Origin of the sequence: Stenotrophomonas sp. GD03794 (assembly GCF_029842145.1) — a bacterium.
GTDB lineage: Bacteria > Pseudomonadota > Gammaproteobacteria > Xanthomonadales > Xanthomonadaceae > Stenotrophomonas > Stenotrophomonas riyadhensis.
In genome coordinates this window covers 1-54,449 of the sequence record NZ_JAOCFV010000024.1, presented here as the reverse complement: position 1 = coordinate 54,449, position 54,449 = coordinate 1, and the positions used below count along the sequence as shown (strand labels likewise).

Annotated in this window: 57 protein-coding genes, 8 tRNA genes and 1 riboswitch; of the genes, 18 read left to right on the top strand and 47 right to left on the bottom strand. The window is 66.3% G+C overall.

Translation table 11 applies throughout. The features are described from left to right. Window positions 1–197: 197 nt before the first annotated feature. Window positions 198–407, bottom strand: coding sequence for a hypothetical protein (locus tag N5D91_RS14090; RefSeq protein WP_110711820.1), 210 nt, complete (start codon window positions 405–407; stop codon window positions 198–200). A gap of 111 nt (window positions 408–518) precedes the next feature. Here N5D91_RS14090 and N5D91_RS14085 point away from each other — a divergent pair, with 111 nt between their 5' ends. Together N5D91_RS14085 and crcB are read left to right on the top strand one after the other, a co-directional pair. Next, window positions 519–920 (top strand): helix-turn-helix transcriptional regulator, encoded by a 402-nt coding sequence (locus N5D91_RS14085; RefSeq protein WP_110711819.1) that lies wholly within the window; start codon window positions 519–521, stop codon window positions 918–920. Between the two features lie 22 nt (window positions 921–942). Next, window positions 943–1,006: riboswitch (Fluoride riboswitch) on the top strand. 82 nt (window positions 1,007–1,088) lie between these two features. Beyond that, complete coding sequence (gene crcB, locus N5D91_RS14080; protein ID WP_005412844.1) at window positions 1,089–1,481, top strand: fluoride efflux transporter CrcB; 393 nt, start codon at window positions 1,089–1,091, stop codon at window positions 1,479–1,481. A 15-nt stretch (window positions 1,482–1,496) separates the two neighbouring features. Here crcB and N5D91_RS14075 read toward each other — a convergent pair whose 3' ends face one another. Both N5D91_RS14075 and N5D91_RS14070 read right to left on the bottom strand, forming a co-directional pair. Further along, window positions 1,497–2,330 carry an AraC family transcriptional regulator gene (locus tag N5D91_RS14075; RefSeq protein ID WP_110711818.1) on the bottom strand — a complete coding sequence of 278 codons (834 nt, stop codon included), beginning with the start codon at window positions 2,328–2,330 and terminating at the stop codon, window positions 1,497–1,499. A 96-nt stretch (window positions 2,331–2,426) separates the two neighbouring features. Further along, on the bottom strand, window positions 2,427–2,939 hold the full coding sequence (locus N5D91_RS14070) for an ATP-binding protein (RefSeq protein ID WP_180854927.1): 513 nt from the start codon (window positions 2,937–2,939) through the stop codon (window positions 2,427–2,429). A 261-nt stretch (window positions 2,940–3,200) separates the two neighbouring features. Between N5D91_RS14070 and N5D91_RS14065 the strand changes: the two genes are divergently transcribed. Together N5D91_RS14065 and N5D91_RS14060 are read left to right on the top strand one after the other, a co-directional pair. Beyond that, window positions 3,201–4,280 carry a hypothetical protein gene (locus N5D91_RS14065; protein ID WP_180854926.1) on the top strand — a complete coding sequence of 360 codons (1,080 nt, stop codon included), beginning with the start codon at window positions 3,201–3,203 and terminating at the stop codon, window positions 4,278–4,280. A gap of 90 nt (window positions 4,281–4,370) precedes the next feature. Next, window positions 4,371–4,571, top strand: a complete 201-nt coding sequence (locus N5D91_RS14060; RefSeq protein ID WP_110711815.1) for a hypothetical protein — start codon at window positions 4,371–4,373, stop codon at window positions 4,569–4,571. 32 nt (window positions 4,572–4,603) lie between these two features. Here N5D91_RS14060 and N5D91_RS14055 read toward each other — a convergent pair whose 3' ends face one another. Beyond that, window positions 4,604–5,536, bottom strand: a complete 933-nt coding sequence (locus tag N5D91_RS14055) for a LysR family transcriptional regulator (RefSeq protein WP_197610514.1) — start codon at window positions 5,534–5,536, stop codon at window positions 4,604–4,606. A gap of 105 nt (window positions 5,537–5,641) precedes the next feature. Here N5D91_RS14055 and N5D91_RS14050 point away from each other — a divergent pair, with 105 nt between their 5' ends. Both N5D91_RS14050 and N5D91_RS14045 read left to right on the top strand, forming a co-directional pair. Beyond that, a complete protein-coding gene (locus N5D91_RS14050) occupies window positions 5,642–6,262 on the top strand; it encodes an NAD(P)H-dependent oxidoreductase (protein WP_180854925.1) in 621 nt (206 codons plus the stop codon). Between the two features lie 57 nt (window positions 6,263–6,319). Next, a complete protein-coding gene (locus N5D91_RS14045) occupies window positions 6,320–7,084 on the top strand; it encodes a thioesterase family protein (protein ID WP_180854924.1) in 765 nt (254 codons plus the stop codon). 15 nt (window positions 7,085–7,099) lie between these two features. Here the strand turns inward: N5D91_RS14045 and N5D91_RS14040 are convergent, their stop codons facing one another. Continuing rightward, complete coding sequence (locus N5D91_RS14040; RefSeq protein WP_110711811.1) at window positions 7,100–7,369, bottom strand: hypothetical protein; 270 nt, start codon at window positions 7,367–7,369, stop codon at window positions 7,100–7,102. A 123-nt stretch (window positions 7,370–7,492) separates the two neighbouring features. Continuing rightward, entirely contained in the window at window positions 7,493–8,197 is a 705-nt protein-coding gene (locus N5D91_RS14035) for a winged helix-turn-helix domain-containing protein (protein WP_110711810.1), read from the bottom strand. Between the two features lie 105 nt (window positions 8,198–8,302). Here N5D91_RS14035 and N5D91_RS14030 point away from each other — a divergent pair, with 105 nt between their 5' ends. After that, window positions 8,303–8,944, top strand: a complete 642-nt coding sequence (locus tag N5D91_RS14030; protein WP_180854923.1) for a flavin reductase — start codon at window positions 8,303–8,305, stop codon at window positions 8,942–8,944. A gap of 10 nt (window positions 8,945–8,954) precedes the next feature. On the opposite strand, the gene N5D91_RS14025 is transcribed toward N5D91_RS14030, so the two are convergent. Further along, window positions 8,955–9,476 (bottom strand): GNAT family N-acetyltransferase, encoded by a 522-nt coding sequence (locus N5D91_RS14025; protein ID WP_180854922.1) that lies wholly within the window; start codon window positions 9,474–9,476, stop codon window positions 8,955–8,957. Between the two features lie 107 nt (window positions 9,477–9,583). Between N5D91_RS14025 and N5D91_RS14020 the strand changes: the two genes are divergently transcribed. Then, on the top strand, window positions 9,584–9,988 hold the full coding sequence (locus N5D91_RS14020; RefSeq protein WP_153855179.1) for an NUDIX domain-containing protein: 405 nt from the start codon (window positions 9,584–9,586) through the stop codon (window positions 9,986–9,988). A gap of 72 nt (window positions 9,989–10,060) precedes the next feature. On the opposite strand, the gene N5D91_RS14015 is transcribed toward N5D91_RS14020, so the two are convergent. From N5D91_RS14015 to N5D91_RS14005, 3 genes are all read right to left on the bottom strand, one after another. Next, window positions 10,061–10,134: transfer RNA gene (locus tag N5D91_RS14015), tRNA-Cys, on the bottom strand. 66 nt (window positions 10,135–10,200) lie between these two features. After that, window positions 10,201–10,276 (bottom strand) — tRNA-Gly (locus N5D91_RS14010). 142 nt (window positions 10,277–10,418) lie between these two features. After that, window positions 10,419–10,494, bottom strand: a tRNA-Gly gene (locus N5D91_RS14005). A gap of 130 nt (window positions 10,495–10,624) precedes the next feature. Between N5D91_RS14005 and N5D91_RS14000 the strand changes: the two genes are divergently transcribed. The 3 genes from N5D91_RS14000 (at window position 10,625) to N5D91_RS13990 (ending at window position 12,014) form a co-directional block, all read left to right on the top strand. Continuing rightward, window positions 10,625–11,026, top strand: coding sequence for a hypothetical protein (locus N5D91_RS14000; protein ID WP_153855180.1), 402 nt, complete (start codon window positions 10,625–10,627; stop codon window positions 11,024–11,026). Beyond that, entirely contained in the window at window positions 11,019–11,456 is a 438-nt protein-coding gene (locus N5D91_RS13995) for a hypothetical protein (protein ID WP_180854921.1), read from the top strand. Before N5D91_RS14000 ends, N5D91_RS13995 begins: the two co-directional genes overlap by 8 nt. A 201-nt stretch (window positions 11,457–11,657) precedes the next feature. Further along, window positions 11,658–12,014, top strand: coding sequence for a hypothetical protein (locus tag N5D91_RS13990; RefSeq protein ID WP_180854920.1), 357 nt, complete (start codon window positions 11,658–11,660; stop codon window positions 12,012–12,014). A gap of 6 nt (window positions 12,015–12,020) precedes the next feature. On the opposite strand, the gene N5D91_RS13985 is transcribed toward N5D91_RS13990, so the two are convergent. The 19 genes from N5D91_RS13985 to N5D91_RS13895 all read right to left on the bottom strand — a co-directional run bounded on the left by N5D91_RS13985 (window position 12,021) and on the right by N5D91_RS13895 (window position 31,883). Next, the gene (locus N5D91_RS13985; RefSeq protein ID WP_180854919.1) at window positions 12,021–12,935 is read right to left on the bottom strand and encodes an HlyD family efflux transporter periplasmic adaptor subunit; all 915 of its coding nucleotides are present in this window, start codon (window positions 12,933–12,935) and stop codon (window positions 12,021–12,023) included. Beyond that, complete coding sequence (locus N5D91_RS13980; protein WP_180854918.1) at window positions 12,932–13,669, bottom strand: ABC transporter ATP-binding protein; 738 nt, start codon at window positions 13,667–13,669, stop codon at window positions 12,932–12,934. Before N5D91_RS13980 ends, N5D91_RS13985 begins: the two co-directional genes overlap by 4 nt. Before the next feature lie 10 nt (window positions 13,670–13,679). After that, window positions 13,680–14,819, bottom strand: a complete 1,140-nt coding sequence (locus tag N5D91_RS13975) for an ABC transporter permease (RefSeq protein WP_180854917.1) — start codon at window positions 14,817–14,819, stop codon at window positions 13,680–13,682. Beyond that, window positions 14,816–16,279, bottom strand: coding sequence for an efflux transporter outer membrane subunit (locus tag N5D91_RS13970; protein WP_180854916.1), 1,464 nt, complete (start codon window positions 16,277–16,279; stop codon window positions 14,816–14,818). Before N5D91_RS13970 ends, N5D91_RS13975 begins: the two co-directional genes overlap by 4 nt. 369 nt (window positions 16,280–16,648) lie before the next feature. Further along, window positions 16,649–16,724 (bottom strand) — tRNA-Gly (locus tag N5D91_RS13965). Window positions 16,725–16,840: 116 nt separating this feature from the next. Beyond that, window positions 16,841–17,947 carry an NAD(P)/FAD-dependent oxidoreductase gene (locus N5D91_RS13960; protein ID WP_180854915.1) on the bottom strand — a complete coding sequence of 369 codons (1,107 nt, stop codon included), beginning with the start codon at window positions 17,945–17,947 and terminating at the stop codon, window positions 16,841–16,843. 137 nt (window positions 17,948–18,084) lie between these two features. Next, a tRNA-Gly gene (locus tag N5D91_RS13955) sits at window positions 18,085–18,160 on the bottom strand. A gap of 154 nt (window positions 18,161–18,314) precedes the next feature. Further along, complete coding sequence (gene pgsA, locus N5D91_RS13950) at window positions 18,315–18,941, bottom strand: CDP-diacylglycerol--glycerol-3-phosphate 3-phosphatidyltransferase (protein WP_012510614.1); 627 nt, start codon at window positions 18,939–18,941, stop codon at window positions 18,315–18,317. An 18-nt stretch (window positions 18,942–18,959) separates the two neighbouring features. After that, the gene (gene uvrC / locus N5D91_RS13945; protein WP_106467615.1) at window positions 18,960–20,804 is read right to left on the bottom strand and encodes an excinuclease ABC subunit UvrC; all 1,845 of its coding nucleotides are present in this window, start codon (window positions 20,802–20,804) and stop codon (window positions 18,960–18,962) included. Next, window positions 20,801–22,213: a hypothetical protein gene (locus N5D91_RS13940; RefSeq protein ID WP_110711799.1), complete on the bottom strand. Its 1,413-nt coding sequence runs from the start codon at window positions 22,211–22,213 to the stop codon at window positions 20,801–20,803. Before N5D91_RS13940 ends, uvrC begins: the two co-directional genes overlap by 4 nt. Continuing rightward, on the bottom strand, window positions 22,210–22,698 hold the full coding sequence (locus tag N5D91_RS13935; RefSeq protein ID WP_180854914.1) for a low molecular weight protein-tyrosine-phosphatase: 489 nt from the start codon (window positions 22,696–22,698) through the stop codon (window positions 22,210–22,212). The genes N5D91_RS13940 and N5D91_RS13935 overlap by 4 nt, the downstream gene beginning before the upstream one ends. After that, window positions 22,695–23,468 (bottom strand): 3-deoxy-manno-octulosonate cytidylyltransferase, encoded by a 774-nt coding sequence (kdsB, locus tag N5D91_RS13930; RefSeq protein ID WP_110711797.1) that lies wholly within the window; start codon window positions 23,466–23,468, stop codon window positions 22,695–22,697. Before kdsB ends, N5D91_RS13935 begins: the two co-directional genes overlap by 4 nt. A gap of 74 nt (window positions 23,469–23,542) precedes the next feature. Further along, window positions 23,543–24,562: a tetraacyldisaccharide 4'-kinase gene (gene lpxK, locus N5D91_RS13925; protein ID WP_110711796.1), complete on the bottom strand. Its 1,020-nt coding sequence runs from the start codon at window positions 24,560–24,562 to the stop codon at window positions 23,543–23,545. Then, window positions 24,562–26,310 carry a lipid A export permease/ATP-binding protein MsbA gene (gene msbA, locus N5D91_RS13920; RefSeq protein ID WP_110711795.1) on the bottom strand — a complete coding sequence of 583 codons (1,749 nt, stop codon included), beginning with the start codon at window positions 26,308–26,310 and terminating at the stop codon, window positions 24,562–24,564. The genes lpxK and msbA overlap by 1 nt, the downstream gene beginning before the upstream one ends. Beyond that, window positions 26,307–26,729 (bottom strand): biopolymer transporter ExbD, encoded by a 423-nt coding sequence (locus tag N5D91_RS13915; RefSeq protein ID WP_004152323.1) that lies wholly within the window; start codon window positions 26,727–26,729, stop codon window positions 26,307–26,309. Before N5D91_RS13915 ends, msbA begins: the two co-directional genes overlap by 4 nt. 3 nt (window positions 26,730–26,732) lie before the next feature. Beyond that, window positions 26,733–27,395, bottom strand: a complete 663-nt coding sequence (locus N5D91_RS13910) for a MotA/TolQ/ExbB proton channel family protein (RefSeq protein WP_164160612.1) — start codon at window positions 27,393–27,395, stop codon at window positions 26,733–26,735. Between the two features lie 3 nt (window positions 27,396–27,398). Beyond that, a complete protein-coding gene (locus tag N5D91_RS13905) occupies window positions 27,399–29,798 on the bottom strand; it encodes a DNA internalization-related competence protein ComEC/Rec2 (protein ID WP_180854913.1) in 2,400 nt (799 codons plus the stop codon). 59 nt (window positions 29,799–29,857) lie between these two features. After that, window positions 29,858–31,210, bottom strand: a complete 1,353-nt coding sequence (locus tag N5D91_RS13900; protein WP_180854912.1) for a HAMP domain-containing sensor histidine kinase — start codon at window positions 31,208–31,210, stop codon at window positions 29,858–29,860. A gap of 1 nt (window position 31,211) precedes the next feature. Next, window positions 31,212–31,883, bottom strand: coding sequence for a response regulator transcription factor (locus tag N5D91_RS13895; protein WP_180854911.1), 672 nt, complete (start codon window positions 31,881–31,883; stop codon window positions 31,212–31,214). A gap of 145 nt (window positions 31,884–32,028) precedes the next feature. Between N5D91_RS13895 and N5D91_RS13890 the strand changes: the two genes are divergently transcribed. Next, window positions 32,029–32,796 (top strand): MipA/OmpV family protein, encoded by a 768-nt coding sequence (locus tag N5D91_RS13890; RefSeq protein WP_049412592.1) that lies wholly within the window; start codon window positions 32,029–32,031, stop codon window positions 32,794–32,796. Window positions 32,797–32,826: 30 nt separating this feature from the next. Next, window positions 32,827–33,111, top strand: a complete 285-nt coding sequence (locus N5D91_RS13885; RefSeq protein WP_180854910.1) for a hypothetical protein — start codon at window positions 32,827–32,829, stop codon at window positions 33,109–33,111. 45 nt (window positions 33,112–33,156) lie between these two features. Here the strand turns inward: N5D91_RS13885 and N5D91_RS13880 are convergent, their stop codons facing one another. Then, complete coding sequence (locus tag N5D91_RS13880; RefSeq protein WP_165929929.1) at window positions 33,157–33,297, bottom strand: hypothetical protein; 141 nt, start codon at window positions 33,295–33,297, stop codon at window positions 33,157–33,159. A gap of 182 nt (window positions 33,298–33,479) precedes the next feature. Between N5D91_RS13880 and N5D91_RS13875 the strand changes: the two genes are divergently transcribed. Continuing rightward, the gene (locus tag N5D91_RS13875) at window positions 33,480–33,812 is read left to right on the top strand and encodes a hypothetical protein (protein ID WP_180854909.1); all 333 of its coding nucleotides are present in this window, start codon (window positions 33,480–33,482) and stop codon (window positions 33,810–33,812) included. 98 nt (window positions 33,813–33,910) lie between these two features. Here N5D91_RS13875 and N5D91_RS13870 read toward each other — a convergent pair. The 3 genes from N5D91_RS13870 to uvrB all read right to left on the bottom strand — a co-directional run bounded on the left by N5D91_RS13870 (window position 33,911) and on the right by uvrB (window position 36,290). Next, window positions 33,911–33,985: transfer RNA gene (locus N5D91_RS13870), tRNA-Val, on the bottom strand. Window positions 33,986–34,083: 98 nt separating this feature from the next. Continuing rightward, window positions 34,084–34,158, bottom strand: a tRNA-Val gene (locus N5D91_RS13865). Between the two features lie 107 nt (window positions 34,159–34,265). Then, complete coding sequence (gene uvrB / locus N5D91_RS13860; RefSeq protein WP_032128896.1) at window positions 34,266–36,290, bottom strand: excinuclease ABC subunit UvrB; 2,025 nt, start codon at window positions 36,288–36,290, stop codon at window positions 34,266–34,268. A gap of 150 nt (window positions 36,291–36,440) precedes the next feature. Between uvrB and N5D91_RS13855 the strand changes: the two genes are divergently transcribed. Next, window positions 36,441–36,968: a GspH/FimT family protein gene (locus tag N5D91_RS13855; protein WP_180847482.1), complete on the top strand. Its 528-nt coding sequence runs from the start codon at window positions 36,441–36,443 to the stop codon at window positions 36,966–36,968. A 62-nt stretch (window positions 36,969–37,030) separates the two neighbouring features. Here the strand turns inward: N5D91_RS13855 and N5D91_RS13850 are convergent. The 11 genes from N5D91_RS13850 to grxD form a co-directional block, all read right to left on the bottom strand. Then, window positions 37,031–37,107, bottom strand: a tRNA-Asn gene (locus N5D91_RS13850). A gap of 56 nt (window positions 37,108–37,163) precedes the next feature. Then, a complete protein-coding gene (locus tag N5D91_RS13845; RefSeq protein WP_263469208.1) occupies window positions 37,164–37,607 on the bottom strand; it encodes a type IV pilin protein in 444 nt (147 codons plus the stop codon). After that, entirely contained in the window at window positions 37,604–41,296 is a 3,693-nt protein-coding gene (locus N5D91_RS13840) for a PilC/PilY family type IV pilus protein (RefSeq protein ID WP_279907418.1), read from the bottom strand. Before N5D91_RS13840 ends, N5D91_RS13845 begins: the two co-directional genes overlap by 4 nt. Before the next feature lie 9 nt (window positions 41,297–41,305). After that, a complete protein-coding gene (locus N5D91_RS13835; RefSeq protein WP_110711783.1) occupies window positions 41,306–41,821 on the bottom strand; it encodes a PilX N-terminal domain-containing pilus assembly protein in 516 nt (171 codons plus the stop codon). 20 nt (window positions 41,822–41,841) lie between these two features. After that, a complete protein-coding gene (locus N5D91_RS13830; protein WP_153856945.1) occupies window positions 41,842–42,993 on the bottom strand; it encodes a PilW family protein in 1,152 nt (383 codons plus the stop codon). Further along, the gene (gene pilV, locus N5D91_RS13825) at window positions 42,990–43,466 is read right to left on the bottom strand and encodes a type IV pilus modification protein PilV (RefSeq protein WP_153856944.1); all 477 of its coding nucleotides are present in this window, start codon (window positions 43,464–43,466) and stop codon (window positions 42,990–42,992) included. The genes N5D91_RS13830 and pilV overlap by 4 nt, the downstream gene beginning before the upstream one ends. Further along, window positions 43,463–43,975 (bottom strand): Tfp pilus assembly protein FimT/FimU, encoded by a 513-nt coding sequence (locus tag N5D91_RS13820; RefSeq protein WP_180854907.1) that lies wholly within the window; start codon window positions 43,973–43,975, stop codon window positions 43,463–43,465. The genes pilV and N5D91_RS13820 overlap by 4 nt, the downstream gene beginning before the upstream one ends. Before the next feature lie 160 nt (window positions 43,976–44,135). Continuing rightward, the gene (ppnN, locus tag N5D91_RS13815; RefSeq protein ID WP_005408855.1) at window positions 44,136–45,524 is read right to left on the bottom strand and encodes a nucleotide 5'-monophosphate nucleosidase PpnN; all 1,389 of its coding nucleotides are present in this window, start codon (window positions 45,522–45,524) and stop codon (window positions 44,136–44,138) included. Window positions 45,525–45,776: 252 nt separating this feature from the next. Continuing rightward, complete coding sequence (locus N5D91_RS13810; protein ID WP_164160591.1) at window positions 45,777–49,025, bottom strand: TonB-dependent receptor; 3,249 nt, start codon at window positions 49,023–49,025, stop codon at window positions 45,777–45,779. A 232-nt stretch (window positions 49,026–49,257) separates the two neighbouring features. After that, window positions 49,258–50,034, bottom strand: a complete 777-nt coding sequence (locus tag N5D91_RS13805; RefSeq protein ID WP_180854906.1) for an SDR family NAD(P)-dependent oxidoreductase — start codon at window positions 50,032–50,034, stop codon at window positions 49,258–49,260. Then, entirely contained in the window at window positions 50,031–50,351 is a 321-nt protein-coding gene (gene grxD, locus N5D91_RS13800) for a Grx4 family monothiol glutaredoxin (RefSeq protein WP_005408852.1), read from the bottom strand. Before grxD ends, N5D91_RS13805 begins: the two co-directional genes overlap by 4 nt. 121 nt (window positions 50,352–50,472) lie before the next feature. On the opposite strand from grxD, the gene N5D91_RS13795 reads away from it, so the two are divergent. Next, window positions 50,473–51,051: a superoxide dismutase gene (locus N5D91_RS13795; protein WP_110714287.1), complete on the top strand. Its 579-nt coding sequence runs from the start codon at window positions 50,473–50,475 to the stop codon at window positions 51,049–51,051. A gap of 114 nt (window positions 51,052–51,165) precedes the next feature. Here N5D91_RS13795 and N5D91_RS13790 read toward each other — a convergent pair whose 3' ends face one another. The 3 genes from N5D91_RS13790 to purE form a co-directional block, all read right to left on the bottom strand. Beyond that, window positions 51,166–51,507 carry a carboxymuconolactone decarboxylase family protein gene (locus N5D91_RS13790; protein ID WP_004152082.1) on the bottom strand — a complete coding sequence of 114 codons (342 nt, stop codon included), beginning with the start codon at window positions 51,505–51,507 and terminating at the stop codon, window positions 51,166–51,168. 125 nt (window positions 51,508–51,632) lie between these two features. Beyond that, window positions 51,633–52,781 (bottom strand): 5-(carboxyamino)imidazole ribonucleotide synthase, encoded by a 1,149-nt coding sequence (locus tag N5D91_RS13785; RefSeq protein ID WP_180854905.1) that lies wholly within the window; start codon window positions 52,779–52,781, stop codon window positions 51,633–51,635. Then, the gene (purE, locus tag N5D91_RS13780; RefSeq protein WP_005412808.1) at window positions 52,778–53,281 is read right to left on the bottom strand and encodes a 5-(carboxyamino)imidazole ribonucleotide mutase; all 504 of its coding nucleotides are present in this window, start codon (window positions 53,279–53,281) and stop codon (window positions 52,778–52,780) included. The genes N5D91_RS13785 and purE overlap by 4 nt, the downstream gene beginning before the upstream one ends. 58 nt (window positions 53,282–53,339) lie before the next feature. On the opposite strand from purE, the gene N5D91_RS13775 reads away from it, so the two are divergent. Both N5D91_RS13775 and nadC read left to right on the top strand, forming a co-directional pair. Further along, window positions 53,340–53,609, top strand: a complete 270-nt coding sequence (locus tag N5D91_RS13775; protein ID WP_005408847.1) for a Trm112 family protein — start codon at window positions 53,340–53,342, stop codon at window positions 53,607–53,609. Continuing rightward, a partial coding sequence (nadC, locus tag N5D91_RS13770) for a carboxylating nicotinate-nucleotide diphosphorylase (protein ID WP_279922693.1) occupies window positions 53,606–54,449 on the top strand: 844 nt, incomplete at its 3' end. The genes N5D91_RS13775 and nadC, both read left to right, overlap by 4 nt.

The window sequence follows — 54,449 nt, the reverse complement described above, 5'->3', positions numbered from 1 at the left end:
TAATCGTTCACGAAACTACATACGGGGCCCCGGCCGTCCCGGATGGGTCGAACCCGACATGCCCCTCGGATCCCAGGCTCCCACTTCCGGTTGAAGAGATTGATCGGCTCTCCCCGATCCATCGAATCTACCTATTTTGCTAAGTGTACTTAGCAAATAGTGCTAAGTGTGCTGTATGCGACAAAAGACGGCGCAGTTCAGATGGATTCGCTGCCCTTCGCTTCAGTCGCGGGGAACAGGTTCGGATAACGCTGATGCAGGATGTACTGCCTCAGGGCAGGAATCGGGAACTCCTTGGGCCATTGCGACACGGCAGATCGGCTTATGCCAAAGAAGCGCGCCAGTTCGGCATCGGTCTGGAATCCCAGCCGGGTACGCACCTGCCGCTTGCTCCAGAATTCGGTCACGGTCGGTCCTTCTGTTAACCAGACTGATTCTTGCGACAAGGCTTCTTCGCAATCCACGCGTTAAGCTGGCTTGCATAGATGAATACTCTCGGCCAACGACTCGCCGCCGCCATGAAGAAAGCCGGGCACCCTCGCCCGGCCGATCTGGCCCGCGCCGCGCACTCCACCACGGCAACCATCAGCAACTGGTTGAACGACCACGTCAGCCCCTCCCATGTGAAGGCCGAACAGCTGTTCCGCATCGCCGATGCGGCCAAGCTGGACGCGCGCGAGCTGCTGTACGGGATGAGCGGGCTGGGCGTAGGCGAACGGGGCAATGCCTACATCCCCAGCCAGGCCCATCTGGATGTCTGGCAGGACGCCTATGAGCTGGTCAGCCATCTGGTGGCCGAGAACGGGCTGGAGATCGACCACCGCCGCCATGCGGCGCTGGATCTGCTCGCGTTCGAACTGCTGATGGATGGCTTCAGCCGCAGCAAGGTGGCTCGCGTTCTGACGACCTCGATGACGTGAATGCACCGCCGCTGGTAGCATGGACCGCGATGGGGATGGGGCTCCCCCGATAACCGCCTGAGAAGGCTGATGGCTCCTGCCAGGACGAACCAGGTGTTCGTCGACGGCAGGTCGTGCCTGCCCTCGGCGTTCGCCACTGACCCTGCGAACCCGCATTCGAGGCACGCCATGCAAGCATTGAACAACTATTTCCTGGTCTTCGTCGGCGGCGGCATCGGCGCCTGCCTGCGCCACGCCTGCAACCTGATCGGCGCGCGGGTGGCGGTCGGCAGTCCCTGGCCCTGGTCGACCTTCCTGATCAACATCAGCGGTGCGCTGCTGATGGGCGTGGTGGTCGAGGTCTTCGCCATGCGCAATGGCGCCTCGCCGCAGCTGCGCCTGTTGCTGGCCACCGGCATCCTCGGCGGCTACACCACGTTTTCCACCTACGCGCTGGAGATCGGTCTGCTGCTGCAGCGTGGCCAGCATGGGTTGGCGGCACTGTATGCCGGTGGCTCGGTGGCGCTGGGCCTGGCCGGTCTGTTCGGTGGCATGAAGCTGGCCCGGCTGGTGCTGGGCTGAGGCTGAGGCTGAGGCTCAGGCCGCACCCGCGCGTGCCTGTCCGCGCCACTCCCGCGGCGACTGCCCGGTGTGCGCCTTGAACGCGCGCGACAGCGCCGCTTCGCTGCCATAGCCGACATCGTCGGCGATCCGCTTCAAGGGGCGCCCCTGCCGCAGCGCCTGCTGCGCCAAGCCCACCCGCCAGCCCTGCAGGTACTGGCCCGGGGTGGTGCCCATCGCCTCACGGAAGCTGGCCGCGAACACGCTGCGCGACATGCCGGCGACATCGGCCAGGTCTTCCAGCGTCCACGCCTGAGCCGGCGCTTCGTGCATCGCCACCAGCGCCAGACGCAGCCGCGGATGACCGAGCCCGGCGAACAGGCCGCCGCGCATCTCGCCCCCTTCCATCAGCTGACGCAGCACCTGGATCATCACCACCTCGAACAGCCGGTTGACCATCGCCGCACGGCCACAACGCTGCTCGAAGGCCTCTTCGAACAGCAGTTCCAGCGCCGCGTGGCCGCCATACAGATCCGCCAGCGGCAGGCAGATGAAATCCGGCAGTGCCGCGCTGATCGGATTGAGCGGGCCACCTTCGAAATGCAGGTTTGCGCAGGCCATGTCGGCGCCGTGCTGCGGGTCGGTACTGAAGCGGTGCGGCATCGGCCGCGGGTACAGCAGCAGGCTGGGCACCTCGACCTGCACAGTCTGCTGGCCGTGGCTGACCTGCAGCGGGCCGCGCCGCACCAGATGCAGCTGGCCGGCCTCATCCTCCCCCTGCAGGGTGTTGATGCCGCACAGCGCGCCGGCATGGAACACCGAGGCGGTGACCGCGAAGCGTTCGAGCAGGATGGCAAGACGGTCGACCACGGCGGGACTCCAGATCAAGCGGGTTGGGTTCAATACGTCAAATCGTATCGGAATCGCCGCCACGGTGAACAACTGAGCACGGCCCTTCCCGAGCCCTCACCCCTCCTGCATATGACGGATCACCACGAAGCCCTCCTCCGGCGCAGGTGCCACGAAGTGGCTGGTGATCTGCTCGAAGGCTTCATCACTCGCCTGGAACGGGTGTTCACCGCACGCGTTGCGGGCGCGCAGACGCGCCTTGCAGATGGCATCGGGAACATCGAGAAAATGCAGTTGATGGGCAACGCCGGCCGACTCGAACAGTTCGCGGCCCCAGGCGCGGGCGGCGGGCGTGTTGAACGGAACGTCGAGCACGACCGGAACGCCGGCCTGCAGGATCGCGCATACATGCTGCGTCAGCGCGCCGCGCAACGCGGCCGCGCGCTGCAGGTAATCGGCGATGGAATGGATCTGGTCGGGATACAGCGCGGCCAGCCAAGCGTCCTCGCTGATCAGCACGTGACGTGGCTGCGCCGCCAGCTGCTGCGACAGGGTGGATTTTCCGGCGCCGATCTTGCCGCATACCAGGTGCAGGGTCGGGGCGTCGCCGTTCGATGAAAGCGGGTGCATCTGCGTTCTCCTCGGTGGATTCCAGTACCCGGGAGAGCGCCGCATGCAACCCGCCTTCCCGGGCGGGTTGCATGGCCGTGACGACCGCGCGCTATCCCGCCTTCCCGTGGGGAATGCGGATAATCGACGCGATGGTGTGAAGGGCCATGCCATCAGCGTAGAACGCAGCACGGCCGACCGGCAATCCCCTGCGGCAGTGCAGCGCGCGCAACAATTCGCAGGCATCTATGCTCGGCGCCATTCCCGGATGGAATGACCACCATGCGCCCCTTGCTTCGTTGCGCCCTCGCCCTCGGCCTGCTGCTGCTGCTTTCGGCATCGCTGCTGGCTGCGTCACCGCCTGCACCGCGCATGCTCAGCGGTGAACTGCAGGGGGCACCCTGGCGCCTGGACGTGCCGGCTGACTGGAACGGCGACCTGGTGATGCTGGCGCACGGCTACGAGCCGGTGGGCGTGCCGCGCACTACGCCGATGACCGCCAATGACAGCACTGCAACGCTGCTGGCCGCAGGCTACGCCGTCGCGCAGAGCGCCTATGCCAGCCAGGGCTGGGCCGTGGCCGATGCGATCACCGACATGGAGCGTCTGCGCCAGCACGCGCTGGGCGAACTCAAGCGTGTGCGCCACACCTGGCTGCTCGGATTCTCGATGGGCGGTGCGGTGACACTCGCCAGCCTCGAGCGCTACCCGCAGCACTACGCCGGTGGCGTCTCGCTGTGCGGTGCCAACCTCAATGGCGAACAGATCGCCGCGGATCTGCTGACCACGCTGGTCGCCTTCGATTACTTCTTCCCCAACGCGGAAGGCCTGCCGGCCAGTGGACTGGCGTCGCATGAAGCTGCCGCGTTGCCGCAGGGAGCGCTCTATCAAGGCATCGCCGGCGCGCTGCAGCAGAACCCCCAGCATGCCGACGTGCTTGCCAAGCAACTACAGGTCGCTCCGGATGCACTTGCCGGCACGATCAGCCTGCACGCACTGGTCCTGCACGAACTGGCGACACGTAGCGGCGGCATGCCGGTGGGCAACAGGGGCGTGGTCTACCGTGGCTTCGGTGACGACACGGCGTTCAATGCCGGCGTGCAGCGTCTCGACGCCATGCCTGCGGCGCAGGCCGATGTCCGCGCGAAGCTGGCACTGAGCGGCGCGTTGAAGCGACCGCTGGTGATCCAGTTCAACAACAACGACCCCACCATCGTGCCGCATATGCAGGCGGTGTATCCGCAGCTGGCGGCACATGCCGGCGCACGGCCGTTGCCGAAGGTGCTGCCTGCGGCGGGCGAAGGGCATTGCGGTTTCTCTGAAGCCGACGTGGTCGAGGCGTTGAAGGCTGCACGGCGGTGAGCACAACGCGTGTCGCGGTGCGTCAAGGCCGCGATGGAAGGACTGCTATGGTAGCCCCGCCCATTGAAGGGCAGACAAAGGACTGACGTGATGATCAAGACGACCTTGAAGACCGTGATGCTCCTTGGCATGGCCGTGACTGGCCTGGCCTTCGCCGCAGATTCCTGCGACTTCTGCACGCTGAAATACGAGCAGTGCCTGCGCGCGACACATGGACCGTTGGGCAAGACCTCCGAACAATGCGACGCCGAGTACCGCCTGTGCCGTGAAATGGATTGCCCGTCTCCCTGACCGGCATCCGGCCGGCTCCTGCGGGAGCCGGCTCAGCGCCCACCGGTGCGTCCGGCCTCCACCTCCAGCAGGCGTGCCGGCAACTGCTGCAGCAATGCGTCCACCGCTACCCGCGTCTTCAACGGCAGGTGCGGCACCCGCGGCCACACCGCATGGATGGGATAGATCGCACTGGAGGCGGCCGGAAAAACTTCCAGCAACCGCCCCTGCTGCAGGGCATCGCGCACCAGCCAATACGGCAGCCAGGCCACGCCCAACCCTGCCACGACCGCATCGGCCACGCCCTGCAGATCGTCCATCTGCACGCGTGCATCCGGCTTCAACACCTGCGGCTCGCCCTCCACCCGCATCTTCCATTCCATCACCTGGCCGCGCCGGCTGTAAGCCACCGCCTCCAGCCCACGCAGTGCGTCCACGGTGTGCGGCAGCTCGCGCCCGGCCATGAACGCCGGCGAGGCGCAGATCGCCATACGGTGTTCGCCCAGCGGCCGCGCCACCAGATCGCTGCTGTCCGGCAATGCGCCAATGCGGATCGCCAGGTCGATGCCCTCCTCGCGCAGGTCGACCGTACGATCATTGAACTGCAGGTCCAGCGCCAGCGCCGGATGCTGCCGCGCCAGCTCAAGCAGGATCGGTGCGATGCACAGGTGGCCGAACAACACCGGCAGGGACACGCGCAGGCGACCGGCAACCTGTTTGCGCCCGCCCTCGAGCGCAGCCTCGCCTGCACGGATTTCCTCCAGCGCGCGCAGGCAATGCTGGTAGTAGAGCGCCCCCGCCTCGGTCAATTGCTGGCTGCGGGTGGTGCGCTGGAACAACTGCGTGCCCAGTCGTGCTTCCAGCCGCGCAATGCTCTTGGCCACTGCCGAACGGGTGACCTGCAGCGCATCAGCGGCCTGCGCGAAGTTGCCAGCCTGCACCGTGGCCACGAACACATCGATACCGTTGAGATCGGACAGGGCCACGATGTATCCATTCCGGAACCAATGGATGGACAAAATAGAGCCACTGGCGAAATTTTCAAAGTCTAGAGTGGACGCCCTCCCTTCCACGCAGATCGACTTCCCGCCATGAGCAAGGTGCTTGTCCTCCACTCCAGCCTCAACGGCACCGCCTCGCGCAGCGCCGGCCTGATCAATCGTTTCCTCGCCGAGCGTGCCGCACAGGGCTTCGATGACGCCGTCACCGTGCGCGACCTCACCGCACTGGACCTGCCGGTGCTGGATGAGGAGATCTTCCACGCCCTGCGCGGTGCAGAGAACCCGGGGCCGCGCGCACGACAGGCCATCGCGCTGTCCGATGCGCTGATCGGCGAGCTGATGGACAGCGACCTGCTGCTGATCGCCGCGCCGATGTACAACCTCAACGTGCCGACGCCGCTGAAGAACTGGTTCGACCTGGTGGCGCGCGCGCGCGTGACCTTCCGCTACACCGACACCTGGCCGCAGGGCCTGGTCCAGGGCGTGGAAGCGGTGGTGTTCAGCCCGCGCGGCGGCGTGCATGTCGGCCAGGGCACCGACACGATGACGCCCTACCTGCAATCGGTGCTGGGCCTGATCGGCATCACCGAGGTTGATTTCGTCTACGCCGAAGGCATGGACATCCGCCCACATGGCATCGAGCAGGGCATGGCCCGCGCGCATGCACAATTGACCGCTTTGGCGCAGCGCATGCCATTGCCGACCGCTTAGGATGCAGAGGCCGGCAACCGCCCTGCCGCCTCTTTCCCCGCGGAAGCAACAGACACGATGGCCTTCTTCGAACGACTGAGCGATACCCGCTACTTGCCGACCGAACATACCGGCGGCGCCTGGAACATCCGCGAGCAGCACATCGCACCGGCGATCGGGTTGCTGGCCCACCACCTCGAACGCGACGCCGCGGCACGCGGTCATGGCTTCCTGATCGCGCGCCTGTCCTACGACATCCTCGGCACCATCCCGATCGAAGCGATGGACGCCGAGGTAGAGGTGCTGCGCGGCGGTCGCACCATCGAACTGGTGGAGGCCACACTTCGGCACAGTGACCGTCCAGCGCTGCGTGTGCGCGCCTGGTTGATGCGCCCGAACGACACCGAGACCATCGCCGGTACGCCGATCACCGGCATTGCGCCGCCGGAATCGATGCCGGCATGGGACCCGGGCACGGTCTGGCCCGGTGGCTTCATCCAGAGCATCGAGATCCGTCGCCACGATCAGGGACCCGGCCGTGCAACCTACTGGGCGCGCGCAACGCAGTCGCTGCTGGACGGCGAACCGGTCAGCCCCTTGGCCCGTGCCGCCACGCTGTTCGACCTGTCCAACGGCATGGCAGTACGCGCCGATCCGAAGGAAGTGGCCTTCCCGAACCTGGACCTCACCGCTCACCTGTTCGGCATGCCCGAAGGCGAGTGGCTGGGTTTCGATACGTCGGTGTCGTTCGGCCGCCAGGGCATCGGCCTGACCAGCACCGTGCTGCATGATGCGCGCGGCCCGATCGGAACACTCGGCCAGGCGCTGACGGTGCGCCCGTAATCGCAACGGGCGGCGTCAGCCGCCCAGCGTGCCCATGGTGAAGGTGTAGCCGGAACTCATCAGGAATTCGCGCATGCGCATTTCCGCGCGACGCGGTGAGGCCAGGTTGGCCGGTGCATACAGCGCGTAGACCACGCCGGCGCCTTCGATGGCCTCGCGCCGCACGCCACAGTGGCGGGTCTCCGAGGCGACCACCCAACCATCCTTCAACCGGTCCGGCCCGATCGATTGGCCGTTCATCAGCCGGAACGTCAACCAGCGTACTTCCGCAGCGGATTTGCTCATCGGTGGCATTCCGGCTGCGTACTGCGGTCCATCATGTCCTTGCTCGCCATTGCAGCTCCCTAAGACTTGGAACCTGACCATAGCGCCTCCGCATGTCGCGGGTGAATGAGACTGGCCGGGCGCTCAGGTCGCCAGGCCGAACCGCTTCCACAACGCTTCGCGCCCTGGCGGGGTCAGCCGCAGTTCGCGGCGGCCTTCTACGCGCCGCAGCCAATCGTTGTTCACGAAGCTGTCCAGCATCGCCTCGCCGACCAGCCCGGCCAGATGCGGGCGCCGCTCGGTGCAGTCCAGGCATCCCCGGCAATAGCGCGCGGGCCTGGCCGTCACCGGCTGCTGCAGCACCTCGGCCAGTGGCTGGCCGAGCTCCCGCAGGAACGCCGCGCCCTCCACGCTCACCTGCCAATAGCCGTCGCGCGGCAACACGTATCCGGACTGCAGCAGGTGATCGGTGATGGCCACCGCATGCACGCCGGCCAGGTGGCGGTAGCACGAGCGGGCCTCGCGCAGCGCCGGCAGGTTGCGTGACGCCGCAGCGGTGCATGACGGCGTGCGCTCGGCCACACGCAGGATACCCTCCAGCATGTCCGCGACCTCGGTCGAGGCCAGTCGATGGTAGCGGTGACGGCCCTGTGGAACGACCACCAGCAGATCACCCTCGATCAGGCGCCGCAGGTGCGTGCTCGCCGTCTGCGGCGTCACCCCGGCCACCCGCGCCAGCTCCATCGCGGTGTACGCGCGGCCGTCCATCAGCTGCAGCAACATCGTGGCACGTGCCTGGTCGCCGACCAGGGCACCGACACTGACAAGGGAACCGGAGGTGTGGACCATGCCGGCATTGTGGCATGCAGGCGCCGGCCGACAGTTCGATGCAGACCGAAGCATTGTCGGGCCGCCTCGGCGCACAGTCACCGCCCCGCTCTTCCGAGAACCCCAGTGACGAACCCTTCGATCCAGCGTCGGCGCATCACGCCTTCGGTCCTGTACCCGGGCACGCCGGTACTGCTGATGACCACGCTCAATCCCGACGGCAGCAGCAACATCAGCCCGCTCTCTTCGTTCTGGGCGCTGGGCAACCGGGTGGTACTGGGGCTCGGCACGCAGGGCCAGGGCTATCGCAACCTGCAGCTGCGCAACGAGTGCGTGCTGAACTTTCCCTCCTCTGCCCAGGCGGCCCAGGTCGAGGCCATCGCGCGTGCGACCGGCCGCGATCCGGTTCCCGATGCCAAGCAGGCGATGGGCTACGTGCATGTGCGCGACAAGTTCGCGCTGGGCGGCCTTACCGCAGTACCGTCAGCACAGGTGGCACCCGCTACGATTGCCGAATGCCCGCTGCAGGTGGAAGTCACGGTGATGGCGATGCACGCACCCAGTGATGACGATGGCCAGCACTTCGTGATCGTCGAAGGCCGCATCCGCTGCGTGCATGCGCATGAGGCGATCACCCATGCAGGCAGCCAGCACATCAATGTCGCTCGCTGGAAACCGTTGATCTATCTGTTCCGCCACTACCTGGGTGTGGGTGAACCAATCGGGCGCAACTTCCGCGCGCAGACGCCGGCACACGACCCGGCATAGAGGCGGTGATTCAAGGTGCCGGCGATGGTGGGTGGCTGGTCACTAAAATCCAGTACGACACCATGTCCACATAGCGGCCGTCGCGCTTCACCGCGCGCGGCTCGACGCCGGATTCGGTGAATCCCAACGATTCGTACAGTCCACGCGCGGCAGCGTTGTCTGCCAGCACCGTGAGCGTGAGCGACTCGATGCCATCCGCGCGTGCCGCCGCGAATGCCGCAAGGAACAGTTGACGGGCGATGCCGTGTCCACGATGGGCTGCGCCAACATGGACGCTGTGGACCTCCGCCGTATGCCGCCGCGCCAACCGCACCGGGCGCACATAGCGCAGGAAGCCCGCCAGCATGCCGTCAACGAACGTGCCGAAGTAGCGGGTACCAGGATCGGCAAGCTGGGCGCGCATCACGTCCGCCGCGTCATCCTGCGCCTCGGCCAGCGTGGACAGGAACGCCGCGGGCGACTCGCGAAGGGCCTGCAACCGTGCTTGCCAGAGAATATCGGCGTCGTCAGCGCTGAGTTGCCGGAGAAGCATGCGACACACCTGTGAGGTTGCTGATGCACAGGTGCCCAGCCTAGCGCGGGTTCGCCTGATGCGGCGTGCATGCAAGAATGAAAATCGTCCCTTCTTCATTCACCGCCATGACTGAACTGCAGATTCCCCGCGTTGGATGCGGCGCCGTCGTCCGTGATGCCGACGGCCGCATCCTGCTGATCCAGCGCGGACGCGATCCGGAGCGCGGGCATTGGGGCCTGCCCGGCGGCAAAGTCGACTGGATGGAAACGGTAGAGGCTGCCGTGGTCCGCGAAGTCCGCGAGGAGACCGCCTTGGAAGTGCAGCTGCTGCGCCTGCTATGCGTGGCCGATCATTTCGAGCCGGCGCTTGCGCAGCACTGGGTTGCGCCGATCTACGAGGCACGGGCAACTACCTGCACCGAGGCCTCCATCCAGGAGCCGGGTGTGCAGACCGGGCTAGGCTGGTTTGCCGAGGATTCACTGCCCCAGCCGCTGACGCAGGCCACGGTGCAGGCGCTGGCCCGGCTGTAGCGAGTATCGATCCGGGCACGTGCCGGTATCCAGACAAACAAAAAGCCCTGACCGGAGTCAGGGCTTTTCAATTGGAGGCCTCAAGCGGAATCGAACCGCTGTAAACGGATTTGCAATCCGGTGCATAGCCACTCTGCCATGAGGCCAACGTACTGCGCGCCAGGAACAGGGCCCTGACAAGACAAAACCCCATGATGGGGCCTGTCGGAACATGGAGCGGGAAACGAGACTCGAACTCGCGACCTCAACCTTGGCAAGGTTGCGCTCTACCAACTGAGCTATTCCCGCGTAAGCCGCCATGGTACCGGAAATCCGGAACACACACCAGCGATTTCACCTTTCTGACTGCGCGTAAAGCCTTGTGGCCCAACGTGCCCCGCCTTGCCGTGGCGGGAGAAAAACAAGGCCCCTACCGGGGCCCTGTAGAATCTGGAGCGGGAAACGAGACTCGAACTCGCGACCTCAACCTTGGCAAGGTTGCGCTCTACCAACTGAGCTATTCCCGCAGATTCCGTTCGACCTGCGTCGAAGGAGCGCTATTGTGTCCAAATTCCTTCACGCCGTCAACAGTCTTCACATCATGCGGTCACGGGCGTCCGCACTGGGGTACGCTGCCCCGCCCGGTCCCGTTCGCCCATGCTCCTTCGCGGCACGCCCCTGTTGATCGCCCTGCTGCTGCATCTGCTGGTGGCGCTGCTGTACTGGGCACTGATTCCGCGGGGAATGAACGCGTATCGCGACTATTTCGGCTTCACCTCCCATCGCGACATCGGCCTGGGCATCGCCCAGTTCCATCTGTTCTGGATGTTCATTGGCGCCCAGCCGTTGATCGCGGTACTGCGGCCACTGTTCGCCAAGTTGCTGGTGCTGGCGATCCCGTTGGCGTTCGCGACCTGGACGCTGATGCACAACCATCCGCTGCGCCTGGTGTACTTCACCGTGGGGCCCGGCCTGCTGGCGCTGGCTGCAATCGTGGCAAGCCTGCGCTATCGGTCGCTCCACTGCGCGCTCACCACGACGGACTCCACTCATGCCTAAGCGCTACGTTCGCCTGTTCTGGCTGCTGGTCGCACTGACCTGGCTGGCGCTGATCGCCGCACTGGTCAATGCCGGCTTCACCCCGGACTACTGGCTGCTGCACCACCTGGAAGGCGCCGAGCTGCCCTACCCGACCAGCAGCGTCATCGTGTTCGCGCTGCTGGGAGCCGTCGAGCTGGTGGTGGCCGCACTGATCGTGCAGCCCTGGAAACTGAAGCGCCTGTGGCTGCGCCTGCTGATCGCGTTCGCGTTGCTGGTGGTGTGGTCGGTACCGTGGATGCTGTCGGCGATGCACCAGCCACCCGTGCACGGCACGCATCTGCTGTGGTTGCTGCTACTGGACGTGGGGCTGCTGCTGGCACTGTGCGTGGTATCGGCGGTGAGTGCAGCGAAGGCAGTGGCCAGGGCGCGGCACGGAACGCGAACCTAGACAGGAAGCACTGCCGTTACGCGCCCCCCGAAGGCTCTCACCTACAGGATTTCGTATCAATTGCATGTACGCAAACCCGGTAGCGGCGGGATGTTTATCGCCCCCCTTCGAACGGGCCCGCGTCCAATGTCTCCCCCTCGCCCCCCGCGTATGTTCTGCTGCTGTCTGATCCTGCTTTGGCTCCTGCTTGTCGCCGGATTCGTGCACGCTGGTTTCCAACCCGATCACTGGCAGATACGCCTGGGAAGAAGCACGACTCCAACCTATCCGCTGCAAGCAGTCATCGGATTCTCGTTGCTTTGTCTGGGCGAGCTCATCGTCATCGCGTCGATGCTTCGGCCCTGGTCCTTCTCCCGCCTGTGGTTGCGGCTGATGATCGTGCTGGTACCGCTGCTCGCCTGGACATTGCTATGGAGCGTGTCCGCCATCCATCAACCCCCCGTGCGTGGCCTGCACTCCCAATGGCTGCGGCTGCTCAGTGCAGGGATGTTGCTGGCGCTTGCCATCATCGCCCTCGTTCAGTACTGGCGACGCCCAGGCCGACAGCTCAACGGTTGACCGGATCTACTTCAGGAACTCCACCCGCACGTGCTGGCCGAAGCGGGCCCTGGCCTCGCCTTCGAACTCCAGCACGCACTCCACCACCTTGGCCACGCCTCGTCCGGCATCTTCAGGCAGGCGTGCCTGCGCGAACACCGGGCTGATGCGCACCACGCGTGCAGACGGCAGCGTGCCGGTGTTTTCGGCGCCATCGCTGTCCGGCACGACGGTGGCCTTCATGCCCACCTGCACGGCATCGGCGTAGGCGGCACTCAGTTCTGCACGCACCTGCAGCGGACGCGCCGGCAGAAGCGAGATGGCCGGCTTGCCGGCCTGCACGAAGGCGCCGAGCCCCGGCACTTGGCCGACCACGGTGCCGGCTTCCGGTGCACTCAGCGACATCTGCTGCAGTTTCAGCCTGGCGTGTTCCAGCTTGTGCTGGGCCATGTCGACCTGCGCACCGGCCACATCGACATCGGCGCGCACAGCGGCCAGCTGCTGCTTGGCCGCATCGGCCTGCTGGTTGGACGACACGCCTTCGCTGGCGCCGGTGGACAGGCGGGTGGCGTTGCGCTCCAGTTCGCGCAGCTGCGCCTGGCTGCCCTTCAGGCGGTCATTGGCCAGAGCGAGATCGGCAGTGGCCATCGCCACCTCCTGCTGCAGCAGGGCGCCATCCAGCGACAGCAGCAGCTGCCCCTTCTTCACCGTGGCGCCCTCCTTCACCGGTGCGGCGGTGATCGAGCCATCCACTGGCGGCGCCAGCGCGATCAGGCCACCCTCGACGTCGATGATGCCGCGCGCCACCGCGACCTTTCCGGCGGTGGCAGTGCTGGATTTACCTGCAGGTGCTTGGGCAGGCGCGTCCTTGGAACAGGCGCTGAGCAGCAGCGCCGCGGACAGTACCACGCTGAAGGGAAGCAGGTGCAACGTCTTGGTCATGGGGCGGACTCTACAGTTTCGTTCTGGCGGCGGTCATCACGGACCATGCCGTCTTCCATGGCGATCACCCGATCGGCATGCCGGATCAGGCGCGGATCGTGGCTCACGCACAGCACGGTGGCGCCATGCGCACGTGCGTAGCGGTGCAGGATGTCGATCACGCGCTGGCCATTCTCGGCGTCCAGCGCGCTGGTGGGTTCGTCGGCGAAGATCAGCGTGGGCGACTTGGCGAAGGCGCGGGCAACGGCCACACGCTGCTTCTCGCCGCCGGACAGCTGCGCCGGTCGCATGTGGCTGCGGTGGCTGAGGCCCACCTCTTCAAGTGCCTTGCGGGCCAGCGGTTCACTTTCGCGATTGCTCATGCCGCGGTAGCCCAGCGGCAGCTGCACCTGTTCCAGCGCGGTCAGTGCGGGGAACAGATTGAAACCCTGGAACACGAAGCCGACATGGTGCAGGCGGAAGCGCTCCACTTCACTGCGGGTCATGTGGCCCACGTCCTGGCCCAGCGCGTGCACGCGACCGCCATCGGGCGATGACAGGCCGGACAGCAGCGACAGCAGCGACAGCAGCGTGCTTTTGCCGCAGCCGGACGGGCCCGACACCAGCGTCAGCTCGCCGGGATAGATGTCCAGCGACAGGCCGCGCAGCACCGGCACCTGCACATCGCCGGACATGAAGCCCTTTTCCAGTGCATCGGCCTGCAGGGTCGGGGCGACGGCGCGTATGGAAGTCATCGGCCGGTCCTCAACGCAGCAGCAACGATGGATCGGAGCGGACGACACTGCGTACCGCCATGATGCTCGACAGCATGGCCATCACCGCGACCAGTGCCACGCAGCCGATGATGACCATCGGCGTCAGCTGCACCGGCACGCGCTGGGTCTGTGCGATCAACAGCACGACGGTGCTGAACGCCGCCGCCAGCAACATGCCCACGCCACCGATCAGCAATGCCTGCTCGAACACCACCCGCGCCAGCGCATAGCGTCCGGCACCGAGTGCGTTGAGCGTGGCGTACTCGCGTACCGAACCAGCCACCACCGAAGCGAACGACTGGTTGGTGATCACCGCGCCGACGAAGCAGACGATGACGGCCATGAACAGCACCGCGATGCCGGCGCCGGTATCGAACAGCCAGTATTGCTGCGAGCGGCTGGCGAACTCCGGTGCGGTCCAGAACTCGACCGGCGTGGCCTGCCCCATCGACGCGGCCAGGCGGTCGCGCACGCGGTCGGCCAGGTCTGGCGCGCGCAGGCCCGCCACGAAATAGGTACTGCCCTCGTGCGGGTCGGTGCCAGCAATGGCGCGCGCGGTATCCAGCGACGCCAGCACGTTGACGCCACCGAGGCCACGCAGGCCGGGTTGTGCGGCGACCACACGCACCGCCTTGCCGTTGATCCACGCACGGTTGTTCTGCAGGTCCACGCCCAGCGTATCCAGATCGGCGCTGTCGACGATCACCGCACCCGGCTCACGCAGCTGTGCGCGCAGGTCGGCGGGCAGGATGCGCGCGAACATCATCGCGTCGCCTTGGGTGGAGATGCCGGACAGGTACACAGACACGTTACCGGTACCCTGCACGCCGGACCGCCATTCGCCATCGACCCACTCGTAGGGCTCGACGCGGGTGACATCCGGGTCCATGCGCAGGTGGCTTTCGACATCCGCGCTGATCGCATGGCCGTAGTTGACACTCTGGGTGCCGGGGAAACCGGCCCAGATATCAGCCGACGATGCCTTCACGTAGATCGCGGCGGTACCGAAGATGCCCAGCACCAGCGCCGCCTGCACGATCAGCAGCACGCCGGCGAAACACATCGCCAGCACCACCGGCAGGAACCGGCGCCACTCATAGGCCAGGGTCTTGCGAGCCAGTGCGATCATTGCGCCTCGCCCTCAGCCTCGACCGGCAGCGGCGCGCCGCCCAGGGCGCGGTACAGCGAGGCGAACGCGAGCACGCGCGCGCCCTGCGCACCGATCAGATCGGCCTGCGAGGCCAGTGCGGCGCGCTGCGTATCGAGACCGTCGAATTCGCTGGACAGGCCCAACTGCACCTGCCGCGCCTGGCGCTTGACCTGCTGACCGGCGGCATCATCGGCCGCGCGCAGCGACTGGATGCTGCTGTCCTGGCGCGCCAAACTGCCCAGTGCACCTTCCACTTCGCTCACACCTTCCAGCACCGCCTTGCGGTAACCGAGCAGTGCAGCATCCAGCTGCTTTTCATCGGCATTGAAGCGCGCACGACGCTGGCCCCAATCCCACAGCGGGATATCGACGTACGGGCCGATCGACGGACTGGAATCGGAATTGGAGCGGGCGTTCTGGGTGAGGTTGTAGGCGTACAGGATCGAGCCGCCGAGACTGACCCGCGGATACATCGCGGCACGTGCGGAGCCCTTGCTCGCCGCGGCCTGCATCACGTCTGATTCGGCCAGCAGAATCTGCGGGCGGTGGCGCAGCAGATCGGCCGGCACCTGCTGCAGCGAGAACGCGCCCAGCTTCGGCGGCGTGCGATAGCTGCGCCAGGCCGGGTCCGGGCCATCACGGCCCAGCAGCAGGGCCAGCGCGCGGGCAGCGTTGTCCGCATTCTCGCGGGCCTGCGCCGTCGCCGCGCGGGTCGCTGCCTGGCGCGCACGCAGACGATCAAGTTCGCCGGGCTCATCCAGGCGCAGACGCTGGCGGATCAGCGCCAGTTGTTCGCCGCGATCATCCACCGCCTGCTGACGGGCCAGCAGGTCCTGCTGGGCCTGCGCCACGGTCAGGTCCAGATAGCTGCGCACCACGTCGGCAATCACCGCCACCTGTGCGGCATTGCGCAGCGCCTCGGCATTGCCGGCCGAAGCCTGCGCGCTCAGCTGCGTGCTCTCGGCGGCGCCGAACAGGCCCAGGTCCCAGATCGCTTCGATACCGGCGTGGAAGTAGGTATCGACAGCGGCAGCATCCTGCACCTGCTTGGCGCTGGCCGAGATCTCCGGCAGGAAGCGCGAGTCCGATGTGCCTGCGACGATCCGCACGGCCTGCAGGCGCAGCGTGGCCTGCTGCAGGTCGAGGTTGCCGGCGATGGCCTGATCAACCAGGCCGTCCAGCGCCGGATCGGACAACACTTTCCACCACTGTTTCGCGTCCACGGCCACGCCCTGGCCCTGCGGAACCTGGGTCCAGGCACTGGGGGTACGGTCGGGAAGGTCCGGAACCGGCACCGACATGCAGCCCGCCAGGGCCAGGCTGGCCAGCAGCGCGCCGGGGCGCAGCACTGCCTGCAGGGAGAATCCGCGCCCGGTCCTGGGCACTGCCACTGGAGTGATACGCCTGACCACCAGCCCGCCAACGTGTAGAAGGAGCATGAAGGCTACCGTGCGATTGTGGAGCGAACATGGAGAAATGGTCCGAAAAAGGTCACAACACGCGTGCGGTTCAGGCAACGCTGGCGTTGGCCTTTCGCCAGCCTTTCACCGCATGCGACGCACGGAACGCTGATGCAACATCCAGGCCATTGCGTCTTGTTGCCGTCTTCGCCGAGCCCCGCGCCTGCGGTCGTCCCCACGACCGATACGACCCGCCATTCCGATTGCGACACTGACGTCGGATTCGTCACGCCGAGCCACTGATATCACGCCCGCCATGAAGATGCCGTGGCGCGACTGTAGTGGCCCTGCCGGCCAACTTCATGACAAACGAAAAACGCCCCCTTGCGGGAGCGTTCTTCTTGAATCTGGAGCGGGAAACGAGACTCGAACTCGCGACCTCAACCTTGGCAAGGTTGCGCTCTACCAACTGAGCTATTCCCGCAGATTTCGTTCGACCTGCGTCGAAGGAGCGCTATTGTGTCGATATTGCTGCACGGCGTCAACAGGAATTTTCACGTGAAGTGAAGGGCGGCGTTCAGACGCCCCCGCCTGCTCTCTTCACGTGCGCAGGCCACGGCGGTGGAAGTAGATCTGCTCGGCGATGCGCCGCGTGGCGGCCATGTGCAGAAGTGCATTGAGCGGCCAGTCGGCCTGAAGGTGATCCATCGCCCAGCGCAGCAGGCGCTTGCCATGGAAGGCCGGGGCGACCTGCTGCGCTACCCGCTCGGCGTCCGGCCCTTGGCCACGCAGATGGCGGGCAATCGCCTCGCCGACCGCCCAACCATGCCGCCACGAGGAATGGATGCCGCCAGCCGACAGCGGCGAGACGATGCCTGCGGCGTCGCCGGTCAGGATCAGGCGTTGGCCGGTGATCTGTCCTTGCGGCCGGCCGCAAGGTACCAGTCCGGCGCGGGTGGCCGACGGGCGCGCTGATGTCGGAATGCCAACCACATCGCGCACATGCTCAAGGAAGCCATCGATATCTGGCGGCCGCACCCGGTCCGGGTCATGGCGCACTGCCAACCCGACCTGCAGGCCGGTTGGATTCTGCGCGACCCAGCCGATATAGCCCGGCGCGTAGCGCTTGCTGACGAAGCAATGCAGCGCATCACCCTGCGTCAATTGCAGGCCGGCGAACTCACGTTCGACACCGTAGAGATTGTCGCGCACCTGGCCAAGGCCAGTACGCCGGGCCACGCGCGAACGTGCACCATCGGCGCCGACCAGGTAGGCACAGCGCCCTGCCCCGTCCACCTGCCAGCCATCGCCACTGCGCTGGGCGTCGGTGAAGGACTGCTTCAGGCGAAGGTCCACGCCATTCGCGCGCAGCTCACTGGCCAGCCAGCGCATCAGGTTCGGCGTATCGGTGGTGAGGAAGTAATAGCCCGGTGCAGCCAGCAACACGCTGCGCAGGTTCGGCGCATACAGACGCACATCCGCGACGCGTTGCACCAGGTGTTCGGGCATGCGCCCCAACCAGGTCTGCTCCATCGCCTCCTTCACCACAATGCCGGTGGTGTGCAGGCGCTCGCCAGGGTCGGCCTTGCGTTCGAGTACGCAGACGCGCAGGCCGTATTGGGCAGCGGCAAGCGCGCAGGCGGCACCGGCGAAACTGGCGCCGACGATGACCACATCGTAGTCGCAGGCGGGGGATTGATGAGGCATCGCGGCGTCACCCTTGGAACGAAGGATGCAGCATCCAACCTTCATGTGGTGGGGCGATGGAGCGACGGTGAAGTGGCAATGAAGCGCGTTGGACGCAAACGAAAAACGCCCCCTTTCGGGAGCGTTTTTCTTGAATCTGGAGCGGGAAACGAGACTCGAACTCGCGACCTCAACCTTGGCAAGGTTGCGCTCTACCAACTGAGCTATTCCCGCTTGGGAGGCGAAATTCTACCCGTTCCAAGGATGGCGTCAAGCGCTTTTTTCAGGGTCTGCGAGGTGCCCGGCGCCACGTATCCACGCCATGCGCGGATAGGCGCACCGATGGGGTCAGCGCTCTTTCCTGCGGAAAAGGATCCGACCCCGGGGCTCAGTTGCCCAGCTTCTTCTGCCGCGCACGCTCGCGCGCCGCGCGCTCGTCATCGCGCAGGCTCGGCCAGGCGGCGTGCAGGTACTGCAGGCCCGACCACAGGGTCAGCACAGCGGCGATCGCCAGGGTCCAGTCGCCGATGTGGAACACCGGCCAGCCCATCCAGATGTCTTCCACCGGCACGTTCGGAGCCACCGAATACAGCAGGCACAGCAGCGCAACCATCTGCGCGGTGGTCTTGACCTTGCCGATCATCGCCACGCGCACCTTGGCGCGCTGGCCCAGCTCGGCCATCCACTCGCGCAGCGCCGACACCGCAATCTCGCGACCAACGATGACCGCCGCCCAGAACGCCATCCACGGCGTCGGGTGGCCCTGCACGATCAGGAACAGCGCCACCGCCACCATCAGCTTGTCCGCGACCGGGTCGAGGAAGGCGCCGAAGGCCGACTCCAGCTGGTAGCGGCGTGCGATCCAGCCATCGAGCCAGTCGGTGATCGCAGCCAGGCCGAAGATCGCCGCCGAAGCGAAGTTGGTCCAGGTGTAGGGCAGGTAGAACACCAGCACCAGCACCGGGATCATCACGATCCGCAACAACGTCAGCCAGGTGGGCAGGGTCAACTTCATGCTTGCGTGCTTCTCTCTCTACTCGGCCGCATCAGGCGTGGCCAACCCGTGCAGGTTAGCGTAGATACGTGCCGCGAGGGCGTCATTGATGCCTTCCACCTTGGCGATTTCCGCTTCACCGGCCGCTTTCAGGCCGACCAGGCCGCCGAAATGCTTGAGCAGGCTGGCGCGGCGACGCGGCCCAATGCCGGGGATGTCCTCCAGCTTGCTGGTCATACGTGCTTTCTGCCGGCGGCCGCGGTGGCCGGTGATGGCGAAGCGGTGCGCCTCGTCGCGCACCTGTTGGATGAACTGCAGCGCGGGATTGGCCGCACCCGGGCGCAGTTCGCGTCCATCCGGCATCACCAGGGCTTCGTGGCCGGCGCGGCGCTCCACGCCCTTGGCCACGCCCACCAGCAGCACGCCTTCCACGCCCAGGTCGGCCAGCGCGGCCTGCGCCTGCGCCAGCTGGCCGGCGCCACCATCGATCAGCAGCACGTCCGGCAGCACGCCCTGCTCTTCCACTGCACGGCGGAAGCGGCGGTCGATAGCCTGGCGCATGGCGGCGTAATCGTCGCCCGGCTCGATGCCGCTGATGTTGAAGCGGCGGTACTGCGCGCGTACCGGGCCGGCGGCGTCGAACACCACGCACGAGGCCACGGTGGCCTCGCCCAGCGTATGGCTGATGTCAAAGCATTCGACCCGCTTGACCGGCTCGGCCAGGCCCAGCATGTCGCGCAGCGCGTCGCTGCGCGCGTGCTGCGCGTTGCGGCTGTTGAGTTCGGTGGCCAGGGTCAGCTGCGCGTTGCGGCTGGCCAGTTCCACATAACCGGCGCGTTCGCCGCGCACGTTCCACTTCAGCTGCACCTTACGCTCGGCCGAGGCTGACAGCGCGGCCACCAGCAGGTCGGCATCGGGAATCTCGCGATCCAGCAGGATCTCGCGCGGCGGCTCGAATTCGATGTAGTACTGCGAGACGAACGCGGCCAGCACTTCCTCCGGGCTCTCCTCGCCATTGGTGCGCGGGAAGAACGGGCGGGTGCCGAGATTGCGGCCATCACGGAAGGCCAGCAGCAGCACGCAGGCCTGCGAGCCCTGCATGGCCACCGCCAGCACGTCCAGATCCGCAGCGCGGCCATCCACGTACTGGCGGGTCTGCATGCTGCGCAGTGAAGAAATCAGGTCACGCAGGCGCGCGGCCTGCTCGAACTCCAGCGCCTCGCTGGCGGCCTGCATCTGCTCGCCCAGCTCGCGGGTCAGCTCGTCGCTCTTGCCTTCCAGGAACAGTGCAGCGCGACGCACCGATTCGGCGTAGTCCGGCGCCGGCACCAGCTCCACGCAGGGCGCGCTGCAGCGGCCGATCTGGTACTGCAGGCACGGCCGCGAGCGGTTGCGGAACACGCTGTCCTCGCAGCTGCGCAGCTTGAACAGCTTGTGCATCAGGTTCAGCGTTTCACGCACCGCGGTGACCCCGGGATACGGCCCGAAATAGCGACCGGGAATGGCACGCGGACCACGATGCAGCGCGATGCGCGGCCAGTCCTCGCGGGTCAGCAGCACATGCGGATAGGTCTTGTCGTCGCGCAGCGAGACGTTGTAGCGCGGCGACAGCGACTTGATCAGCTGGTTTTCCAGCAGCAACGCCTCGGCTTCCGAGCGCGTCACGGTCACGTCCATGCGCGTGATCTGCGAGATCATCGACATGATCCGCGCGTTCTTCGGGCTGCCGTTGAAATAGCTGCCGACGCGGTTGCGCAGCGCGCGCGCCTTGCCCACGTACAGCAGGGTGTCGTCGGCCGCGTACATGCGGTACACGCCGGGAGCGGTGCTGAGCTGGGCCGCGAAGGCCTTGCCGTCGAAGGCCGGGGCGGGAACGTCGGTCATTCGCTGATCGGCACTTCGCTGAGCACGCCGCTGTCGGGATCGAATCGCAGGACGGCATGGGCGTCGGTCTCGGCGATCCATACCGCACCGGCCCCCACCGCCAGGCCGGCAGGGCCATGCAGGCGGCGCGGCAGCGGCTGGGTGGTCAGTTCACCGCCGCCCAGACGCAGCGTGCGCAGGCGACCGTTGCCGGTATCGGCAATCCACAACAGCGGCGCGTCCGCGCTCAATGCGATCGCCTGTGGGAACTGCAGGCTGGCCTGCGCGCGCGGACCGTCGTCACTGCCGAAGCGCCAGGGCCCCTGCCCGACCAGCGTCTGCACCAGGTCGCCACGCAGCTGCAGTGCACGCACCGAAGATCCCAGGGCATCAGCCACGTACAGCACCTGCTGCACCACGGCCAACGCGGTGGGTTGGGCGAAGGCGGCCAGATGCCCGCTGCCATCGCGCTCGTCGATGGCACCACTGCCGGCGCGCCATTGCAGGCTGCGCTGGCCCAGGTGGTAGCTCCAGATGCGGTTGTCGCCGGCCATCGCGATGTGCAGCTGGTTGTCGGCGATGGCCAGGCCGACCGGATGGTCCAGCGAGACCTGCCGCGCCTGCGCCACCGGACCCTCCACCGGCGCACCAGGGCGACCATTGCCGCACAGGGTGTCGACGATGCCGGTCAGCAGGTTGATACGGCGCACCGCGTGGTTGCCGGTGTCGGCGACGTACAGCGAATCGCGCTCCAGCACCAGCGCCTGCGGGCGGTGGAACGCCGCTTCGGCGAGGTTGCCGTCCATGAAATCGGCGGTACCCAGCCCGAACTGGCGCAGGATGCGGCCACCATGGCTGCATTCGAGGATGCGGTGATGGCCGCTGTCGGCGATGTACAGGCGTTCGGTACTGACCGCCAGGCCAAGCGGGAATCGCAGGGCCTGGCGCGGCTCCGGATGCAGCTCGGTACCACCGCGTGGCGGCGCCAGCGGTGCGCCCTCGCACAGGGCGTTCAAGGCACGCTCCAGTTCACCCGGCGCACCCTGCCCGACCAGGCGTTGCTGCTCGCGGCCCTGCGCGTCCAGCAGCACCAGCGTCGGCCAGGCGGTGACGCCGAAGCGGCGCCAGCCATCCCAGTCGGCATCGAGCAGCACCGGCATCGACAGGCCCTGGCGGCGCAGCAGCTTCAGCGCGGTACCGGCGTCGCGTTCGAAGTCGAAGCGCGGCACCTGCAGCACCAGCGGCTGCAGCTTGCCGGGGTGGCGCGACAGCCATTGGCCGAATTCGGCCAGGCGTTGCGCGCTCCAGGCGGAGGCGGCGTTGACGAACAACAGCGCCACCGGCCGACCGCGCAGTTCGGTCAGGGTGCAGGGGGTGGCATTGAGCCAGGTGGCGAACTCGGGCAGGTCCGGGACGGGCTGGACGTTCATGGCCCGATTATGCCGGAGTCGGCGTCATGCAACAGTCGTGCCACCGCACGTTTTGCAGCATCGTCGACCAGCGACCAGACCTGTTCGAAATGATCGCTGCCGCCGGTGTAGGGATCGGGAATCGCGACCTGCCCCTGCCCGCCCGACCACGGCAGGTACAGTGCCAGGCGTTCACGTTGGGCAGGTGTGGCCAAGCGCCCTGCATCGCGCAGGTTGGCTTCGTCGGCGCACAGGATCCAGTCGAAGCGGTCGAAATCCACGGCCTGCAGCTGGCGCGCACGCAGGCCGCCGATGTCCACGCCGTGCCCGGCCGCGCAGACGATCGCGCGCCGGTCCGGCGGTTCACCGACGTGCCAGTCACCGGTACCGGCCGAATCGACCTGCACCCGGCCTGCCAGCGGCGAGGCGTCCAGGCGGGCGCGCAGTGCACCTTCGGCCATCGGCGAACGGCAGATGTTGCCGAGGCAGACGACCAGCAGCTTCATCGTGCGGCCATTGCCTGCAGCAGCGTCTCCGCACGCTCCAGGTCTTCCGGGGTATCGATGCCGGGCGGGAACGGCTCCGGTGAGATCGCCACGCTGATCGGGTAACCGGCTTCCAGTACGCGCAGCTGCTCCAGCGATTCGACCTGTTCCAGCTGGCCCGGTGGCATCGCCGCGAACTGCTGCAGGAAGCCGGCGCGATAGCCGTAGATGCCGATATGGCGCAGCCAGTTGTGACCGGCCGGCAGCGTGTCGCGGCTGCGTGCGAAGCCATCGCGGTGCCAGGCGATCGGCGCGCGGCTGAAGTACATCGCCTCGTTGCGCGCGTTGCGCACCAGCTTCACCACATTCGGGTCGAACAGGGTGTGCGCGTCTTCGACGGTCGTGGCGAGGGTCGACATCGGCGCATTGCCATCGACCAACGCCTCGGCTACCGCACGGATGCCGGCCGCGGGTGCGAACGGCTCATCGCCCTGCAGGTTGACCACGACGGTGTCGTCGGCCCAGCCGGCAATGCGCGCACATTCGGCCAGGCGGTCGGTGCCGGACGCATGCGAGGCGGCGGTCATCGCTACCTTCACTTCGGCCAGCCCGGACAGTGCGTCGGCAATGCGTTGATCGTCGGTGGCGACCCAGACCTCGCCGGCACCGGCCTGCAGCGCGCGGCGCGCCACGTGCAGGACCAGCGGCTCACCGCCCAGCAGGCGCAGCGGCTTGCCCGGCAACCGCGAGGCGGCATAGCGGGCCGGGATGGCGACGACGAATTCGGTCATGGGGCGGTACTCGGCAGGCTCGTTACAACGGGAATGCGGCCGGCGGCGCATGAATGCAAGCGCCGCCGCGCCACTCAGTTCGGTCGCAGCTTGTCCAGGCGGTCGGTCAGCGCCACCCAGAACGCGGCAGGCAGTTCGGCGCGCAACGGAACGGCGTAGTGCCAGTCGTTGCCGAACGCGCGGCATTTCACCGCGTCCTTTTCGGTCATCAGCACCGGTAGTTGGCTGCCGAAGGACAGGTCCTGCGGCTGGTAGGCCTGGTGGTCGGCGAAGGCATGCGGCACCACGCCGATGCCACGCGCGCGCAGCATGTCGAAGAATCGCTGCGGATGCGCGATACCGGCCACCGCGTGCACGCGCTGGCCCTTGAAGTACGACAGCGGGCGTGCACGGCCACCGGCCAGCGGCTGCGCACTGTCGATATGCAGCGCCATCGGCCACTGGCCGAAGCCACAGGCCTGGGCCGCCGTTTCCTCATCGGCCTGGCCGAGGTTGACCACGCGGAAATCGCATTCGCTGGCGCGGCTGACCGGTTCGCGCAGCGGCCCGGCCGGAATCATCCGGCCGTTGCCGTAGCGGCGCTGGGCATCGACCACCTCGATCTCGATGTCGCGCGCCAGCCGGTAGTGCTGCAGGCCGTCGTCGCAGACGATCACATCGCAGCCGGCCTCGATCAGCGCCTTGCCAGCAGCAACGCGGTCGCGGTCCACACGCACCGGCACGCCGGTCTTCCAGGCGATCAGTACCGGTTCGTCGCCCCCCTTGGCGGTCGGCGTATCGGCCTGCACCCACAGCGGCGTGTCGGCATCTTCACGGCCATAGCCACGGCTGGCCACACCGGGTTTCCAGCCGGCCGCACGCAGGCGCTCGACCAGGGCAATGGTCAACGGCGTCTTGCCGGTGCCACCGGCGGTGATGTTGCCGACCACGATGACCGGTACCGGCAGCGTGTAGTGCTTGCGCCAGCCACGCCGATAGGCACGCCGGCGCAGCGCGGTGACGCCGGCATACAGCGGTGACAGCAGGCGCATCGCCCACGGAACCGGACTGCCGTCGTACCAGTACGGCGGGGTCTGGGTACCCTTGCCAGCCATCAGTCCTGCCTTTCGCGGAACTGCATGCTGTGCAGATGCTGGTACAGGCCGCCCATGGCGAGCAGCTCCTTGTGGGTGCCGCGCTCGACGATGCGGCCGTGGTCCATCACCAGCACCAGATCCGCGTGCTCGATGGTCGACAGACGGTGCGCGATGACCAGCGTGGTGCGCTCCGGCATCAGGCGCTGCAGCGCGTCCTGCACCAGCCGCTCGGACTCGTTGTCCAGCGCGGCGGTGGCTTCATCGAGAATCAGGATCGGCGCGTCGCGCAGGATCGCGCGCGCGATCGCCAGGCGCTGGCGCTGGCCGCCGGACAGCAGCGCGCCGTTCTCACCCACCGGCGTCTGCAGCTGCTGCGGCATGCGCGCGATGAACTCCCACGCGTTGGCCGCTTCGGCGGCTGCGCGGATCTGCTCTTCGCTCGCATCCATGCCGTAGGCGATGTTGGCGGCGATGGTGTCGTCGAACAGCATGACCTTCTGCCCGACCATCGCGACCTGGCGGCGCAGGTCGGCCAGCGGGTAGTCATCCAGCGCGACACCGTCAAGAGTGATGCGTCCGCCACTGGGTTCGTAGAAGCGCGGCACCAGCCGGATCAGGCTGGTCTTGCCGCTGCCGGAACGGCCGACGATGGCGGTGACCGTGCCGGGCCTTGCGACGAAGCTGATGTCGTCCAGGGCAATGCCACTGTCCTCGCGGTAACGCAGCATGACGTGGTCGAAGGCCAGTTCGCCCCGCACGCGCTGCACCGTGGTGCGGCCTTCGTCGCGCTCGACCCGCATGTCGAGAATACTGAACAGGCGCTCGGCGGCGGCCACGCCCCGTGAGATCGAGGTCTGCACGCTGGTCAGGCGGCGCAGCGAGGGGATGATGGCCATCATCGAGGTCATCAGGCCCATGAACTGGCCCGCATTGAGACGCCCGGCCAGCGCTTCACGGGTCGACACCCATACGATCACCGCCAACGCCAGCGCGGCCAGGAACTGGACCACGCTGGAGGCGGCAGCACGGGTGACTTCCACCTTCATGTTCAGTGACAGCATGCGGTTGGCCAGGCGCGAGTAGCGCGAGATCTCGTGCTGCTGGGTGCCATGCACCTTCACTTCCTGCTGCGCGGCCAACGACTGCTCGGCGGTCTGCGCCATCGAGCCCATGCCATCCTGGATGCCACGGCTGATGCGGCGGTAGCGCTTGCCCACGTAAGACACGATCACCCCGATCAGCGGCACCACCACCAGCATGGCCACCGTGACCTTGACGCTCATCTGCAGCATCACCGCCAGCATGGCGATGATGGTCAGGGTGTCGGCCACCACGGTCTTGAGCGCATCAGCGCTGGCCTGGGTGACCTGTTCAGTGTCGAAGTTCAGGCGGCTGACCATCACCGGCGTCGCTTCGGTATCGAAATGCGAGGACGGCAGGTGCAGGTACTTGGCCAGTACCTGCTCGCGCAGGTCACGCACCACGCTGCGACCGGTCCTGGCCAGCGCATAGTCGCTGACCCAGGTCGCGGCGCTGCGCATCAGGAACAGGCCGAGGATGGTCAGCGGCAGGATCACCGCCATGCGTGGTTCGGGATTGACGAAGCCCCGGTTGACCAGCGGCTCCATCAGCTTGGTGAAGTGGTAACCGGCCAGGGCTTCGACCACCATGGCGATCACCGCGGCCACCATGAACACCCAGTAGGCGTGGGTGTACCCCAGCAGACGTTTGTAGATCGGCCACACCGGCGCGTGATTGGAACTCATGGACGCACCTCGGGTGCTGTTGCAATGGCAATACGGCGGAAACCGAGCTGACCCAGCGCATCCTGCGCGGTCACCACGGCCTGGTAGGGAGTGCGCGCGTCGGCACGCAGCAGAACGGTCTGTTCACGATCGCTGCCGGCCACGGCGGCGATGGTCTGCTTGACCGACTCAACGTCGCTGCGCAGCACTTCCTGGTCATTGATGAAGTAGCGGCCTTCGGCGTTGATCAGCACGCTGAGCGAACGCGGTGGTTCATTGGTCTGCTGCTGGCTGGCGGTCGGCAGCTGCACCTGCAGCGTCGAGCGCGCATCGAAGGTGGTGGTGACCACGAAGAAGATGATCAGCACCAGGATGACATCGATCAGCGGAACCAGATCGATATGCGGCTCATCCTGGGATCGGTCGTTGCCGATACGCATCGATCAGGCCTTCGCCGTAGCGGCGCTGGCCGAACGCGCGGACGGCGCCGGGTTCATCACACCGGGTCGGCCATCGAGCGTATCCAGCAGTGCGCTGGCTTCCTGCTCCATCTCCACCACGTAGCCATGGATGCGGCCCTTGAAGTAGCGATGGAACATCAGCGCCGGGATCGCCACGATCATGCCGGTAGCGGTGCACACCAGCGCCTTGCCGATGCCGCCGGCCAGCTGGTTCACATCGCCCACGCCATGGTCGAGGATGCCCAGGAACATCTGGATCATGCCGATCACGGTACCCAGCAGGCCCAGCAGCGGGCCGGCCGAGGCGATGGTGCCCAGCGCGTTGAGGAAACGCTCCATGCGGTGCACCAGGTGACGGCCGGTGTCTTCGATGCGCTCGCGGATCTGGTCGCGCGGGCGATTGCGCGCTTCCAGCGCGGCGGCCAGCAGCGCGCCCAGTGGCGAGTTCGCCCGCAGGGTCTGCAGGTGGGCGGGGTCGAGCTTGCCGCGTGCGGCCCAGTTGCGCACTTCCTGGCCGAGGCCGGGCGGCAGCACTTCAGTCCGCCGCAGGGACCAGAAACGCTCCAGGATGATCGCCAAAGCCAGTACGCCCAACAGCAGCAGCGGCACCATCGGCCAGCCACCGGCCTTGACCAGTTCCCACACGTTTCAACCCTCCGGCCCAACGGCCGCTTGTTCGATCGGCGATAGGATAGCAGCCGACCGCGCCCGCCCAGCGGCATCCCACCACCGGGATGCGTGGATACGCTGTTCACGCAGCTGCAGCCCTTGTGCGCCAAGCCATATGCGGATCGCCCCGGAATCAGCCGTGGCCAGCACTTCCGCCCCTTGCGCCTGCCAGCGCTGGACCACGTCCTGGCGTGGATGGCCGAAGCGGTTGCGGTGCCCGGCCGAGACCACCGCCAGCCGTGGCGCCACGGCGGCCACCCACGGCGCGCTGGAGCTGCCGCCACTGCCATGGTGCGGCACCAGCACCACATCCGCCTTCAGCGCTGCCGGAGACGCCTGCAGCAGCGCCTGCTCGGCCGGGCGGCCGATATCACCAGGCAGCAGGACCACGCCGTGACGGCTGGCGACGCGCAGCACGCAACTGTCCTCGTTCTCGGCCTGGCGGCTGCCCGGTGCCGGGTGCAGGACCTGGAATTCAACGCCGTCCCACTGCCACTGCATCCCTTGCTGGCAAGGCGCAGCGCCGGCGATGGTGCTGCCCGGTGGCGCCAGCAGCTGCAGCCCGGGCAGCTGACTTCTCAGGCTCGGCAGGCTGCCCGTGTGGTCCAGGTGGTCATGGCTGAGCATCGCCTGCTGGGGCGGCCCCTGCCCAAGCGCGCGCAGGGCCGGGACCAGGATCCGCTCATTGCCATCCCCACCGGCCGGCGGCCCCACGTCGTACCAGAGTGCATGCCGCGCCGTGCGCAACAACACCGCGGTGCCCTGGCCGACATCGTGCACCAGCAGCTCCAGTTCGCCTTCAGCCGGTGCATGCCGGGCGGGCCACAGCAGCGGCAGGCACAGCAGCAGGCCTGCCAGGCCACCGCCAGCGCCGCGTGGCAGCAGCCACCAGAACACCCCCGCCAATGCCGCCGGCACCGCCCAGCGCGGTGCCTCGGCCAGCCACCACATCGCCTGCGGGTGCAGCGCCAACGGCTGCAGGGCCTGCCAGCTGAGCTCGAACAGCCAGGCGGCGGCGCGCCATGCCCAGCGCCCGGCGCCATCATGCAACGCGTGCAGGCCGGTACCCAGCAGCGACAACGGCACCACCAGCAGGGTCCACCACGGAATGATCGGCAGATTGACCAGCGGCCCCAACCGCGCGGTGCCGCCGAACAGGGCCACGCACAGCGGCAACAGGCCGAGGCTGGCCACGCCCTGCGCGGCCAGAAAGCCGCGCAGGCCCCCACCGACGCCGCCCGGCCCGGTTCGTGGAAGGCACCACAGCAGCCACAGCACTCCCCCGAAACTGAGCCAGAAGCCGGCCGACAGCACCGACAGCGGCGCCGGCAGCAGCATCACCATCGCGGCCAGGGCCAGTCCCTGCCCCGCACCCACCGGGCGACGCCCGGCACGGGCCAGTGCCACCAGCCCGATCATCAGCGCCGCACGCACTGTTGGAAGCGCGCCGCCGGCCGCCACGGCATAGACGGCTGCGGCCAGCGCCGCACCCCATGCCGCCGCCTGCGGCCGAGGCCAGAACCGCCCCAGCACCGGGCACAGCCACCACGACACGCGGCACAGCAGTACACCGAAGCCAGCCACCACGCCCACGTGGAAACCGGAGATGGCGACCAGATGGGTCAGGCCCAGAGCGCGCAGGTGTTCCCAGTCGATATCGGACAAGCCGCGGGTATCGCCCAGTGCCAGCGCCTGTACGAAGCGAGCGGCAGGATGGGCCACCTGGGTGGCGATGGCGTCACTGCTGCGCTCGCGCCAGGCCGGCAGGCCCTGCGCGGGGCGCAGCTCACGCGCACTCGCCGGATCGCGTACCACGCCATTGCCTGAGAGACCCCGCAGCAAGGCATGGCGCTCGCCATCGAAACCGCCCGGATTGATCCTCGAGCGCGGTGCCTGCACGCGCAACGACAGGTCCCAATATGCCCCCGCACGAACGGCATGCCGCCCAGCTTCGCCAGCGCGTGGCGACGGGCCGCGCCACGGGTCGTTCCAGGTGACCTGCAGGCGCCTGCCACGCAGCGATGGCAGCGCCGCAGCCTCGTCAACGTGCAACACGAAACGCGTGTAGCCGGGGCCGTTCCGTGGAAGGTCGGCCACTCTTCCCTGGACCCGCACCTCCTGCGGCGGCGCACCGGGTGGAAGCGGATTGTGCAGGGCCCAATGGCCGTGCAGCGTCGCCCACGCCAGCCCAAACAGGGCGGCGGCCCACCCTCGGCCACGCCAGCGCCACAGCCAGCCCGCGACGCCGGCAACGGCCATCGGCGCGCATAGCCAGAGTGGCAGCAGCATCGGCATCTGCACGCAGGCCAATGCACCCAGTACCAGCCCGGCGGCACAACCGGCGCCGGACAGTGGTGAGGCAGCGCGTTCGGAAATCACCCGTACAGCCTGCCGTCGCGCGCATCAGGCTGCCTATCGGGAATTCCCCTGCGCGGATGTCAGCGCCGGACGCTACCGCGATGGAAGTTGACCCGGAAGCTGGCACCACCGCCAGCCGCCTCACCGACACTGACCGAACCGCCGTGATGCTGCACGATTTCCTTCACCAGATGCAGGCCCAGGCCACTGCCGCTACCCGCTGCGCGCAGACGATGGAAGGGCTCGAAGATGGCCTCGCGGTCTCCAACCGGAATACCGGCGCCCTGATCGCTGACCTCCAGCAGGCCACGGGCGTCCAGGCGCACGCAGATGGTGCCGCGCCCGCCGCCATGGACGATGGCGTTGTGCACCAGGTTGGCGATGACCCGCCCCAGCGCCAGGCTGTCGCCGTGGATCCACACCGGGGCCTCCGGGGCATCCACTTCGAAGCCATAGCCGGCACCGACCACCAGGGGGGCAAGATCGGCAGCCGCCTCACGCACCAGCAGCGCCAGGTCCAGCCGCTGCAACGCGCCGACATTGCGATCAAGCCGCTGCAGATCCAGCAGGTGCTCGGCCACGTTGCCGAGGCGTGCGACGTCGGTCAGCAGCTGCGACTTGAGCTCGCCCTGCGGCAACTGCGACAGGCGCGCCTGCACCACCGCGATCGGTACCCGCAGCTCATGCGCGGCGTCGGCAAGGAACTTGTCACGCGCCGCATAGCCCTGCTGCACCTTGTCGATGGCATCGTTGAAGGCTTCCACCAGCTGCGCGACCTCGGTCGACACCAGCTGCGCGTCCAGCCGCGCGCCGGGCTGGCCGATGTCCAGCTCCTTGGCCTGCTGGGCGGACCGGCGCACGCCACGCATCGCACGGTGGATCACCGTCGGCATCACCAGCAGCGTGACCACGATCAACGGCAGGAAGAACCACAGGCCGATCAGGCGCAGCACCATCAGCGCGCCATCCAGCAGCCCGCCCTTCGGCGCCCCCCCGACCATCACCGTGATGCGGCGGCCGTCCTCGTTGCGGATCATCACCCGCGCCACGTCGAGGTACGGCGGCACCAGTGAGCCGAGTTCGGTGGCCCCCAGCGTCGGCAGCCTCGCCAGCAGCGGCGCGTGGATTGCCGGAATGGTGCCGCGTTCCAGCCACATGCCCTTGTCATCGACCGCCGCGAACCAGAGGTTGCCACCCGCGCCCGCGTCCAGCTTGTGCCAGCGAGCTTCATCCAGCACCAGCCGCCCGCCCTCACTGTGCACGGCCTTGGCCACCGCCTCGGCCATGAACATGTCCATGCCCCAGGAATCCTTGTCACCCCAGGTCAGGATCAGCGCGACCACCGCGAACAGCACGGTGAACGCCTGGGCCAGGAACAATCGCCAGGCCAGCCCAAGCGTGATGGAGCGGATCGGACGTGTCGGACGCGCCATCTCAGGCCTCCGCCAGCAGGTAGCCGACGCCACGGATCACATGGATCTCCACACCGGCGCCGGCCTGCTGCAGCGCCTTGCGCAGCTTGGAAATGTGCGCATCGAGCGCATTTGACTGGATCTCATCATCAAAACCGTACACCGCCGCCTCCAGTGCGCTGCGGGTGACCGTGCGTCCCTGGCGCATCGCCAGCGCCTGCAGCACCAGCACCTGGCGTCGGGGCAGCGCCAGCGGCTGGCCTTCCACCTGCGCCTGCAGCGATTCGAAGTCGAATTCCAGCCGTCCCAGATGCAGGCTCGGCGTTACCATCGCCGAGGGCCGCCGCGAGACAGCACGGATCCGCGCCATCAGCTCCTCGATCGCCACCGGCTTCACCAGGTAGTCGTCGGCACCGACATCCAGGCCCTCGACCTTGTCTGACAACCTGCCCTTGGCGGTCAGCATGATCACCGCCAGGTTCGGGCGCAGCGCCCGCGCAGTGGCAACGAAACCGGCGCCGTCGCCATCGGGCAGCTGCCGGTCGAGCAGCATCAACTGGTGCACCGGTTCGCGCAGTGCGATGGCCGCCTCCGCCAGGCTGCTGACCACATCGGCCACCACGCCCTGCCGCTCCAGCCCCGATTGCAGGGCACGGGACAGATCAGGATCGTCTTCGACCAGGAGGATGCGCATCAGAGGCTCGGCTACCGGAAACGGTGCCGATCATAGTGCCTGGCGCCGGGTTTGGGCGCCTTCGCGTGCGGATTGTCCAGGCGCAATGTTCTGACAATGTTGTACCCGCACCATGCACAGCCATCCCCCGCAAAGTGGCTGATCAATGCCGTCGCTGTCCCCGACCCTGCTGCGCCCGTTGCTGTTCTCCGCTGCCATCGGCCTGCCGTTGATCACCCACGCCGCCGACCGCAACCCGGGTGTGCAGGCCGGTATCAGTGCCGGCGCGACCTCGGGTGCGTATGCCCACTACGACGTCAAGCCGCTGGTCGTCCCCTCCATTGCCTGGCAGGGCGAGCGCTTCTTCGCCAGCCCGGGCTCGCTGGGCATGTACCTGTACAAGCGCGAGGGCCTGCGCCTGTCGGCGGCAGTCACGCCCTACACGCTGCGCTTCAAGACCGACGACGTGAACGATCCTCAGCTGCGTCGCCTGCACAGCCGGCAGATGTCGGCCATGGCCGGCATCAACGGTGAGTACAGCGCCGACTGGGGCATCGTCGAGGCCAGCGTGATGCGCGAGGTCACCGGGCACGGAGGTGGCATGGAGTCGCGCCTGCACTACAGCTATCCGATCCAGGCCGGTCGCTTCACCTGGGTGCCCAAGGTCGGCGTGGTGCACTCCAGTGCGCGCCTGCTCGACTACTACTACGGCATCACCGACGAAGAAGCGCTGCGCTCGGGACTTGCCGCCTACAACCCGGGCAGCGCGACATCACCGAGCCTGCAGATCGCAGTCAGCACGCCCTTGGGCACCAAGTGGCGCGCGACCGGTGTGGTCGCCAACCAGTGGTTCGGCGATGCAGTAAAGGACAGCCCGATGGCCCGTCGCGGTACGCAGACGTCGGCCTTCGTTTCCCTGATGCGCTCGTTCTGATCGAGCGCCCGCAACGGACAAGGACCCCCCATGGCCTCCGTCTCCCCTGCTGCTGAAGCGCACGCGATCCTGCGTGCCCCCGACCTGGACAGCGCCGAGCGCGTCTACCTGGGGCTGCTGCCCGATCTGGAGCACGTGAATGCACTGGCCCGCCGCGCCCTCGGGCTTTCGCGCGTCGCCGACGCGGCACGCGGCTACGCGCTGTCGATGACCCTGGTCGGGCTGCGCCTGCAGGAACTGGAAATGGGCGAGGCGAGCGCGAAGGAACATCGCCAGGCCACCCTGCGCAGCCTGCGCCAGGCCTTCAGCGCCTGAGCGCAGGCCAGCAACGCGGCCAGTGCTGCGCGGCAGCGGAAAGACTCAGCGGAACGTGGTCCACGCCAGCACTGCCGCCAGCAGGGCCACCCAGATCACCGCCTTGAAGGTACCCTCCAGCATGTTGCCGCCGAACAGCAGTTCGATGATGGGATTGGGCCGGGAAACCGGAACGTGATCACTCATGCGGCAGCTCCTTGCAGTGACGGCGCGATTGCGCGGTAGACCGGAGTCTACGCCTGCACGGCCCGGATTCATCGCCCCCCGGCCGTCTTTGGCGGTTCAATTCCGGCCTTCGTCGCAGGCCGGCTGCAGCACCCCACATGTCATGCCAGCCTGCGTGCACTTTCCCGCTGGAGCACCGTGCCATGCCGATGCTTGCCCTGATACTGCTGCTCTCCAGCCTGTTCGGCGCTGGCAACGGGCCCACTGAAGAGGCCCTTCGCAGCCAGATCCTGCGTGCCGAAACCCAGCAGCCGGACGTCGTACGACAGGATTGCAGTTCACCCTCCCTGCTGCTTTACCGGCTGCGCCAGGACCGGGTCCTGAGGCTGGCCAAGCAGCCCCTGCAACACGAACCCGGCGTTGCCCAGCCCACGCGTGGTGCGACGGTTCGCGTCGCCCAGCTCTGGGAGCGCGTGGACGGTCACTGGAAGCTGCAGCGGATGATCAGCGTCGAAGACCTGGTCGTGCAGCGCTGACCATGTGGAACCGTGATCGATGCCTGAAACGAGAAAAGCCGGCCCAGGGCCGGCTTCCGTCGTGATCCACCGCTGCACCGGCAATGCCGGGAGCCAGGTGGTGGGCGGTACAGGGTTCGAACCTGTGACCCCTACCATGTCAAGGTAGTGCTCTACCGCTGAGCTAACCGCCCATCTTGTTCTTGCCGCCCGAAAGCTGGCCTTGCTACGTAAAAACCCGGCGCCAGGGCCGGGCTTTGCAGTTCACGACAGCCCCCTTCCAGGGACTTCGTGGTGGGCGGTACAGGGTTCGAACCTGTGACCCCTACCATGTCAAGGTAGTGCTCTACCGCTGAGCTAACCGCCCGATTTTGCTTCTGAACGTCCGCGATTGCGTCGGTGCAGGCCGCGTATATTACGGATGCCGGCCGTGAAGCGCAACACTTTTGTGAAGAAGATGCTGCACTGCCGCGTTCAGCCCAGACTCGCTTCCTTCAGCTGCCGGATCTGGTCACGCACGCGGGCCGCATCCTCGAATTCCAGGTCCTTGGCGTGCTGGTACATCTGCTGCTCCAGCGCCTTGAGACGGGACGCCAGCTGGGCCGGGCTGAGGGATCGATAGTCACTCCCCTCCTCGGCAACGCCGGGCCTGCCCTTGCCCTTGCCCTTCTTTGCTTCCTTCTCGGCCGCATCGGAGCGCGCGCCTTCCAGCACGTCGGTGATCGGACGCGCCACCGAGCGCGGCACGATGCCGTGCTGCTCGTTGTACTCGACCTGCTTGGCGCGACGACGGTCGGTCTCGTCGATCGCCGCCTGCATTGAACGGGTGATCTTGTCCGCATACAGGATCGCCTTGCCACGCACGTTGCGGGCGGCACGACCGATGGTCTGGATCAGCGAACCGGTCGAGCGCAGGAAGCCCTCCTTGTCGGCATCCAGGATCGCCACCAGTGACACTTCGGGCATGTCCAGGCCCTCGCGCAGCAGGTTGATGCCCACCAGCACATCGAACTTGCCCAGGCGAAGGTCGCGGATGATCTCCACGCGCTCGACCGTGTCGACGTCCGAGTGCAGGTAGCGCACGCGGATGCCGTGTTCGGTCAGGTATTCGGTGAGGTTCTCGGCCATGCGCTTGGTCAGCGTCGTGACCAGCACACGGTCACCGGCCTTGATGCGCGCGTTGGCTTCGCTCATCAGGTCGTCAACCTGGGTGCCCACCGGGCGGATCTCCACCACCGGGTCGATCAGGCCGGTGGGACGCACGACCAGCTCGGTGATCTCGTCACCGGCCTCGCGGTACTCATAGGGGCCTGGCGTGGCCGACACATAGATGCTGCGCGGGCAGCGCTCTTCCCACTCCTCGAAGCGCAGCGGCCGGTTGTCCAGCGCCGAGGGCAGCCGGAACCCGAACTCGACCAGCGTCTCCTTGCGCGAACGGTCGCCCTTGAACATGGCACCGATCTGCGGAATGGTCACGTGCGATTCGTCGATCACCAGCAGCGCGTCGGCTGGCAGGTAATCGAACAATGTCGGCGGCGGTTCGCCGGCGTTCTTGCCGGTCAGGTGCCGGGAGTAGTTCTCGATGCCGTTGCAGTAGCCGACCTCGGCCATCATTTCCAGATCGAACTGGGTGCGCTGCGCCAGGCGCTGCGCCTCCACCAGCTTGTTCTGCGCGTACAGCTGCTCCAGGCGCTCCTTCAGCTCGACCTTGATCGTCTCGATCGCCGCCAGCACACGCTCGCGCGTGGTGGCGTAATGGGTCTTCGGGTAGACCGTGAAGCGCTGCATGTTGCGCAGCGTCTCGCCGGTGAGCGGGTCGAACAGGGTGATCTTCTCGACCTCGCCATCAAACAGCTCCAGGCGCAACGCCTCGCTGTCCGACTCGGCCGGGAACACGTCGATCACTTCGCCGCGCACGCGGAACGTACCGCGCTGCAGTTCGTACTCGTTGCGCGTGTACTGCAGCTGGGTCAGATGGTTGATCAGGTCGCGCTGGTCGATGCGTTCGCCCTTGGACAGGATCAGGCGCAGCGACAGATAGTCTTCCGGCGCACCCAGGCCATAGATCGCCGACACCGTTGCCACCACGATCGCGTCCGGGCGCGACAGCAGGGTCTTGGTCGCAGCCAACCGCATCTGCTCGATGTGCTCGTTGATCGAACTGTCCTTCTCGATGAAAGTGTCCGACGACGGCACGTAGGCTTCCGGCTGGTAGTAATCGTAGTAGCTGACGAAATACTCCACCGCGTTGTGCGGGAAGAACGCCTTGAACTCGCCATACAGCTGCGCCGCCAGCGTCTTGTTCGGCGCCATGATCAGCGTCGGCTTCTGCACGTTCTGGATGACGTTGGCGATGGTGTAGGTCTTGCCCGAGCCGGTCACGCCCAGCAGCGTCTGCTTGGCGATGCCCGCTTCGAAGTTGCTGGTCAGCTTCGCGATGGCATCAGGCTGGTCGCCCGCCGGCGAGTACGGCGAGACGAGTTCAAAACGGTCGCTCATGGTGGTGCCAGTTCCCGGGAGTGGTAAGTATACGAGGCATGGAGTGACGGCCCGCTGAGGGGTTTCCGGACCCGCCAGGCCATGGACGGCCGATGCACGGATTCCACGCGCAAGCGCAGCGTTGGGGACCATCCCTGGAACCGTGCTGCCATGCCTCCCATCCGCCGCCTGCAGCAATGCGGTCTCAGCCTCATCGAGCTTGTCGCAGCCCTGGCTGCACTGGCGATCCTGTGCTCGCTGGCACTGCCCCCCTTGGCACGGCAACTCGACCATTGGCACGCCGACATGGTCCGCATGCGCCTGGTATCGGTGTTCAACAGCGCCCGCGCCACCGCCCTTACCCACCGCCGCGCAGTAACCGTCTGTCCCAGCCAGGACGGCATCGAGTGCAGCGACGACTGGGTCCGCGGCTGGCTGATTGAAACCGAGCCCGCGGCGTTCCCCGCAGACGTCGCTGTCCGGCGTCAATTCCAGCCAGGCACGCAGGCTTCGGGGGTACGCGCCGGCATCAGCAGCGGACGCCGCCGGCTACGATTCCAGGCCGATGGCCGCAGCGCAGGCAGCACGCTGACCGTCCAGATCTGCGCAGGCTCCCGCCTGCACGGTACGGTGGTGGTGAACAATATCGGCCGAACCCGCTCCACACGACAGAAGGTGCCCGCTCCCTGCCCACTCTGAGTTGGCAGGCCGCTTGACGCAGAAAAGCAGAAGCCGCGATTTCTCGCGGCTTCTGCAGGATCTGGCGCCCGAAGTTGGACTCGAACCAACGACCCCCTGATTAACAGTCAAGTGCTCTAACCGGCTGAGCTATTCGGGCGGGGAGGCGCATTCTAGATGCTCATTCCAGATCATGCAAGCCTTTGCCGGATCTCCCTACCAGCAGGTCTGGCTGGAGGTGTTCGCCGGCGTCTTCACGCCGGCCTGGTTGATGCTCAACGTCCCGCAGCTGTCCTTGGCCTGCCCGCCCTGGGGCACCGCGGTGATGGTGAACGTCGATGCCGTCGGCACAATGCTCACTTCATACCAGATGGACGACCCGCCCTCACGAGGCGAGTTGATCTTGGTCGAGCTCGTCTCACTGAAGGTGAACGAGGCGTAGCTGTTGTTCTGCGTGTGATGCCGCTCGGCGCGCTGTGCGTACTCGACCATTTCCGCCTTGACCGCGGCCCGATGCGACTTGCGAACGTGTTCGGAATAGCTGGGATAGGCGATGGCAGCCAGGACCGCGATGACCGCAACCACGGCCATCAACTCGATCAGCGTGAAGCCCTGCTGGATGGATCGCCTTGCGGGACGCGAAACGAAACGCTTGCTCACTGGATCTGTCTCCACGATTGGCGACCACACGGATAGGGAATGTAGACAGACTGGTCGCCATTCTTCAGGAACGACACGCATGCGGGCTGCGGTGGTGTTGGCGGTCCACCACCCGGCTCGAGTTCTGGTGGCGTATCTCTTGGCAGAGCGCCTGGTTTGACATCGCGTACCGGTCCGCCGCTGGTGCTGGTCGTCACCGTTTTCAGTGCGGCGACACCATCACCGATCGCGGTGCCGTCGGGCGAGCCGATCCGGGCGCGCCCGAAGGCCCCACCGCCGTTCAACGCTTCCAGACCGAACAGCCAGTTGGTTCCCGACGAAGAACAACCAGAACCACCGGGTGTCGGCAGATAGGTCGGCATGAACACTACGCCATCGGACAATGAGGGATTGCCTACAAAGCGCTCACCTGCGGGCAAGTCCACATACCAGCCCAGACTGCCATTGGGCGGCGTACTACGAACAAGCGTGCGCTGGTCACCATTGGTCACCACCTGACCCCCGGTCAGGCTGGCGCTGGTCAACGTCGCCGATACCGCACCGTTGGCCAGATCATTGACCGCATAGAGGCTCTGCACCGACGTATCGGCCTGGTCACCGATGAAGGAGAAGCTGCCACTGCCGAAGAACAGCATGACACCGCCATTCGGGCCGCTACCAGCCGTGATGCCACCGGTGATCGGCTGCCGCAGGGTGCGGTTGTTGTCGGTGTAGGTGCGGGTGGTGAACACAGGCGTGCCTACCGTCGTCGCACTGCTGCGCAGATCGAACTTCCACACGGCCCCCTTCTGGTCGGTGCCGTACACCGTGTCCGTATAGCCATCGCGACGGCGCTGGTCCTGCTTGTCGCCACCCCAGCGGTCGATGGCCACGATACTGCCCAGGCCATTGTTGCCGTCAGGCGCGCCCGACGTCTCAACCGCCTCGATCATGGTCACGTTCGGCGTTCCCGTACCAATATCGACCACGAACAGCACGGCCTTCTGGCTGCGGCTGTTGTAGCCATTGCCGAAGATCGCCTTCCAGGTCGGTACACCGTTGGCACCCAGTACCGGCACGATCACTGGCTTGCCCAGCACGTGCCCGATGTTGTTGCGCACGTTGGCCGGCAGGCTGTTGTCCAGGTCGCTGATTTCCCACAGCCTGCTGGCCGTGCTGAAGGTGTTGCCCGCAGTAACGTCCAACGCGAAAACACTGCGTCCGCCTGCACCCGAGGCGCCTACCAGCGTGGTGTGCCAGTTGCCGCCGTAGAAGGTGTCGCCTACGCTGATCTGGCCATCAACATAATAGCGGTGATCGAACTTCTGGTCGTTGAGATCGGCAGCGTTGTAGGGGAACAACAGGTTGCCCATGTGCCCCAGCGCGGTTGCCGGGATGTAACCGAAGCTCTCGGCGCCGCCATTGCCGGTAACCACACCCTTCGCGTTCATGCCGCCATCGAAGCCATGCAGCATGCCGTCATTGGCCCCGACATAGACCATGTAGCGTGCGCGCTCGGCCTTGCTGGTCAGGTAGGCGCCGTAGGTGGTGCCCAGGTTTCCCGGCAGGCGCCGATAGCCGTAGTCGTCCGAGGGCGCGCTGACAACAGGGCTGGATGTGACGATATCGCCCAGGCGGGTGGTTCGATCACGCAGCTTGCCACCACTGCGCTTCTCTCCGGCAGTGTCTCCCAGCAGATACTTCACGGCAGAGTCCGCCGTTGCACCCAGTTTCTCCAGTTCGGCCTGGTTGCAGCGCGACATGCCCGGATAGAGCTCGGTCGACTTGGTGCAGAGGTCGGCCAGCGAAACGTTGGTACCGTTGAAACGACTGGTGGCGCCGCTCTTGGTGAAATAGACGTTGCGCATTTCGGCGGTCGGAAGCTGCGCACTGGCCTCCCAGATCGGCGTATAGACCACTGCGCGGGTCTTGGGGTCCACCGAAATCTTGCTGGCCGTCAGGCGGCTGAACCAGTCCGTACCTTCGTTGGCGATCTCATAGGTCGGTTCGACCGACACCGAGCCCGCACCGATGCGTGCACCACTGGCGCCCTTACCGCCGGAAGGAGACGCGCCACTGGTCACTGCCGACAGCACACGGCGCATTGCCGTGGTGATCTCAGCCGGCGTACGGGCATTGATGTACTCGCCCCGGGTATTGACGGCGGCATGCCAGATGTCGTCGACCGTACTTCGGTCATTGTCTGCCGAGGCGGGCCACCTGGAGTAGATCGTGGAGTCGGTGAACGGATCCTGGTCCAGGTCCGGGTTGAACAGCGTGCCCCGGGCACCCAGCGTGACACCATAGAAGTTCAGGTGCAGGTTGGTCTGGCAGTCCAGCCGCTTGTCGGGATTGCCAGTCTTGCAGGCCTGCACCACAGGCACCTGGCCCGCCGGCAGATCGGGACGCAGCGGGGGCTTGCCGCCTTGATTGATGTAGTACTGGCTGACGATGTCCGCCATGGTGTTGAAGTTGGAATCACTGAACGGAATGCCCATTCCGCCATCGGCATTCTGGGCGGTGGTCGGTCCTCCCCCGTTGCTGAAGCCGTCGGTGAACAGCATCACCGCATTCTTCTGGCAGGCCAGCTTCACCGGCGCGTCCTTGTCGGTGCGGGTGAACTGCAGCGCAGCGGCGTCAACGGCCCAGCGGTTGGGGGTACCACCATTGGCCGTGAGCCCAATCATGTCCGAATACAGGGCAAGCTTGGCATCGGGCTGCGCCAGGTCACGCATTGCCAGCGGCTTCCTGACACTGTTGTAATTGGTGTAATCACCGATGCGGAAATAGCCTACCCGCAGGTTGTTGACGCCTGCCAGCGACCGGGTCATGCCGGCGATCATCGCGCGGTTGCGGTTGCCGTAGAAGGAGTACCAGTTGGCAAAATTCTGCAGCGCGTCCTTGTTGCTGTCGGTGATCGTGTACTTCCACATCGCACAGCCACTGCCACAGGCGTTGTCGATCTTGACCCGGCTCACTCCGGAATACACACCGGCCTTGTCTTCGCGCTGCGGGTAGGGATCCTTGTCGTTCGTCCACGGCAGGAAGAAGGTCGCCGGCCAGTACTGGACGTAGATGTTCGAGGACCCTCTCCAGGTTATGTCCTGTTCGGCGGTCCGGTCCCGGCCATCGTTGTAGGTGGTCCCCTTCGGAATCACCATGCCGGTCAGGATCCGCGACGTACCGCTGAAATAGTTGGCAGCCAACGCCACCCTTGTCGAACCTCGCGGATCAATCAGGGTCGACGTCGGATTGGCTTCATCGTAGGGCTTGCCCGTGCCATCGATCCAGGGCTCATACTTCACCTCCGGATTGAAGTAGGTCGGGTTGTAGGTAGGCGAGCGGGCAAATCCCAGTGAATCCAGCTGCGGGATCGCATAGTAGCCACTGCTGATGACTGGGCCGGGCAGCACGTAGTAGTAGCTGCAGGTGCCGACGCCCACATTCAGATTGCCATTGCGATCGAAGAAGCTGCCGCCGCTCGCGCAGCCGGCACCATCCTGCCCGGGGAACTGGGTCTGGAAGGTCATCGACCCCGAGTCGTCCACCGCCATGATGAACGCGGGTGGCGTCTGCACCTGGTTGTTCAACGGCGCCTGTGCCAGCAACCCCTGGGCCTGGGCTGCGGTCAGGTTGTAGGCAACCACGCCCAGGCCGGCCAACCCTACGGCCGACGCCGCTGCAATCCACTTGAATCTACGCGTAGCCATGCCGCGCCCTCAAAGCTTGAAAATGGTATCGATCACCGACGATGACGTTGCATTGGCAGGGTCATCGGCCGCGAACGCGGTTATCTGGTAGGTATACGTCGCGCTGTCATCGGCCTGCCCCTCATCCAGGGCGTTGCCACCCGGGCCACCGCACTTGTCGATGCGGCGAACGCTCACTTTCGGCACGGCGGTGATCACCTGCGAACGCCCCCACTGCACGGGGTCGAAACGGTCCTCGCAGTCGTAGCTGATATCGCCCGACGCCAGCACGCTGCCCGTCGGCACATCGGTGCGGTTGGCGATCGCCTCCGCCGCGCGCTCTGCATTGCGCACCACGCCTTCCGCGTTCTGGAAGGAGCGATTCACCGCGCGATAGTTGGAGGCCATCTTCTCCTGCATGCCAGCAACCTGCATGCCCGCGATGCCGATCAGTGCCAGCAGCAGCAGCATGATCAGCGCCACGTACAACACCGCTCCCTCCTGCCGCCGGGGCAGCATGGGCGCGCGGTTGGCCCGGTGACGCATGGTTGGTGATCGGCTCATGATCAATTCCCGTAGAGTCGGTTACGCAGCGCGATGCTGACTTCGTAGGCGGTCCGGTAGCGCCCGTCGGTCACGCCATCCTGGCTGTAGGTAACCCCCAGCACACCCAGCTTGGCTGCCGCATCGGTCGGTTTGCCTGCGCTTGCCGGTGAGGCGCTGCGCGCGATGAGGCCCACGCGCACCTGACCGACCCGCAGCCACTGACCGGCGCCGGTCGCGTCCGTCTGGGTGGTGACCGTCGAAGCAGTCTGCAGGCGCGTGATGTTGCCCACCGGCGATGAGCCCGGCGCGATGCTGGCAGTGGTATCCAGGCCGAACAGCAACTGCATGTTCTCGATGCCTTCAACCAGTTCTTCATTGATGGTGTAGGCGCCACTGGCATCTGCCCGGGCGCGGCGAAGCCCCGGACCACTCACCCCCTGGCCCACGTAATACACCAGTGATTCGGCGCGATAGACCATCGTCGGCGCAGGCTGCGGTGCGTGCCGCGACAGGCTGACCCCCGTGGCCGTGATGGTTCCGGCGGCGGTTGTCCCCTTGAAGATGTCCACCGCATCACAACTGGAAACACCAAACAGGGTCGGAGCGGAGACACCGCCTTCGGTCAGTCGCTGCCAGCGTGCGGCGTCGACGGTCAGAACCGAACCATTCACCGCCAGTACCGGCACACCCTCGGGAGCAAGGAACCGCAGCACCAGGATGTCGCTGCCCGGCATCGGCGCCGGCGAAAGCTTGGCGATTGCGGTCGGCAGGTTGGCAGGGAGCGAACCCTTGCCTACCTCCAGCTGGGTGCCCGGCCCGGTATCAGGTGCTTCATAGCCCTGCACCGCCACGCTGAAATCCAACGGATTGCCGCTTCCGGACACCGCACCGAGGTTGTAATGCGGCTCTCCCTGCCCCTTCGTCACGTGTGCCTGGTCATTGACGCAGCCCAGATGGCCGGCCATGCGGATGTCACGCTCAAGGAAGTCCAGCGCGAACCGACCGTTTTCCTGTGCACGCGCAACACCTTCGGACAACCGCGATGCTGACTGGGAAGCGATGAAGATCTGGATGACCCCCAGCATCAGCACCAGGCCGATGACCATGGCGATCATCAACTCGATCAGCGACAGACCCGCCTGCCGGGCGGACGTGGAAAGCGATGCATTCATAGCTGGGTCTGCAGGGCGAAGGTGGTCGGCGTATCCGGGCTTTTCGGGTTCCAGCGTTCATCGGCCCAGCTGATGGCCACGGTCGCCACACCGTTGTTGACGGTCACGGTGGCTGCGGCGTTGTCACCGAGCGCCTTGACCACCCGGCACTGCCAGTCAGTGATGTTCTGCGCGATGCTGACGGCCGCGGTGGTGGGAGCACAGACCCCGGCGGCGGTCCGGCTCCCCGAGGTGAAACTCGCATTGGCGTACCACGCCGACTGGTAGCGGTTGCTGCGCATCTGCTCGGTCAGGTCATAGGCCAGATTGGTCGCCTGGGTGCGGTAATTGGCACTCTGCACGTAGCGCACGTTCATGGTCTGCAGCAGCGCGAAGCCGAGCAGGCCAAACGCCAGGACCACGATCGCAATGAGTACCTCCAGCAGGCTGAAGCCCCCCTGCTGGCGCGCGGCATGGAATGACGGATGCTTCATGGGCAGGGCCCCTTCGTACTGTTGACCTGGCCCGAGGCATTGATGGTGATCGTGCTCATCATCGGATCCTTGCCACACTTGTCGGGGCGCAGGGTAATGACCTGATCGCCTGCCGCGCGGCGACGGCCGCGCGCATCGAAGGCCACCAGCGTCTGCGGGCCGGCCACGACCAGGCCTGGGTTGATCTGGTTGAAACGCAGCACGATTTCGCCATTGTCGAAATCGCCGTTGCCGGAGGTATCGCTGAAGGCCATCATGCCCTTGTCCCACTTTCCGTCACAGCGCGTGCCATCGCTGCTGCCGCACACGCCGCCGCCACGGTTGTTGCGTATGGCATCGCTGCGCGCAAGGTTGAGCAGGCCGATCAGTTCATTGTGGGCAGAGACGACCCGATTGGAGCGGATCGTGCTCTGGAAGCTGGGAAACGCAATGGTGGCCAGCACTGCCAGCACGATCAGCGCCACCATCAGTTCAACCAGTGTGAAGCCGTTTGGCCGGCGCAAAGACATTGGACGCTCCCCAGCGTGTTGAGGGCCACGATGGGCCATCGCCCTGCCACCGGCAAGCGGCGGCAGGATGAACGGTCAATCCGGGGCGACGGGCGTCAAAGCCTTGACGACCCGCCCTCCCTGCCCACCCCGGCGCGATCCCCATCGCGCCGGCACAGGCTCAGGCCAGCACCTGGTAGCAGGGCTGGTACTCGCCGGAGATCTTCATCCGGCGCTGCTCGACGAAGGCGCGCAGCAATGCGTCCAGGGCCTGCATCATGTCCGGGTCGCCATGGATCTGGAACGGCCCGAACTGCTCGATGCGGCGCATGCCGTCCTCCTTCACGTTGCCGGCGACGATGCCCGAGAACGCCCGGCGCAGGTCAGCCGCCAGCGCGTGCGGCGCGCGCCCGTGGTGCAGGTCCAGCGCGGCCATTGCCTCGTGGGTCGGCACGAACGGCTGCTGGTACTCCCACGGAATCTCGATCGACCAGTTGAAGAAGAACGAGTCCTTCTGTGCCAGGCGATGCTCGCGCACGCGCTTGATACCGTTGGCCATCTTCTTGGCCACCGCCACCGGGTCGCCGATGATGATCTCGTAGCGCTCGGCTGCAGCATCACCCAGGGTCAGGCGGATGAAGCGATCGATCTGCTCGAAGTACGGCGCCGCCACGGTCGGGCCGGTCAGGATCAGCGGGAACGGCAGGTCCTTGTTTTCCTCGCGCAGCAGGATGCCGAGCAGGTACAGGATTTCCTCGGCGGTGCCGACGCCACCGGCGAACACGATGATGCCGTGGCCGATGCGGACGAAGGCCTCAAGGCGCTTCTCGATGTCCGGCATGATCACCAGGTGGTTGACGATCGGGTTCGGTGACTCGGCGGCGATGATGCCCGGCTCGGTCAGGCCGATGTAGCGCGTCACGGTGCGGCGCTGCTTGGCATGGGCGATGGTGGCCCCCTTCATCGGGCCCTTCATCGCACCCGGGCCACAGCCCGTGCAGATGTCGAGGCCGCGCAGGCCCAGCTCGTAGCCGACCTGCTTGGTATACAGGTACTCATCGCGCGAGATCGAGTGGCCGCCCCAGCACACCACCAGGTTCGGGTCGCCCGGGTTGAGGATGCGCGCGTTGCGCAGCAGGCCGAACACCGCATTGGTGATGCCCTCGGAGGACTCCAGCTCAGCGGCGTAGGCCGGGCCCATCTCGATGGCCATGTACGCCAGGTCGCGCACGACGGCGAACAGCAGTTCGGCGACGCCGCGGATGATCTCGCCGTCGACGAAGGCCATCGCCGGTGCGTTGACCAGATCGATACGCACGCCGCGATCCTGCTGCGCCACCTGGATGTCGAAATCGGGATACAGATCGCGCGCCGCGCGCGGATCGTCAGAGGCGCTGCCACTGGTCAGCACCGCCAACGCACAGCGGCGCAGCAGCTCGTGCATGCCGCCGGCAGACGCGTCGCGCAGGCGGGCCACTTCGGCCCGCGACAGCACATCCAGCCCACCGCGCGGGTAGATCCGCGCGTCCTGCACCGGCAGTGCACGGGCTGATTTTTCGTTCGTGGTCATGTCCAATTTTTCGCTTCCTTCAAGGTTTCCGACTGTACTGCCGCCCCCTTAAAAAGCAAAACGGCCGGGAAGCCCGACCGTTGGATGTGTGCTTCCCGCGTTCGCCTTTCCGGGACCGCATCGGCGGCGTTGGCACCGCGCACATTTCCGGATGCTACGCCGATGCCAGATGACCTGCAAGGACTTTCGCATGAACGGAAAACGGCCGGGTTTCCCCGGCCGTTTTCACTTACTGCTTCAGGCTCTGATGGATCAGAACTTGTACTTCACGGTCAGCTGCATCGACCAGCGCGACACGGCGGTGTTGCCCTTGTCGTTGTTGTTTTCCTGGACCGAGGAATCATCCGCACCGGTGAACGAGTACACGTACTTGCCGGTGGCCGGATCGATACCTGCGAAGTTGCCCACGCGACGGGTGGCGTAGAAGCCGTAGTCGTCGATCAGGCCCCACTTCTTGTTGAGCAGGTTGCCGACGTTCATGATGTCCAGCGCGATTTCACCCTTGTGGGTCTTCGCGAAGCCCGGGAACTCCTGGCTGATGCGGACATCGAAGCTGTTGACCCACTTGGCGCGGTGCTGGTTGGCCGGCACGGTGCTGCCACGGTAAGCATCGAGTTCCGGATTCTGCGCCAGCCAGTCGAAGAACTTCTTCTCCATGTCTGCGCCGCCAACAAACAGCACGTCGCCCGGGCCCTTCGGCACGTAGAACAGGTCGTTGCCGATCGCGCTGTCGCCGTTGGCATCGTTGTAGAACACGTAGCTGTACGGACGGCCCGAACGGCCTTCATAGAACAGGCCGACGCGGGTGGCGTTGTCACCGAAGAAGTTGTGCTTCCACTCCAGGGTACCGGTGATACGGTCCTTGATCGCATAGCGCGAGTTGTACGCGATGTTCTCGTTGGCGTTCAGGATCTGGGTGTTGTTCCAGTTCGAGGTGTTCTGCGAGCTGGTCAGCGGGCTCACTTCCTTCGACTGGGTGTAGGTGTAACCCAGCGACCAGCCCCAGTTCTCGGTCAGCGGCTTCGCCAGCGAGAAGGTCGCCTGGCTGCCGCGGCCCTTGTTGGTGTTGCGCAGGAGCAGCACGTCGCCGATGTTGTTCGGGCGGTAGTTGCGGTTCAGCACGCCATTGGTGCCGTTCTCCATGCCCAGGTTGTCACCGGTGCGGCTGTCGATCTTGCTGTTGGCCTGGTTCAGGCCCTTGTCGTTCCAGTAGATCTCACGACCGTCCTGTGCGGACACGTAGGTCGGGCCATTGCCCTTGCCATTGGTCAGGTCCAGACGCTCGAAGTACAGGCCATCCTTGACCTTGGTGAACAGCAGTTCGGCCGACGCCACGATGCCGTACCACGGCAGCTCGTGATCGAAGGCCAGGTTGGCCTTCCACACCGACGGCAGGCGGGTGCCCGGGTTGATGATGTCGACGTTCTGGCGCGCGATGATCTTCGACGGATCCGGGATAAACGGATTGTCGGCATCAGCACTGAAGCCACCCGGGTTGCCACTGACGTTGTACTCGACGTAGTTCAGGCCAGTGTTCTGATAGGCACCTGCCAGCCACACGTTCGGTGCAGCACCGCCGAACAGGCCCACGCCACCGCGCAGCTGGGTCGGGCGGTCGCTGTCGAAGGTGTAGTTGAAGCCAACGCGCGGCTGGATCAGGCTCTTGTCCACCAGCTTGGTGTTGTTGTAGCCATACAGTGACTGGATGTCGGCGTTGTACTTGGTCTGACTGGTGAAGTCCGGGATGTCCACGCGGACGCCGAACATCAGGCTCAGGTTGTAGTTGATCGCCCAGGTATCCTGGATGAACAGGCCAGTATTCTTCAGATGGAACTTGGCCGGAATGTCATCCAGGCTGCCGCCCGCGCGCGGAACGCGCAGCTGGTAGCCGTTCGCGGTCCCCTTCAGGAACGAGGCCAGGTCACGGAAGTCATACGCGCCGTACAGGTTACGGCCGTAGAAGTTCATCAGGTCGTTGTCGGTGTAATCGAAACCGAACTTGACGGTGTGGTCACCGACGTACCAGGTACCGGCACCGAAGGCGCTCAGTTCCTTCGACTCGACCAGATTGGTGTGGGTGTTCTGCTCGGTACCCAGGTACAGCGAATTGTTGCCGAAGCGGACCCGCATCTGCGGCAGGTGCGAGGCGGCGACGCGGTTGGACGAGTAGTCCTTGTGCGAGACCTTGAACTCGGTCGAGAAGTTCTCGGACCAATCGCTGAACAGCTCACCCATCCAGGTTTCGTACTGGGTCGGCTGGGTGTACCAGAAGTCACTCAGCGAGAGTGCGCTGCTGCTGACCTGCGGGAAGCGGACGACGTCCTGCTTCATCTTGTTGTAGCGCAGGGCCGCACGGTGGTTCTCGTTGATGTTCCAGTCCAACTTGACCGCGTACTCTTCGATCTCGGTCTTGTTGTTCAGGTCACTGACGCCGCCCACCGGGTGGCCCAGTTCCGCCATGCGCTTCTGCACAGCCGAGATGTCAGCGTCGCTGATGCCGCCCTTCGCCGGATCCTTGTTATAAGGGCTGTCGCTCAGGCTGACGCCGCCACCACTACGCTCGTACTTTTCATAGTTGGTGAAGAAGAACAGCTTGTCCTTGACGATCGGGCCGCCGAAGGTCATGCCGTAGGTCTTCTCGTCCTTGAAGCCGTTGAAGTCCGACTTGTCACCTTCCAGGCGCGAGCGGACCATGTCCTTGTCGCGGTACGAACCGTACACGGTGCCGTGGAACTCATTGGTACCCGACTTGGTCACGGCGTTGATCACCGCGCCGGTACCACCCGAGATGGTGGTGTCGTAGTTGGCCAGGTCGATGTTGATTTCCTGGATGGCGTCCATCGACACCGGCTGACGCTCGGTCGGCAGGTTGTTGGAGCCCAGGCCAAACGGATCGGAGGCGCTGATGCCGTCGATGCGGATGGCGTTGTAACGGGTGTTCTGGCCACCGGCCGAGATCGCGCCGTCAGCCTTGCTGACCTGCGAGATGCGCGGGTCCAGGCGGATGTAGTCCTGGATGTTGCGGTTGGCCGACGGCAACGCATCCATCGTTTCACGGGTCACGTTGCTGCCGGTACCCATCTTGGTGGCGCTGAACAGGTCCAGGCCACCCGCGGTGGCAACGACGTTCACCGCGTCCAGATTGGTCGCAGCCAGATCACCGCCCAGGCTGGCGTTGACGGTGTTGACCTGATTCAGGTTCAGGAAGACACCCTCTTCGGTCTTGGTGCCTTCACCGGACTTGGTGATGGTGATGGTGTACGGACCACCCACGCGCAGGCCGCGCGCGTTGTATCGACCCGACGCATCGGTGGTGGCACGCGAAACAGTGCCCGACTCGGTGTGGGTGATGGTGACTTCAGCGCCGGCGACCGGCTGGCCTGCGGCGGACATCACCTGGCCGCCGACACCGGCAGAGGTGCTCTGGGCGAAGGCGGGAGCGGCGGCGAGTGCGGCCACGAGACCAAGGGTAAGCTTGGACATCCGGAGTGGGTGGGTCATTTTTCGGTAGCCTCGATGCGAGTTGGCGATGGCGGAAAAAAAGCGCATCCAAACAGCCCTGCGGGTGGCTGGTCGGAGAGTTATCTGGGGTTCCCTACCGCTTGGCTGAAGGCAGCCATAACGGTTAACACTAGATTAACACGCTACGCCATCAATGTGACGGTTGTGCGACAAACGGCACCGGATCGCAACGCAATCGTGACGGGTTCTTCACTCCGCCTTTCCCCCGGCCTCATTCCGACAGAGGCGCCTCACTGGCGTCGAGAATCTGGCCTCGCCAGGCATGCCCGGCGCTGGACAGCAGGGTCACGGCCGCAGCGGCGGCGGCCTCCGGGCCTTGGGCGGCCGGGTCCTGGTCGACGGAATAGGCACGGGCGCGCAGCGCCGTGCGCAGCGGGCCGGGGTACAGGCCACTGACCCGTACCGGGCTGCGGCCAAGTTCGTCGTGCAGGCTGGTGATCAGGCCGCGCAGTCCATGCTGGGCCACGCCATACCCCCCCCAATAGGCCTGTCCGACCCGCTCGGGCGCATCCACTGCAAACACCATCGCCGCATCCTCGCGCTGCCGCAGCAGCGGCAGGCAGGCCTGGGCCAGCCAGGCCGGCGCGGTCAGGGTGACGTGCACCGCGCGGGCGAAACTGGCCGGATCGGCCAGTTCAAACGGAGTCAGGCCCGGGAAATGGGCGGCACAGACCAGCAGGCCGTCCAGCCGCCCGAGCTCGCGCTGCAGGGCCTGGGCCAGTTCGGCGTAGTCATCCGGGCCAGCGCCTTCCAGATCCAGCGGATACAGCAGCGGTTCCGGGCCGACAGCCTGCACCTGGGCGTAGACACGGTCCAGGCGGCGCGGCTTGCGGCCCAGCAGGACCACGGTGGCACCGGCCGCTGCGGCCGCAACGGCCGCCGCACTACCCAAGCCACCGCCGGCGCCTGCAACCAGCACCACGCGATCCTGCAACGGGCGGCCATCGAGCGCCCCGTCGGTCGGTGACGTCGATGGCCAGGCACTCATCCCTGTGTCGCCTCTTCGACGATGCGCTTGAGCTCGCCGGCTTCGAACAGCTCCAGGACGATGTCGCAGCCGCCGATCAACTCACCGTTGATGAACAGCTGCGGGAACGTCGGCAGGTTGGAGAATCGCGGCAGGTTGGCGCGGATCTCGGGTTCTTCCAGCACGTTGACGGTGCGCAGGGTGACAGCGCCGGCCGCCATCAACGCCTGTACGGCGCGGCTTGAGAAGCCGCACATCGGGTATTGCGGGGTGCCCTTCATGAACAGCACGAGCGGGTAACGATCGACCTCGGCCTGGATTTGCTGCATTACCGCCACAACCTCACTCCTTGCTTCGCCGGACAAACCGACCGCGGTGGTCGGCTAGACTGCCCACGGTAGCCGCCATTGTAAGCCGATGGAACCGGCTGCCGCCGCCCCTCTGGCCACGAACCTGTCCATGCCTGTCGAATTGCCTGCCCTTCCCTACCTTCCCGGCTCCCTGCAGCCGCATCTGTCCGCACAGACCCTGGAGCTGCACCACGGCCGCCATCACCGCGCCTACGTGGATGCGGTCAATGCCGGCATCCTCGGCACCGAGTGGGAAGAAGCGTCACTGGAAGAGATCGTCCGTCACGCCCAGGGCAAGCTGTTCGATGCTGCCGCCCAGGCCTGGAATCACGGCTTCTACTGGCAGTGCCTGCGTCCGCGCGGCGGCGGTGAGCCGCAGGGGCGGCTGGGCGAGCTGGTCAAGCGCCAGTTCGGCGACGTGCAGCGCCTGCGCGAGGAGTTCAACCGCACCGCACTGGGCCTGTTCGGCTCGGGCTGGGTGTGGCTGGTGCAGCATCCGGGCGGGCAGCTGGGCCTGCAGGCCACCCGCAATGCAGGCACCCCGCTGACCGGCGAGAGCACGCCACTGCTGTGCTGCGACGTCTGGGAGCACGCCTACTACACGGACTACCAGAATGATCGCGCGCGCTACCTGGACGCGTTCTGGCAGATGGTCAACTGGGAATTCGCCGAAAGCCAGCTGCGCTGAGGCAGCGGCTCCGCCACGGGGTAGTGCCGGCCGCTGGCCGGCATCCCCATACGCGCACGACCATACCCGGTCCGCCCGCCAGCGGCCGGCACTACCGGGAAACAGTACGGAGCTTCACGCGCTCTCGTGCGCGGCCACCGCGTCCATCACCCGTGCCGAGTACACCAGCGCGGCGCCTGCATTGAGCGACACTGCCACGCCCAGCGCCTCGGCGATTTCCTCGCGGCTGGCGCCGTGCTTCAGCGCTGCATCCACATGCACGGTGATGCAGCCGTCGCAGCGGGTGGTCACTGCCACGGCCAGCGCGATCAGCTCGCGGGTCTTGGCATCCAGGTGGTTGGTCTGCGCGCCGGCATTGGCCAGTGTGGCATAGCCCTTGACCGTATCCGGCGAGAGCTTGCCGATCTCGCCGATGCGGCCCTTCAGTTCCTTGCGGTAGGCATTCCAGTCGAGCATGGGGGTGACTCCTGTGAAAGGAGCTCCACGCTACCACCGGGAGTGTTGCGCCGATGCCTGCACCGGTGCGCCACACCGTTGCAGCCATACAGGGGTGTGCCGGCAGCACGCCGGCACACCCGCGTTCAGCGGTTTCGCAGCGCGTGCACCGCCGGTGCCACCTGGGCCTGTCGGTCCAGTTCCAGGCCCACCTGGCCCAGCGCGTCGGCCAGTGCTGCGGCATCGTCATCGCGCAATGTGGCATGCCCCACCTTGCGACCTTCGCGCGGCTCCTTGCCATAGTCATGCCAATGCCCGCTGGCCTGGGCCAGCACCGGCGCCGGGTCGGGCATCGCGCCCAGCCAGTTCAGCATGCAGGCATGGCCGAGCATGCGGGTGCTGCCCAGCGGCAGGCCCAGCACGGCACGCAGGTGGTTCTCGAACTGCGAGGTCTCGCTGCCTTCGATGGTCCAGTGGCCGGAGTTGTGCACGCGCGGCGCCATCTCATTGGCCAGCAGCTCGCCATCGCGGCAGAACAGCTCCAGCGCGAACACACCGACGTACTGCAGGTGCTCGGCGACGCGACGGGCATAGCCGATCGCGGCCTGCTGCTCGGCGTCGGACAGCACGGCCGGGGCCACGCTGGCCGACAGCACGCCATCGACATGCCAGTTGCCGGTGACCGGCCAGGCCTCGAAGCTGCCATCGCGGCCGCGCACGGCGACCACGCTGACCTCGCGCTGGAAGGCCACGAAGCCTTCCAGGATCAGACCGGTACGCTCGACCTGCGCACCCAGCGCATCCCACGCAGCATCGATGTCGCCTTCGCTGCGCAGGCGGAACTGACCCTTGCCGTCGTAGCCGAGGCGGCGGGTCTTGAGGATGCACGGCAGGCCGAATTCGGCGGCCTTCGCGGCCAGCTCCTCACGGCTGCGGATGTCGGCAAAGGCCGGCAGCGGAATGCCCAGCTGCTGGAACAGGGTCTTCTCGCTCAGCCGGTCCTGGGCCACGGCCAGTGCGGCCGGCGGCGGATAGACCGGCACGCGGTCGGCCAGGAACTGCGCGCTGTCGGCCGGCACGTTCTCGAAATCGAAGGTGACCACGTCGACCTTGGCGGCAAAGTCCGCCAGCGCCTGGCGGTCATCGAAGGCACCGACGGTGAGCGGCGCCAGCGGGCCGCTGCAGGCGTCGGCCGCCGGGTCGTACAGTTCGAAGCGCAGTCCCAGCGGTGCACCGGCCAGTACCATCATGCGGGCGAGCTGGCCGCCGCCCAGGATGCCGACGGTCAGGCTCATTGGCGCGGATCGTCGTGGGCCATCACGTCTTCGGTCTGGCGTGCGCGGAACGCGTCGAGCGCCTGGCCGATCGCCGGCTGGTCACTGGCCAGCATTGCGGCGGCGAACAGCGCGGCGTTGGAGGCGCCGGCATTGCCGATGGCGAAGGTGGCGACCGGGATGCCGGCTGGCATCTGCACGATCGACAGCAGCGAATCCATGCCGTTGAGGGCCTTGGACTGCACCGGCACGCCCAGCACCGGCACGGCGGTCTTGGCGGCGATCATGCCCGGCAGGTGCGCGGCCCCGCCGGCACCGGCGATGATCGCGCGCAGGCCACGCGGGCCCGCCTGCTCGGCGTAACTGAACAACACATCCGGCGTCCGATGCGCGGACACTACCTTCACTTCGAACGGAACACCCAGAGCTTCAAGCTTCTGGGCGGCGTGCTGCATGGTTTCCCAGTCGGAACGGGAACCCATGACGATGCCGACAAGCGGCGCGATCGGGTTGGGGGTCATTGGCCGTCACCTGCCTTAAAGACGTATTCTAGCCATCTTCCACGCAAGACGAAGAACCATGGATCGCAAGCTGCTCGACCTGCTGGTGTCGCCGGACACCCGCCAGCCCCTGTCCCTGCTGGATGGCAAGGGCCTGGAAGCCCTCAACAAGGCCATTTCCGCCGGCGCGGTGAACAAGGCCGATGGCAACCCGCTGGCGCAGCCGCTGCGCGAAGCGCTGGTCACCCGCGACCGCAAGCAGGTGTTCCGCGTCGACGATGGCATCCCGGTGCTGCTGGCCGAGGAAGCCATCCCCACCGCCCAGATCGCCGACTTCCCGGCCGCATGAGCACGCTGCCGACGCCGGATGCGGCCGTTGTCGCCGCCGATGTCGCGCGTGCGCTGGCCGAGGACCTGGGCAGCGGTGACGTCACCGCCGCCCTGCTGCCCGACCAGGCCGACAGCGCCTACCTGCTGTGCAAGCAGGACGGGGTGATCGCCGGCCGCCCCTGGTTCGACGCCACCCATCGCGCGCTCGACCCGGACGTACGCATCGAATGGCAGGTATCCGAAGGCGACGCGGTCACCGCAGGCACCGTGCTGGCCCTGCTGCACGGCCGCAGCCGCAGCCTGGTCAGCGCCGAACGCACCTCGCTGAACTTCCTGCAGACGCTGTCCGGCACCGCCACCACCACCGCGCGCTACGTGGCGGCCGTGGCCGGCACCGGCACGCGCATCCTCGACACCCGCAAGACCCTGCCCGGCCTGCGCCTGGCGCAGAAGTACGCGGTGCGCTGCGGCGGTGGCGAGAACCATCGCTTCGGCCTGTACGACACGGTGATGCTGAAGGAAAACCACATCCGCGCTGCCGGTTCACTGGCCGCAGCCGTGGCTGCCGCACGCCGGCAATGGCCTGGGTTGCCGCTGGTGGTCGAGGTCGAGGATCTGGCGCAGCTGCGCCAGGCGCTGGAGGCGGGTTGCGAACGCATCCTGCTGGATGACTTCAGCCCCGACCTGCGCCGCGAGGCGGTGCGCATCACGGCGGGTCGCATTCCGCTGGAAGTGTCCGGCAGCGTGGGCCTGGGCGGCCTGCGTTCGATCGCCGAGGACGGCGTGGACTGCATCTCCATCGGCGGCCTGACCAAGCATGTGCAGGCCATCGATCTGTCGCTGAAGCTGGGCCCGCCGC

Excerpts from the sequence above, each read along its gene's own strand:
- N5D91_RS13935 (WP_180854914.1), bottom strand. The coding sequence starts at position 22,698 with ATGAAGCTGCTGGTCGTCTGCCTCGGCAACATCTGCCGTTCGCCGATG.
- N5D91_RS13900 (WP_180854912.1), bottom strand. The coding sequence starts at position 31,210 with ATGGCGCGTCCGACACGTCCGATCCGCTCCATCACGCTTGGGCTGGCC.
- N5D91_RS13820 (WP_180854907.1), bottom strand. The coding sequence starts at position 43,975 with ATGTCTTTGCGCCGGCCAAACGGCTTCACACTGGTTGAACTGATGGTG.
- N5D91_RS14060 (WP_110711815.1), top strand. The coding sequence starts at position 4,371 with ATGATCAAGACGACCTTGAAGACCGTGATGCTCCTTGGCATGGCCGTG.
- N5D91_RS13805 (WP_180854906.1), bottom strand. The coding sequence starts at position 50,034 with ATGAGTGCCTGGCCATCGACGTCACCGACCGACGGGGCGCTCGATGGC.
- N5D91_RS13985 (WP_180854919.1), bottom strand. The coding sequence starts at position 12,935 with ATGACCAAGACGTTGCACCTGCTTCCCTTCAGCGTGGTACTGTCCGCG.
- N5D91_RS13970 (WP_180854916.1), bottom strand. The coding sequence starts at position 16,279 with ATGCTCCTTCTACACGTTGGCGGGCTGGTGGTCAGGCGTATCACTCCA.
- N5D91_RS14050 (WP_180854925.1), top strand. The coding sequence starts at position 5,642 with ATGAGCAAGGTGCTTGTCCTCCACTCCAGCCTCAACGGCACCGCCTCG.
- N5D91_RS13960 (WP_180854915.1), bottom strand. The coding sequence starts at position 17,947 with ATGCCTCATCAATCCCCCGCCTGCGACTACGATGTGGTCATCGTCGGC.
- N5D91_RS13840 (WP_279907418.1), bottom strand. The coding sequence starts at position 41,296 with ATGGCTACGCGTAGATTCAAGTGGATTGCAGCGGCGTCGGCCGTAGGG.
- N5D91_RS14000 (WP_153855180.1), top strand. The coding sequence starts at position 10,625 with ATGCTCCTTCGCGGCACGCCCCTGTTGATCGCCCTGCTGCTGCATCTG.
- N5D91_RS13835 (WP_110711783.1), bottom strand. The coding sequence starts at position 41,821 with ATGCGTCACCGGGCCAACCGCGCGCCCATGCTGCCCCGGCGGCAGGAG.
- N5D91_RS13895 (WP_180854911.1), bottom strand. The coding sequence starts at position 31,883 with ATGCGCATCCTCCTGGTCGAAGACGATCCTGATCTGTCCCGTGCCCTG.
- N5D91_RS13980 (WP_180854918.1), bottom strand. The coding sequence starts at position 13,669 with ATGACTTCCATACGCGCCGTCGCCCCGACCCTGCAGGCCGATGCACTG.
- N5D91_RS13785 (WP_180854905.1), bottom strand. The coding sequence starts at position 52,781 with ATGAGCCTGACCGTCGGCATCCTGGGCGGCGGCCAGCTCGCCCGCATG.
- N5D91_RS14045 (WP_180854924.1), top strand. The coding sequence starts at position 6,320 with ATGGCCTTCTTCGAACGACTGAGCGATACCCGCTACTTGCCGACCGAA.
- N5D91_RS13880 (WP_165929929.1), bottom strand. The coding sequence starts at position 33,297 with ATGAGTGATCACGTTCCGGTTTCCCGGCCCAATCCCATCATCGAACTG.
- N5D91_RS14035 (WP_110711810.1), bottom strand. The coding sequence starts at position 8,197 with ATGGTCCACACCTCCGGTTCCCTTGTCAGTGTCGGTGCCCTGGTCGGC.
- N5D91_RS14020 (WP_153855179.1), top strand. The coding sequence starts at position 9,584 with ATGACTGAACTGCAGATTCCCCGCGTTGGATGCGGCGCCGTCGTCCGT.
- N5D91_RS13885 (WP_180854910.1), top strand. The coding sequence starts at position 32,827 with ATGGCCTCCGTCTCCCCTGCTGCTGAAGCGCACGCGATCCTGCGTGCC.
- N5D91_RS13790 (WP_004152082.1), bottom strand. The coding sequence starts at position 51,507 with ATGCTCGACTGGAATGCCTACCGCAAGGAACTGAAGGGCCGCATCGGC.
- N5D91_RS13940 (WP_110711799.1), bottom strand. The coding sequence starts at position 22,213 with ATGAACGTCCAGCCCGTCCCGGACCTGCCCGAGTTCGCCACCTGGCTC.
- N5D91_RS14065 (WP_180854926.1), top strand. The coding sequence starts at position 3,201 with ATGCGCCCCTTGCTTCGTTGCGCCCTCGCCCTCGGCCTGCTGCTGCTG.
- N5D91_RS13775 (WP_005408847.1), top strand. The coding sequence starts at position 53,340 with ATGGATCGCAAGCTGCTCGACCTGCTGGTGTCGCCGGACACCCGCCAG.
- N5D91_RS14040 (WP_110711811.1), bottom strand. The coding sequence starts at position 7,369 with ATGAGCAAATCCGCTGCGGAAGTACGCTGGTTGACGTTCCGGCTGATG.
- N5D91_RS13795 (WP_110714287.1), top strand. The coding sequence starts at position 50,473 with ATGCCTGTCGAATTGCCTGCCCTTCCCTACCTTCCCGGCTCCCTGCAG.
- N5D91_RS14070 (WP_180854927.1), bottom strand. The coding sequence starts at position 2,939 with ATGCACCCGCTTTCATCGAACGGCGACGCCCCGACCCTGCACCTGGTA.
- N5D91_RS13975 (WP_180854917.1), bottom strand. The coding sequence starts at position 14,819 with ATGATCGCACTGGCTCGCAAGACCCTGGCCTATGAGTGGCGCCGGTTC.
- uvrC (WP_106467615.1), bottom strand. The coding sequence starts at position 20,804 with ATGACCGACGTTCCCGCCCCGGCCTTCGACGGCAAGGCCTTCGCGGCC.
- N5D91_RS14085 (WP_110711819.1), top strand. The coding sequence starts at position 519 with ATGAAGAAAGCCGGGCACCCTCGCCCGGCCGATCTGGCCCGCGCCGCG.
- N5D91_RS13855 (WP_180847482.1), top strand. The coding sequence starts at position 36,441 with ATGCCTCCCATCCGCCGCCTGCAGCAATGCGGTCTCAGCCTCATCGAG.
- msbA (WP_110711795.1), bottom strand. The coding sequence starts at position 26,310 with ATGAGTTCCAATCACGCGCCGGTGTGGCCGATCTACAAACGTCTGCTG.
- kdsB (WP_110711797.1), bottom strand. The coding sequence starts at position 23,468 with ATGACCGAATTCGTCGTCGCCATCCCGGCCCGCTATGCCGCCTCGCGG.
- N5D91_RS13830 (WP_153856945.1), bottom strand. The coding sequence starts at position 42,993 with ATGAATGCATCGCTTTCCACGTCCGCCCGGCAGGCGGGTCTGTCGCTG.
- purE (WP_005412808.1), bottom strand. The coding sequence starts at position 53,281 with ATGACCCCCAACCCGATCGCGCCGCTTGTCGGCATCGTCATGGGTTCC.
- N5D91_RS13995 (WP_180854921.1), top strand. The coding sequence starts at position 11,019 with ATGCCTAAGCGCTACGTTCGCCTGTTCTGGCTGCTGGTCGCACTGACC.
- N5D91_RS13890 (WP_049412592.1), top strand. The coding sequence starts at position 32,029 with ATGCCGTCGCTGTCCCCGACCCTGCTGCGCCCGTTGCTGTTCTCCGCT.
- pilV (WP_153856944.1), bottom strand. The coding sequence starts at position 43,466 with ATGAAGCATCCGTCATTCCATGCCGCGCGCCAGCAGGGGGGCTTCAGC.
- crcB (WP_005412844.1), top strand. The coding sequence starts at position 1,089 with ATGCAAGCATTGAACAACTATTTCCTGGTCTTCGTCGGCGGCGGCATC.
- N5D91_RS13875 (WP_180854909.1), top strand. The coding sequence starts at position 33,480 with ATGCCGATGCTTGCCCTGATACTGCTGCTCTCCAGCCTGTTCGGCGCT.
- N5D91_RS13810 (WP_164160591.1), bottom strand. The coding sequence starts at position 49,025 with ATGACCCACCCACTCCGGATGTCCAAGCTTACCCTTGGTCTCGTGGCC.
- N5D91_RS13915 (WP_004152323.1), bottom strand. The coding sequence starts at position 26,729 with ATGCGTATCGGCAACGACCGATCCCAGGATGAGCCGCATATCGATCTG.
- ppnN (WP_005408855.1), bottom strand. The coding sequence starts at position 45,524 with ATGACCACGAACGAAAAATCAGCCCGTGCACTGCCGGTGCAGGACGCG.
- N5D91_RS14025 (WP_180854922.1), bottom strand. The coding sequence starts at position 9,476 with ATGCTTCTCCGGCAACTCAGCGCTGACGACGCCGATATTCTCTGGCAA.
- uvrB (WP_032128896.1), bottom strand. The coding sequence starts at position 36,290 with ATGAGCGACCGTTTTGAACTCGTCTCGCCGTACTCGCCGGCGGGCGAC.
- lpxK (WP_110711796.1), bottom strand. The coding sequence starts at position 24,562 with ATGGCTGGCAAGGGTACCCAGACCCCGCCGTACTGGTACGACGGCAGT.
- pgsA (WP_012510614.1), bottom strand. The coding sequence starts at position 18,941 with ATGAAGTTGACCCTGCCCACCTGGCTGACGTTGTTGCGGATCGTGATG.